This is a genomic window from Caballeronia sp. LZ065 (genome assembly GCF_031450975.1).
Taxonomy (GTDB): domain Bacteria; phylum Pseudomonadota; class Gammaproteobacteria; order Burkholderiales; family Burkholderiaceae; genus Caballeronia.
Genome location: NZ_JARUXV010000001.1, coordinates 2,266,941 through 2,322,725, shown reverse-complemented (window position 1 = coordinate 2,322,725; position 55,785 = coordinate 2,266,941). Strand labels below are relative to the sequence as shown.

Below are 55,785 nucleotides of genomic sequence, written 5' to 3'. Positions count from 1 at the left end.
CGCTGTTCACGACTGCGGTTACGCGCGGAGAGATTCTCTATGGAATCTGGTCAATGCCAGCAGGCGCGCGCAGACAGAGATTTTGGGATGCGACACAAAGCATTTTCAGCGAGGATTTCGCCGGCCGGGTCCTGAGCTTCGATAACGACGCGGCCGACGCCTTCGCTGAGATCTCGGCTTCACGCAAGAGCGCAGGCAAACCAATCAGCCAGTTCGATGCGATGATCGCAGCCATTGTGCGTTCTTGCGGGGCCACGCTCGCTACGCGCAACGTAAAAGACTTTATCGAGTGCGGTATTGAAATAATCAACCCTTGGGATGCCGAAGCGTGCGACATCCCTCGACCCTCAGTCTAGCCCTTGCTATCCCGCTCCACGATCCACTCATGCTTCGGATCGTTCTTGAAGTGCCAGGTCCGCTTGTCGCCCGCCATGACGTTCAGATAATAGTTGTCATAGCCATACGGCACGACGACCGGATGATACCCACGCGGCACCATCACCACGTCGTGATTCTCCACAGCCATGGTCTCGTCGAGATCGCGCTCGTCGGTATAGACGCGCTGAAACGCAAACCCTTGCGGCGGATCCAGCCGATGGTAATACGTCTCCTCCAGCGCGCTCTCGGCCGGCACGGCGTCGCGGTCATGCTTGTGCGGCGGATAGCTCGACGCATGTCCGCCCGGCGTGCGCACCTCGACCACCAGCAGCGACTCCGCCGGCTCGGTCTGCGGAAGGATGTCGCACACGTAGCGCGTATTGGCGCCCTTGCCACGCGTCGAGCGCTTCATCTGCGCCGGCTCGATCAGCCGCGGCGGATACTCACCCCTGGCCGGCGCGCTCGCCACGCCGATCTCGGCATCGCGTTCCGCCCGCACGATGGCCGCCAGCTTCGGCGGCACATACACGGCATGCGGCGCCGCGTCCTCGAACACGCTGTCGCGCGTGCCGATGGACTGCCAGTGCTCGTCGCCCGCCTCGATGCTCACCGTGCCCGTCAGCACCACGATGCAGCTTTCACGGTCCGCATCGTACACATGCAGCACGTCGCCCGCGCTCACGCGATACGCCGCGAACCCGACATGCTTCCACCCCGCCGAAGCGGGCGTCACGCGCGCGATCGTCTGGCCGTCGCGCGAAGCCTTCACCAGCAAGCTCATGCCGCCTCCTTGCAGATTCCGTCGACAAGCCCGCGCAACGTGCGATAGCCCCGTTCCGCATAAGCGTAACTCGGCGCGATCACCGGATCCTGTTCCGCCTCGACCACCAGCCAGCCCGCGTAATCATGCGCCGCCAGACACGCGATGATGCCCGGATAGTCCACCGCGCCATCGCCCGGCACGGTGAACGCGCCGTTGATGACCGCATCCAGAAAACTCCAGTTGCGGTTACGCGCGAGCTTCACGATCTCCGGACGCACGTCCTTGCAATGCACATGGCATACGCGCCCGATATGTTTCTTCAATTCCGTCAGCGCATCGCCGCCTGCGAAAGTGATGTGCCCGGCATCGAACAACAGGCCCACCGCGTTGCTCGTGAGCGCCATCAGGCGGTCCACGTCGGCGGGCGTTTCCACATACGCGCCCATGTGATGATGATAGGCAACACGCACGCCGCGCGAGAGCGTGTATTCGGCGAAGCGGTCGAGCCGCTCGGCGTATTCGTTCCAGCGGGCGTCCGAGAAGAAGCGCGGGCGCTGATACAGCGGCCGCGGCGCGCCCTGGATCGAGTCCGCGACCTCGCCATACACCATGACCGTCGCGCCGTTCTTCGCCAGCAGATCGAGATGCGGACCCACCGCTTCGATCTCTTCCTCGACGCCGCGCGCCGCGAGCCGCCCCGAATACCAGCCGGACACGAGCGCGAGATCGTACTGCGCGAGCAGCGTCTTCAAGGCGTGCGGCTCGCGCGGAAACTTGTTGCCGAGCTCGAAACCGGCATAGCCGATCTGCTTGCCTTCCGCGAGCGCGGTAGACAAAGGTGTTTCCCCGCCGAGCGAAGGCAGGTCGTCGTTCATCCACGACAGCGGATTGATGCCGATACGTGAGTTCAAGGACATGTCGGATCCTCATCGTTCATGTGTACATCGCCGGCGCGCGCATTGAGCGCGCGCTCGTAGGCTTCCCGGGCCGCCACCACCGCCGCGCGTTCCGACACTTCCGGCACCGCGACTTCCCACCACCAGCCGCCTTCCTCGGTCGGCCGCGCGGGATCGGTGTCGATGGAAATCAAGTAGCTGCGATCCGCCGTGCGTGCGCGCTGCATGGCAGCCTGTAGTTCGTCGATGTTCGCGACATGTTCCGACAGCGCGCCAAGCGACCGCGCATGCATCGCGAAGTCGATCGTAGGTGCGCCGAGCGCGCCTTGCTTGCAGTCGTCGATGAGATTGTTGAACGGCGCGCCGCCGCAGGCCTGCTGCAGCCGGTTGATGCAGCCGAAGCCACGGTTGTCGAGCAGCACGACGATCAGCTTGGCGCCGAGCATCACGGAGGTCGCCAGCTCGCTGTTCATCATCAGATAGCTGCCGTCGCCGACGATCACGATCACCTCGCGCTCCGGACGCGCGAGTTTCACGCCGAGGCCGCCTGCGACCTCGTAGCCCATGCAGGAATAGCCATATTCGACGTGATAGCCGCCCGGCGCGCCCGTGCGCCACAGTTTCTGCAGGTCGGCGGGCAGCGTGCCGGCCGCGCACACGACGATATCGCCCGTGGGCGACGCAGCGTCCGATCGCTGCACCGCGCCGATCACGTCGGCTTCACGCGGCAACTGGCCCGCGTCGGGCGGCGTGTTCGTCAAGTGGGCGACGGTCGCGCGCCAGTCGTCGGCGAGACGATGCGCGCGCGTGGTCCATTGCGGCGCGGCGCGCCAATCGCCAAGCGCCGCCGACAACGCCTCCAGCGCGAGCCGCGCGTCCGCCTGCACGGCGGCGGCGTCCTGCTTCAGCGCATCGAACGGATTGGCGTTGATGGCAACCAGCCGCGCCTGCGTGAAGAGCGTGTTCGACCCCGTCGTGAAATCCTGCAGCCGTGTGCCGACCGCCAGCACGCAGTCGCCCGCATGCGCCAGTTCGTTCGCGGCCGAGCCGCCCGTCACGCCGATCCCGCCGACATTCAACGCATCGTCCCACGCCAGCGCGCCTTTGCCGGCCTGGGTTTCCGCTACGGGCACGCCGTGCCGGTGTGCGAACGCGCGCAGCGTTTCGCCCGCCAGCCCGTACAGCACGCCGCCGCCCGCCACGATCAAGGGTTCGCGCGCGTTGCGCAGCAGCGCGGCGGCGCGTTCGATCTCGCGCGGCAGCGGCGCCGGCGCATGAAACTCGACGACACGCGGCGCGAAGAACGAAGCGGGGTAATCGAAGGCCATCGCCTGAACGTCCTGCGGCAGCGCGAGCGTCACCGGGCCGCATTGCGCCGCGTCGGTGAGCACGCGGATCGCGCGCGGCAGGGCGCTCAGCAATTGCGCCGGATGCACGATGCGATCGAAGTAACGCGACACGGGTTTCAGCGCATCGTTGGCGGAGACGCCGCCGTCGTGACTCTCTTCGAGTTGCTGGAGCACGGGGTCCGGCGCGCGCGACACGAAGATGTCGCCCGGCAGCAGCAACACCGGCAGGCGGTTCACGTGCGCGAGCGCCGCCGCGGTGACGAGATTGGTCGCGCCCGGGCCGATGGACGTCGTCACCGCCATCATGCGGCGCCGCATGTGCGCCTTGGCATAGGCGATCGCGCTGTGCGCCATCGCCTGCTCGTTGTGCGCGCGATAGGTCGGCAGTTCGTCGCGATAACGGTACAGCGCCTCGCCGAGCCCCGCGACATTGCCGTGCCCGAAGATCGCGAACACGCCGCCGAACAGCGGCTCGCCATGCTCCGTGCGCAGCGCCGCGAGATAGCGCACGACCGCCTGCGCGGCGGTCAGTCGAACCGTGGACGACACCTCGGTCTCCGGTTGCGTGGCTCGCTGGTTCATGCGATCTGCTCCTGTCGGGTATGAAGGGACGCCGTGGACGTATCGCGCGTCTCGCGCCAGGCGGCGATGAGCGTTTCGAAGGTATGCCGCACGCGCGCGATCAATTCGGCATCGCTGATCTGATTCGAGAGCCACGCCCGGCTCGGCTCATGAAAGATGGTTCGTCCGACCGTGAAGCCACGGCAGGTCGTCGAGTCCGCCGCGGCCCTGAAGCCATCGCGCAACTGCTCGACACCCGCCGACAAGCCCAGCAGCACGACGCCGCGGCAATACGGATCGCGTTCGGCGATCAGCGCATCCACCGCTTGCCATTGCTGTGCGTTCATCGCTTCGAGCTTCCACCATTCGGGGTAGATGCCGAGGTTGTAGAAGCGCTTCAACGCGCGAACCACCGTGTCGTCCGCGACGGGCGGCCCGTTCTTCGGCACGATCACTTCCAGCAGCAGTTCATGGCCGCTGTCCTGCACGGCGTCGTAGAGCGCGCGCACTTGCGCTTCCTGTTCGAGCCGCAGTTCGTGCGGATGATCGGGGTGATATTGCACGAGGCATTTCGCGACCTGTTCGCGCGGCCATTGCACGAGCGTCGTGCCGATCGAGCGGCCATGGTCGAACACCAGCGGCAGCGAGCCCGGCAACTCGACCGGACGGCCGATCCACCAGCCGCGGCCCGTCGCGGCGTTCAACGCATCCTGGCCGTAGCGGTCGTCGATCAGCACGCCAATCCGGCCTTCGAGGCCCAACTCCTTCTCCGTCTGCGCGACGGCCTCGACAAACAGGTTCTTCAGCGTCGCGATGCGCGTCTCGCTCGCGCCGGTCTGCTGCGCGAGATCGAAGAACTGGTTGCGATGATCGAAGGCAAAGCCGAGCACTTCGTCCCATTGTTTGCGTTCCGGACTCACGCGATGCAGCCGCGCCAGCGTCGCATCGCGGTCCGGCCGACGCATGCGAACCGGATCCTCTTGCGCGGCTGCTAGGAAGTAGTCGAGTTCAGCGGGCGTGGGCATCGCGGGCGCGCAGCCGTGCCGCGACACCACCAGCGCGCCGCATGCATTCGCCGCGCGCGCGCAGGCTTCGAGCGGTGCGTCGCGCAGCCATGCCGAGAGAAAGCCCGACGCGAACGCATCGCCCGCGCCGAGCACGTTGAGCACCTCCACTTCGACGCCGCCGTGGATGGGGGCATCGTCGATGGAAGCGGGCACTTCGCCCTCAATGATTGAGCAGCCGAGCGGCCCGCGCTTCACGACGAGCGTCGCACCCGTGACCTTGCGCACCATCGCGAGGGCATCGGTCAAGCGGTCCTTGCCGCCCGCGATGCGGAACTCTTCTTCCGTGCCGATCACGAGATCGATCAGCGGCAGGATGCGTTGCAGGTGCGCGGTGACGCCTTCGTTCGCGACGAAGCGCGTTTCGCCATCGGCCTTGCCGGTGAGTCCCCACAGCACGGGCCGATAGTCGATGTCGAGCACCGTGCGCACCTGGTGACGCCGCGCAACCTCCAGCGCGCGCCGGCTCGTGCGGTTCACCTGTTCGGTCGAGAAGTGCGTGCCGGTGATGAGCAACGCCTTCGACGACGCGATATACGCTTCGTCGAAATCCGCCTCGTCCACGGCCATGTCCGCGCAGTTCTCGCGATAGAACACGAGCGGAAAGGTGTCGCGGTCTTCCAGACCGAGCAGCACGAGGGCGGTGAGCCGGTCCGGATCCACGCGCACGTGGCTGACGTCGCAGCCTTCGCGCGCGAGCGTTTCGGTGAGGAAGCGGCCCATGTGATCGTTGCCGACGCGCGCGAGCATCGAAGACGAGAGACCGAGCCGCGCGCAGCCGAACGCGATGTTCGCCGACGAGCCGCCCAGATACTTCGCGAAGCTCGACACGTCCTCGAGCCGCGCGCCGACCTGCTGCGCGTACAGATCGACGGCGAGCCGCCCGAGGCACACGATGTCGCGCTCGCGGTCCGCAGCAAAACGAGAGGTGGAAAGAGTGGTCATGCTGGGGTCCTCAGATCGTCGCGCCTTCGAGTTCGTTCATCATCTGCTGCATTTCGGCGCCGCCGGCCATCATGTCGAGCACTTCGTTCTTGCTGATGGTGTCCTTCGTGAACGTGCCCATCGAGCGACCGCGATTGAGCAGCGTGAACGAATCGCCGATCGGATAGGCGTGGTGCACGTTGTGCGTGATGAAGATCACCGAGATGCCTTTCTCGCGCGCCTTGTGGATCAGCTTGAGCACGTTGAAGCTCTGCTTCACGCCGAGGGCCGCCGTGGGTTCGTCGAGAATCAGCACGCGCGCGCCGAAGTGGATCGCGCGGGCAATCGCGAGGCATTGCTTTTCGCCGCCGGACATTGTGCCGATAGGCTGATGCGGATCGCGCACGTTGATGCCCATCTCGGCCAGCTTGGCGCGCGAGGTCTCGGCGGCGAGATCGAGATCCATCACGCTGAAGACGCCGAAGCGCTTCTTCTGCGGTTCGCGGCCCATGAAGAAGTTGCGCGCGACCGAGAGCAGCGGCACCAGCGCGAGATCCTGGTACACGGTGGCAATGCCGAGATCCAGCGCGTCCTTTGGCGACTCGAAGCGGACCGGCTTGCCATCGACGAGATAGTCGCCCGACGAAGGCGCGTGCACGCCGGCCAGCGTCTTGATCAGCGTGGACTTGCCGGCGCCGTTGTCGCCCAGCAGGCAGTGCACTTCGCCACGCCTGAGCCGCAAGGTGACGCCGTTCAGCGCGATCACCTTGCCGAAGTACTTGCTGACGTTTTCGAGCGCGAGGATGTTGTCGTCGTTCATGATTGTCTCCTCATTGAGCCTGCGACACGCGGCGGCGCACATAGTGGTTGAAGAGCACGGCGAGCAGCAGCATCACGCCGAGGAACACGCGGAACCAGTCGGAGCTCACGTTCGTGTACGTAATGCCGATCTGCACGACGCCGAAGATCAGCGCGCCAAAGCAGGCGCCGACCACCGAGCCGTAACCGCCCGTCAGCAGCGTGCCGCCGATCACGGCCGCGATGATCGCTTCGAACTCTTTCTGCAGGCCGCGATCCGCCGCCGCTGAACCGATGTCGCACACTTGCAGCACCGCGAACAGGCACGAGCAGAACGCGGTGAGCACGAACAGTGAGATCTTCACGCGCCGCACCGGCACGCCGACATTCTTCGCGGCATTGGCGTCGCCGCCGACGGCGAGGATCCAGTTGCCATAGCGGGTCTTGGCGAGGACGAACGCGCAGACCGCCGCGAGCGCGAACCACCAGATGATGACCTTCGGAATGCCGGGCACGAGCGGTTCGCCGCTGTCGAGCAGCTTGCCGACGCCCATGTGCGCGAGCCACGTGAACACGCCGTGCAGCGCGACGCCATGGAACAGCGTGTTGGCGACGGGATCGCTCTGGGCGAGATCGCCGACACCGGAGATGATGGTGCGGTCCGCGAACATGATCGAGAGCGCGAGCGTGAGGCCGCGCAGGATGAACAGGAACGCGAGCGTGACGATGAAGGACGGCAGGCGCGTCTTCATCACGAGGTAGCCGTTGAGCGCGCCGAGCAGCATCGACGTGACGAATGCGAACAGGATCGCGAGCGACAGCGGCCAGTGCAGATACACGGCGGGCAGCGCGACCATCATGCCGGCGAAGCCGATCATCGAGCCGATGGACAAGTCGAACTCGCCGGCGATCATCAGCAGACACGCGCCGACGGCGAGCAACCCGAGATAGGCGGCGACCTGCGACCAGTTCATCACGCCGTCGAGGTTGAACATGCCCGAGGAACCCGCGCCGAAGCCGAACACGAGGAACACGAGCACGGTGCCGGAGATGGCCGCGAATTCCGGCCGGTTGAGCAGATGGCCGAACCATGACTGGCGACGCACGCGTTCGTCCGACGGCTTGACCGTGTCGGGTGTGTCAGCGGTCTCCGGGTGTGGATTCGCGTGGGGAGGGTAATGCTTGCCGGCTACGCCCATGATGGCTCCTTGAAACGAACTACGATCCTGTGGCGAGTTGCGCGTCTCCACCTGCGTCCACGAAGGGCGGCGGGGGAGACGGGTCGAGCGGATAAAAGCGGGCAGGCCAGGACGGCTGCCCGAAACAGGTCAGGTGACGGTCAACGATATTGACCGGCGTACTTCACGACCTTGTCGAGATTCTCCTTGGTGATGAAGCCCGGACCCGAGCGGATGTTCTTCGGGCCATACGAGGGCTGCAAGCCATAGGTTTCGAGGCGTGCCTTGAATTTCGGATTGGCTTCGAGAATCTGACGGATCTTTGCGGGGTCGGTGGTGTGTTCCTTGTGGACCACCGCGAGCACCGCGACCGGAATGTAGCCCTGCAAGTAGGGCTGCTGGTCGATCGCGAACTTGATGGTGCCGTCCTTGATACCCTTCGCAATGTCATCCGAGAAGTCGAAGGTCACGAAGTAAATCTTGTTTTGCAGGCCCATTTGCGTGACGGCCTTGAGCGTCGCCGAAGCGGGCGTCGGTCCGAGCGTCAGGATTGCCTGCGTGTCCGGATGGTTGCGCAGATAAGCGGAAACCTTCGATTGAATCTCGGTCGGGTCCTGGCCCGAGTCGATGGTCGAGGCCTTGTAGTCGATGCCCAATGCATCCGCGAAGCCCTTGCAGCGATCGAAGGACACCGTATTGGTGGCAATGTGGTTCACGCACAGGAAGGACTTCACGCCCGCGGCCTTCGCCTTCTTGCCGGCCTCGTTGCCCGCCACATATTCCGGCTGGCCGATATGCATGATCGCGCCCAGTTGCGCGCTCTGTTCTTCGGTGCCGGAGTTGATCGTCACGAGCGGAATCTTCTTCGCCGTGACCTTGGTGATCGCGCTCTTCAAGACGTCGAAGTCCGCGATGGTGGTGATGACGCCGTCGTAGTTGCGCGCCGCCGCCTGCTCGATCAGCCGTGACATGTCCGCGATATCGCCGTTCGGCGGGTTGCGGTAGTCGGTCTGTACGTTGAAGTCCTCATCGGCCTGCTTGATCGCATTCTTGATGACGTTCCACCAGGAATCCGAGTCCGGCGCGTGACTGATCAACACGAACTTCGCGTCAGGCGCTGCCTGAGCGGGACTTGCCGACATCCACGCCGCGCTGCACAACGCAGCAGCAGCCGCCAGCGCGCGCAGCGCGGCCCGACCGTTGCAAAGGGTCATTGTCTCCACCTATCTCGGTTGTTGTCTGGTGTGATGTTTTGGCGAACGGGACGCCGGGTTCAGACCGACCGGGCACCGCGTTCAGGACCAAGAGTAGGTCAGTTTCCCGGGGTCTGCAATAGATATTTCACCCGCGATTCAAATGGAAAATACATTCCAATTTACTTCCGTCGTTCCTATAATCGGTTGCACGGCGCGCGGTATCCGGCGCGCACAACACGAGCGTGGACATGGAAGAGACCAGCAACGAAGTGCAGGGCGTCGAGGAACTGATGCAACGGATCACCGGCGCCTACGATTCGCTGCCGCGTCAGCTGAAGAGCGTGGCGACGTATATCGAGCAGCATCGCAGCAGCGTGATGATGGACCGCACCAGCGACATCGCGAGCGCCTGCGGCGTGCATGCTTCCGCCGTGGTGCGGTTTGCGCAGCGCTTCGGCTTCTCGGGCTTTTCGGATTTGCAGGCCGTGTTCAGGCAGGCCTATGCGGGCGGGGAATCGCCGCAGAGCTATCAGGAGCGCATCCGCAAGCTGATCGATGAGAAGGCAGGCGAGGCATCCGGTGTCTCGGTGGCGCGCGAGTTCATCGCGGCGAGCCGCACCGGACTGTCCGAGCTCGAAGCCGGTCTCGATGACGCGCAGTTCGAAGCCGCCGTCGAGATGCTGTCGCAGGCGGAAAACATCTATGTGATCGGCGTGCGCCGGTCGTTCGCGGTGGCGAGCTACATCGTGTATGCGTTGCAGCACACGCGCAAGCGCGTGCATCTCATTTCCGGACTGGGCGGCATGTTCCGCGAGCAGGTCCGCAGCGTGAAGAAGAGTGACGTGGTGATCGCAATCAGTTTCGCGCCCTACGGCAAGGAAACGCAGTATTGCGTGCGCGCCGCGCAGCATCACGGCGCGAAGACACTCGTCATCACCGACAGCCAGCTTTCGCCGCTCGCGCGTCACGCGAGCGCGAGCCTGTTCGTGAAGGAAGGCAGCGCGTTCGCGTTTCGTTCGCTCACGAGCACCATCTGCCTGTGCCAGGCGTTGTTCATCGCGCTTGCGTACCGGCTCGAATTGAACGTCGAGGAATCCAAGGAGACAAGCGGCTATGACGATTGACGTGGCGGTGTTCGGAGCAGGGCGCATCGGCAGGATTCACGCGGCCAATCTCGCGCGGCAGCCGGGCGTGCGGTTGAAGTACGTCGTCGATGTGAACCGCGACGCGGCGGCCGCGCTCGCGAAGGAGCATGGCGCGATGGCCGCCGATATCGATGGCGCGATGGGCGATGCATCGGTCGGCGCGACGGTCATCTGTTCGAGCACGGATACGCATGCCGACCTGATCCTCGCCTCGGCGGCGCAACACAAGCATGTGTTCTGCGAGAAGCCGGTGGACCTGACGGTCGAGCGTGCGCGCGCGTGCGCGGATGCCGTGCAGCAAGCCGGCGTGGTCTGCATGATCGGTTTCCAGCGGCGCTTCGATCCGACGTTCTCGGCCGTGAAAGCGCGCATCGATGCCGGCGAGATCGGCGAGCCCGAGATGCTGATCGTGACGAGCCGCGATCCGGGCGCACCGCCAGTCGAGTACATCGCGCATTCGGGCGGCATCTTCAAGGACATGCTGATTCACGACTTCGATATCTTCCGCTGGATTCTCGACGACGAAGCCGACACGCTGCATGCCACCGGCAGTTGTCTCTCCGATCCGGCCATCGCCGAGGCGGGCGACATCGATTCGACCGCCGTCACGATCCGCACGAAGCGTGGCCGCTTGTGTCAGATCAACACGGCGCGGCGCGCGGCGTATGGCTACGATCAGCGCTTCGAATTGCTGGGCAGTCTGGGCATGCTGCAGGCGGGCAATGTGCGGCCGACCGAAGTCACGGCGTACACGGCGGTCTCGGTATCGAGCGACAAGCCCGAGGCGTTCTTTCTGGAGCGCTATCGCGCGGCGTATGCGGCCGAGATCGCCCATTTCTTCGATGCCGTCAATCATGGCAAGCCGGTGCGCACGACCGTCGCCGACGGGCTCAAGGCGCTTGAGCTCGCCGAAGCCGCCACGCTGTCCTGGCGTGAGAAGCGCATCGTCAGGCTTGGGGAGCAGAGCGCATGAGCGCCGTGCGTTGCGGGATCGTCGGGCTGGGACGGCTCGGACGCCGCCATGCGGAGAATCTGGCGTGGCACGTGCCGGGGGCGCGACTCGTCGCCGCGTGCAGTCCGGTGGAGGAAGAGCGCGCGTGGGCGCGGCAGCGCTGGCCCGAACTGGCGCTGCATGCGGACTACGATGCGTTGCTCGCGGATCCGGCCATCGATGCAGTGTGGCTCGTCACGCCGACCTCGCTGCACGCGACGCAGATCATCGCCGCATTGCGCGCGGGCAAGCACGTGTTCTGCGAGAAGCCGCTGTCGCTGGACCTCGCGGAATGCGACGCGGTGATCGAGGAACATGCGCGTCATCCGCATCTGCAGGTGATGATCGGTTTCGTGCGGCGCTTCGATGCGAGCTATCGCGATGCGTTCGATCAGGTGGCCCGAGGGGCGATCGGACGGCCGTTCATGGTGCGTTCGCAGACCTGCGACATGAACGATCCCGATGGCTTCTTCGTGCGTTTTGCGCCGACATCGGGCGGGCTGTTTCTTGATTGTAGCGTCCACGACATCGATCTCGCGCGCTGGCTGCTGGGTAATCCGAAGGCGAAGCGCGTGTATGCGAGCGGCACGATCGCGATTCATGAGGGCTTGCGGGCGTGCAATGACATCGACAACGGCGTGGGCACGATCGAGTTCGAGGACGGGCGGCTGGCGGTGCTGTATGCGTCGCGGACGATGGCGCACGGGCACGATACGCAGACTGAGGTGATCGGCACGGCGGGGGCGTTGTCGGTGGGGCGCAATCCGCGGCTGAACCGGGTCGAGATCGCCGATGCGCACGGCATGCGGAACGTGTGTACGCCGACGTTTTTCGAGCGTTTCGAGGACGCGTTTCTGCGCGAAGCGCGGGCGTTTGTGGAGTTGTTGCGAGAGGGAACGCAGACGGGACTCACGCTCGATGACGCGCGCGAGGCGACGCGCATCGGGGTGGCGATGCGGCGGGCGTATGAAGAGGGGCGGGGGGTGGAGGTTTGAGACTGGGTTTGTTTCTAACCGATGACCAGCCGAACGGGTTTGCCCACTCTGGCCAGCATTTCGATGAGCGTGTCGATGGTGAACTTGCTTGCCTTCTTGTTCACTACGTCTGAGACGCGGGGCCGCGTGACGTGCAGGATGTCTGCCGCTTCAGCTTGTTTCAAATGATGAGCTTCGATCCATGAGGCGAGTTCGCTCATCAACTGCTCTTTCAGTTCCAGCGTCTGACCGATCAAGGCCATCGATTCGGTTTGGTAGTGCCGCGCTTCGGCTGGCGGGAAGCCTAGCTCGGCGAACAGGTTGGCGCCAGGCTTTGTTACGTGCCGAACTCTCGTGTCCACTTTTTTCATGATGAGGTTTTCCTCTGGCTAGCAATCGCGCGGTAGCGCACCGTCGCAATCTCTTTATCCTTTTGAGACGTCTCCTGCGATTTCTTCTTGAAGCAGTGCAGCACATAGACCGCCTCTTCGAACTCCGCCACGTACATCACGCGATACGCTCCGCTCGGGTCTCGGATACGGATCTCGCGTGCGCCAGGACCGAGGGCGTCGAAAGGCTTCCAGTCCTCCGGGTCGAGTCCAAACTGCAGACGACCAAGTTGAAAGCTGGCTTCGCGTCGCGCGGCCGCGGGGAAGTCAAGCAGGTCGTGAAATGATGAACCAAGCCAGCGGAGTTCTTTCTCTTTGTTCATTGTATAAAAATTTATACGCAAACGGGCGAGTTTATGCGGACACCCGAGTCGAACGTCATCAACTCACGCGGGGAAGCAGGGAAGGGATGTGCAAATGACCGGGTTCAATCTATCGGGATTTCAGCGCGGCATGAACGAGACAAATCTCAACCTGAACGGAGAGGTTGAGCGAAAAGCTCAGCGACATAGGTGCAGGCCTCAGGCATTGCCCACAGGTCCACTGGTGGGCGAAGGAGGTAAGGTCAGAGGCGGCGATGCGCTTTGCCCGGCATCGCTCACGGTGGACGGATGCCCACTACGTTAAAATCGTCCCAACAGAGCGCACCCTCACCAGCCACAAACAAAGGTTCAATCGCGATGGAAGTTCACAAGGAAGTCGACGCGCGCGGGCTCAACTGTCCGTTGCCGATCCTGCGGGCAAAGAAGGCGCTCGCCGACATGACGAGCGGTCAGATCCTGAAGGTTTTGGCCACCGATCCGGGATCGCAGCGCGATTTCGCCGCGTTTGCCAAGCAGACCGGCAATGAGATTGTCGAGGCAACGGCGCAGGACAAGACCTTCGTCTTCCTGATGCGCCGGCGCTAGAAAACCAAGACAGCAGAAAAGCAAAAGGCCCGTCACATCGTGACGGGCCTTTCATCTACAAACCGCGCAAACTGCTCAACCGCAGCTTCAGCCTTCGAGAATCGGCGCGCGATTGCGCAGATATTCCTCGAATTCCGCCTTGACTTCCGGATGGCGCAGCGCGAATTCAACAGTCGCCTTCAGATACCCGAGCTTGCTGCCGCAATCGAAACGCGTGCCGTGGTACTTGTACGCCAGCACCTGCTCATCCGACAGCAGCGATTGAATCGCGTCCGTCAGTTGCAGCTCGCCGCCCGCGCCCGGCTTCAGCGCGCGGATGTGATCGAACACGCGCGGCTTCAGCACATAGCGGCCGACCACGCCCAGATTCGACGGCGCCACCGCCGGCTCTGGCTTCTCGACGATGCCCGACAGCTTGAAGATGTTGTCTTCCCACTCCTTGCCGTCGATGATGCCGTACGACTTCGAGTCCTCCGCCGGAATCTCTTCGACGCCGATCACCGAGCTGTGATAGTGGTCGAAAACTTCGATCATCTGCGACATGACGGGCGGCTTGCCGTACAGCAAGTCGTCGGCGAGGATCACGGCGAACGGGTTGTCGCCCACCAGCTTTTCGGCGCACAGCACCGCGTGACCCAGACCGAGCGCTTCCGCCTGACGCACATAGAAGCAATCGACATGGCTCGGCTTGATGCTGCGCACGAGTTCCAGCAGCTTGGCCTTGCCGCGCGCTTCGAGTTCGGCCTCGATCTCGTAGGATTTGTCGAAGTGATCCTCGATGGCACGCTTGCTGCGGCCCGTCACGAAGATCATCTCGGTAATGCCGGCCGCCATCGCTTCCTCGACCGCGTATTGAATCAGCGGCTTGTCAACGACAGGCAGCATTTCCTTCGGGCTGGCCTTGGTCGCGGGAAGGAACCGCGTGCCCAGACCCGCGACGGGGAATACCGCTTTGGTAACTTTTAGCATGTGATAACCCTGATCCTCTTAAAAACACTTGAACGTCGAGATAACCGAAGGGGCTCGATAAATTCAAACCCCGAATCAAACAGCCATCCGCAATAATTGGGCCTGAAGCTTCTCAATTGTGGTTTCGTATTCTGCCAGCCTTTTCCGCTCCTGTTCCACGACAGCCACCGGCGCTTTTGCAACAAAGCTTTCATTGCCGAGCTTCGCGTTACATTTGACGACTTCGGCGCTCAGACGGTCCACTTCCTTGCCGAGACGCTCGCGTTCGGCGGCAACATCGATCTCCACCTTCAGCACCAGCTTGCTGCCGCCAATGATCGCGACCGGCGCGCCCTGCGCCTCGCGGTCGAGCGCGGCTTCGTCGTCGATGATCTTCACCTCGGACAGACGCGCCAGCGCCGCGACATACGGTGCAAACGTGGCTAGCCGGGTTGCGTCGCCGTGTGCGAGCAACGGCACCTTCACGGCAGGCGACAGATTCATCTCGCCACGCAGATTACGACACGCGTCGATGACACTCTTCAGTTCGGCCGCCCACTGTTCAGACGATTCATCAATCTTTTTCTGTTCGGCGCGCGGGTAGGGCTGGGTCATGATCGACGCTTCGCCTTCCTTCGCGTCCGCCGGGAAGGCGTCGGTCAGCGGCGCCACCTTCTGCCATAGCGCCTCCGTGATGAACGGGATGATCGGATGCGCGAGGCGCAGCACCGTCTCCAGCACGCGCAGCAAGGTGCGGCGCGTGGCCGTCTGCTGTTCCGGCGTGCCGGTCTGGATTTGCACCTTCGCCAGTTCCAGGTACCAGTCGCAGTACTCGTCCCAGACGAACTTGTAAATGGCGCTGGCGACGTTATCGAATCGATAATCCGCGAAACCCTTCTCGACTTCCGCTTCGGTACGCTGCAACAGCGAGACGATCCAGCGGTCTGCCTGCGAGTAATCGGTGTAGCCGCCCGGGCCGCAATCACCCGGCTTGCACGCGCCGGGGTTCGCGAAGCCGCAGTCGTGGCCTTCGCAGTTCATCAGCACGAAGCGCGTGGCGTTCCAGAGTTTGTTGCAGAAGTTGCGGTAGCCCTCGCAACGCGCGAGGTCGAAGTTGACGTTGCGGCCGAGCGTTGCCATCGACGCCATCGTGAAGCGCAGCGCGTCCGTGCCGAACGACGCGATGCCGTCCGGAAATTCCTTGCGCGTCTTCTTCTCGATCTGCGCGGCGGCCTTCGGATTCATGAGGCCCGTGGTGCGCTTCGCGACAAGCGCTTCGAGATCGATGCCATCGACGATATCGATCGGGTCGAGCGTGTTGCCCTTGCTCTTTGACATCTTCTGGCCTTCGGCATCGCGCACCAGGCCATGCACATAGACGGTGTCGAAAGGCACCTTGCCGGTGAAGTGCGTGGTCATCATCACCATTCTGGCGACCCAGAAGAAGATGATGTCGAAGCCCGTCACGAGCACGGAGGAGGGCAGGAACGCCTGCAGTTCCGGCGTGTCGTTCGGCCAGCCGAGCGACGAGAACGGCACCAGCGCCGACGAGAACCACGTGTCGAGCACGTCCTCGTCGCGGCGCAGCGCGCCCGTGTAGCCTTGCGCGTCGGCTTCGGCGCGGGCGTCGTCTTCCGTCTTCGCGACGAAGATCTCGCCGTTTTCGCCGTACCACGCCGGAATCTGATGGCCCCACCAGAGCTGCCGCGAGATGCACCAGTCCTGGATGTTCTCGAGCCACTGGTAATACGTGGTGGTCCAGTTCTCCGGCACGAACTTGATCTGGCCGCTGCGCACGACGTCGAGCGACGTCTCGGTGATCGACTTGCCCGGATTGAACGTGCCTTCCGGCGCGGCCTTGCTCATCGCGACGAACCACTGGTCGGTCAGCATCGGCTCGATGGCCACGCCGGTGCGGTCGCCGCGCGGCACCATCAGTTTGTGCGGCTTGACGGATTCCAGCAGGCCGAGCGCTTCGAGATCCTTGACGACTTCCTTGCGGGCGTCGAAGCGGTCCATGCCGCGATACTTCGCGGGCGCGTTGTCGTTGATCTTTGCGTCGAGCGTGAAGATTTCGATCATCGGCAGCGTGTGGCGCTGGCCCACGGCGTAGTCGTTGAAATCGTGCGCGGGCGTGACCTTCACCACGCCGGTGCCGAATTCACGATCGACGTATTCGTCGGCGATCACCGGAATCTCGCGGTCGCACAGCGGCAGCACCACCGTCTTGCCGATCAGGTGCTGATAGCGCTCGTCATCCGGATGCACCATCACGGCGGTGTCGCCGAGCATGGTCTCGGGCCGCGTGGTGGCGACCGTCAGATGGCCCGAGCCGTCCGGCAGCGGATAGGAGATGTGCCAGAGGTTGCCGTTCTCTTCCTCGCTGACCACTTCCAGGTCCGAGACGGCGGTGCCGAGCACCGGATCCCAGTTCACCAGCCGCTTGCCGCGATAGATGAGGCCCTGCTTGTAGAGCGTCACGAAGACATCGCGCACGGCGGCCGACATCTTGTCGTCCATCGTGAAATATTCACGCGACCAGTCGATCGACGCGCCCAGGCGGCGCACCTGGTTCGTGATGGTCGAGCCGGACTGCTGTTTCCACGCCCACACGCGCTTGAGGAACTCCTCGCGGCCGAGGTCGTGACGCGAGATGCCTTGCGCGTCGAGCTGGCGCTCGACCACGATCTGCGTGGCGATGCCCGCGTGATCGGTGCCGGGCACCCACAGCGTGTTCTCGCCGAGCATGCGGTGATAGCGCGTCAGGCCATCCATGATGGTCTGGTTGAACGCGTGCCCCATGTGCAGCGTGCCGGTGACGTTCGGCGGCGGCAACTGGATGGAGAACTTCTTCGCGCCCTCCTTGAACGTGGGGGCGGCGTAGCCGCGTTGTTCCCATTCCGGGCCCCATTGGGATTCGATCTGCTGAGGCTCGAAGCTCTTGGCAAGCGTGCTGTCGCTCATGGTGGAATCTGCCGAAAAATGCGTGAAAAGATGCGGAGAATCGCCAATTATAAGGTTCCGCACGGGCCATCGGACGAATTCGGCCGAGCGCGCGGCCCGTGCGCCCGAACGTCGCCGGCAGCGCGGTCTTATAATGACCGGCTTGCCTCGATCCCTCCGCGCCGCCTTTTTCCATGCCCGAACTGCTCGCCAACCTGAATCCCGAACAGCACGCCGCCGTGACGCTGCCCGACGAGTCCGCGCTCATTCTCGCGGGCGCCGGCAGCGGCAAGACCCGCGTCCTCATCACCCGCATCGCGTGGCTGATCCAGCAGGGCTATGCGTCGCCGCCCACGGTGCTGGCCGTCACCTTCACGAACAAGGCCGCCAAGGAAATGATGGCGCGGCTCTCGGCGTTGCTGCCGATCGACACGCGCGGCATGTGGATCGGCACGTTTCACGGGCTGTGCAACCGCATGCTGCGCGCGCATTTCCGCGATGCCGGCCTGCCGCAGGCCTTTCAGATCCTCGATACCGCCGACCAGCTGTCCGCCATCAAGCGGCTGATGAAAGGCCTGAATATCGACGACGAGAAATATCCGGCCAAGAATCTCCAGTACTTCATCAACAACGCGAAGGAACAAGGGCTGCGCCCGAAGGACGTCGATGCCACCGACGACTTCAACCGCAAGTTCGTCGAGCTTTATCAGGCCTACGACCAGCAATGCCAGCGCGAAGGCGTGGTCGACTTCCCGGAACTGCTGCTGCGTTGCTTCGAGCTGCTGGCGCACAATCCGCCGCTGCGGGCGCACTACCAGGCGCGCTTTCGCAATATCCTCGTCGACGAGTTCCAGGACACCAACAAGCTCCAGTACGCGTGGCTCAAGATGCTGGCGGGCGAGCACAACGCGATCTTCGCGGTCGGCGACGACGACCAGTCCATCTACGCGTTTCGCGGCGCGAATGTCGGCAACATGCACGACTTCGAGCGCGAGTTCCGCGTGCGCAATCTGATCAAGCTGGAGCAGAACTACCGGTCGCACGGGCATATTCTCGACGCGGCCAACTATCTGATCGCCAACAACGCCAACCGGCTCGGCAAGAACCTGCGTACCGACGCGGGGCACGGCGAGCAGGTGCGCGTCTACGAGGCAGCGACGGATTCGCAGGAAGCGGGCTGGATCGTCGAGGAAATCAAGGCGCTGATTCATGCGGGTGCGGCGCGTGGCGAGATCGCGGTGCTGTATCGGAGCAATGCGCAGTCGCGAACCATCGAGCACACGCTGGTGAACGCGGGCATTCCGTATCGCGTGTATGGCGGCCTGCGCTTCTTCGAGCGCCAGGAAGTGAAGCACGCGCTCGCGTATCTGCGTCTGATCGACAATCCCAACGACGACACCGCGTTCGCGCGCGTCGTCAACTTTCCGACGCGCGGCATTGGCGCGCGTTCCATCGAGCAGGTCGCCGACGCGGCGCGTCTCTATAACTGTTCGATGGCCGCCGCCGTGCCCTACGTCACCGGCAAGGCGGGTTCGAGCCTCGGCGCGTTCGCGACGCTGGTCGCGAAGATGCGCGCGGAGACGCAGCAGATGAGCCTGCCGGAAACGGTCGAGTACGTGGTGCGCGCGAGCGGGCTCGCGGCGTTCTATGAAACCGAGCGCGAAGGCCAGGACCGGCTGGAGAACTTGCAGGAACTCGTGAACGCGGCCGCGGCTTTCGTGAGCGAGGAAGGCTATGGCCTCGACACGCCGGCGCGGTCCATTCCGCTGCGTCCGGGCGCGACGGCGGCGCCGGAGATCGCGGCGGTGAGCGAAGACGGCGAAATCGAAGTGCTCGACGCGCCCGGCATCGCCGACCCCGCGCAGAATCCCGACACGATGACGCCGCTCGCGGGCTTCCTGTCGCATGCATCGCTCGAAGCCGGCGACAATCAGGCGCAGGCCGGCCAGGACGCGGTCCAGCTGATGACCGTGCATGCGGCCAAGGGCCTCGAATTCATGGCGGTGTTCATCACCGGGCTGGAAGAAGGGTTGTTCCCGCACGAGAACAGCGCGCAGGAATCGGACGGACTGGAAGAGGAACGTCGCCTCATGTATGTGGCGATCACGCGCGCCAAGGAACGGCTGTATTTGTCGTTCGCGCAGAGCCGCATGCTGCACGGCCAGACCCGTTACAACATCCGCTCGCGCTTCTTCGACGAACTGCCCGAAGGCACGCTCAAGTGGCTCACGCCCAAGGTTGAGCCGGGCGCGCGCTGGGGCGGACGCTCCGACAACGCCGGCTGGGGCCGCGACTGGTTCGCGCGGCCGGGGCAGGAGCGCGGCGGTTCGTCGTATGCGCGCGGCCAGCAGGCCTCGGGCGCGGCGCTGCCGTCGTTTGCCAACGAGCAGCGCGCCGCCGACACCGGCTTCAAGGTCGGTCAGGCCGTGTTCCACACGAAGTTCGGCGAAGGCACCGTGACCGCGCTGGAAGGCGCCGGCGGCGATGCCCGCGCACAAGTGCGCTTCAAGCGTCACGGCGAGAAATGGCTTGCGCTGGCAATCGCGAAGCTGCAGGCCGTCGAATGAAACGGCTCGGCATCATGGCCGCGCTGCCGCAGGAACTGGGCGATTTGATCGCGCAGATGCAGGCAGCCGGCGATTTCCGCACGGTGACGCTCGGGCGGCGCGAGTATCACATCGGTCAGGCGCATGGCGTGCCGCTCGTCGCGACGCTGGCGCGCATCGGCAAAGTTGCGGCCGCCGCGACGGCCAGCGCGCTGATTCATGTCTTCGACGTCGATGCCATCGTTTTCACGGGCGTCGCGGGCGGCGTGCAGGCTGATGTCAAAGTGGGCGACATCGTCGTCGCGGATGCGCTGCTGCAGCACGATCTCGACGCTTCGCCGCTGTTTCCGCGCTATGAAGTGCCGCTGCTCGAGCGCGCGCGTTTCGCGTCCGATGCCGCGTTGAGCAATGCGCTTGCCGCCGCGGCCGCCTCCTTCGCGGCCGAACAGGGTGCCGCGCTCGCGGACCGCTTCGGCATCGCGGTGCCGCGCGTGCATCGCGGTCTGATCATCAGCGGTGACCGCTTCATCGCCAGCCATGACGCGCTGCTTGCCTTGCGCGATGTATTGCCGGACGCGCTGGCCGTCGAAATGGAAGGCGCGGCGCTCGCGCAAGTCTGTTTCGAGCACGACGTGCCGTGCGCCGTCGTGCGCACCATCTCCGATACCGCCGACGCCGCCGCGCCCACCTCTTTCCTCGATTTCCTCACGGCGATCGCCGCGACCTGGTCGTCGGGCATCGTTGCGCGCTTTCTCCCCGCCAGCCGCTGAACTTTGCCCTGCTCCAGACGGGCAGGGCTTTCCCGCATTTTGCCCGGATTGGCCAAATCCCGCTTGTAGTTGAGAATGATTCTCAATACAATGACGTCCCAGAACCTGAGGCTACAAAACGGGAGGTCCCGAGACCATGACCAACGATTTCACCGCCATCGGCGCGGCGGGCGCGGCAAGTCCCGCCTGCGCGACGGACGAGCGGGAAACACGCAGTGATGCACGCGCAGTGTCGGTGAATGCCGAGCGCGTGCTCGACACGACGCGCCGCGCGTGGAGCGAAGCCGCCGCGAACCCGGCGCAAGCCCATGCCGAGCGCCGCCCGAAACGCGCCGCGCAATCGAAACGGCGCGTGGTGCCGCGGCTGTCGCGCTGGCCGAACCTGATCGCCTCACTGAACTACTGGAGTCCGAAACCGCTGTGAATGCCGCCGATTCCGTGACGAGATCCGTCGAAATTCCGTCGCTCGTGCTCGACGAGCGTTTCTTCGATACGAGCCGTTTCCCGTTCGTGCGACTGCGGCCGCGCGCCGTCCGGCCGGGCTACGCGTTCGCGTGGAGCGCGCAGATGAGCCGCCTGCTGGCGCTCGCGACGCCGTTCGTGCTGGCCGTCGAGCACGACGAGCGCGAATCCGCCGACGACGCCCGCCTGCGCGCCGCATGGATGCGCACGCATCGCGCGGTGCTCGCCACGTTCTGCCGTGGACTGATCGTCGTGGAGCCGCGCATCGAGGCGCGCGCGACGACCCGCGAAACGCAGCGCGCGCTGACCGAGGGTTGCGGCGTGCGGACGGTCGTCGTGTCGAGCCTGCGGGTGGCGGGCGAACTCGCGCCCGTGCTGCTCAAGCATTCCGCGCCTGCGGTCGCGCCGTTGCCCGCGACGCGCAGCAAGGCGCGCTGACCGCCGTCACGCCCGGCATCGATCAGGGCGCGCCCGTCTAGCAGGGGTTTTACGGCTGCTCTATCCTGAGGAGCCACCAAGCCGCCTTGCAGAGGACGACGCGCATGCCGAGTTACCGAGAAGCGTATCGCCGGTCGATCGAGCAACCTGAAGACTTCTGGGCCGAACAGGCCCGCCGCATCCACTGGCAGACGCCGTTCGATCAGGTGCTCGACCGGAGCCGTCCGCCGTTCGCGCGCTGGTTCGTCGGCGGCCGGACCAATCTCTGTCATAACGCCGTCGACCGCCATCTGGCCTCGCGCGCGGAGCAGGACGCGCTCGTGTATGTATCGACGGAAACGGGTATCGAGCGCCGCTACACCTACGCCGAGCTGCATGCCGAAGTGAACCGCATGGCGGCCGTCATGCGCTCTCTGCACGTGAAGAAGGGCGACCGCGTGCTGATCTATTTGCCGATGATCCCCGAAGCGCTCTTCGCGATGCTCGCCTGCGCGCGCCTCGGCGCGATTCACTCGGTCGTGTTCGGCGGCTTCGCGGCGCCCAATCTGGCCGCGCGCATCGACGATGCCGAGCCCGCGCTCATCGTCACGGCGGATGCGGGCGCGCGCGGGGGCCGGGTGATCGACTACACCCCGCTCGTCGACGAAGCGCTCTCGCGCGCGGAATTCAAGGTGCCGCAGGTGCTGCTGATCGACCGGCAACTGGCGCCGGAGCGTCTGCAAGCGAGCTATCTGGTCGCCTACGAACCGCTGCGCGAACGTTACTTCGACGCCCACGTGCCGTGCGAATGGCTTGAATCCAACGAGCCGTCCTACGTGCTCTACACCTCCGGCACGACCGGCCGGCCGAAAGGCGTGCAGCGCGATGTCGGCGGCTATGCGGTGGCGCTCGCTGCATCGATGGAGCACATCTTCGAAGGCCAGCCCGGCGACACGATGTTCACCGCGTCCGACATCGGCTGGGTGGTGGGGCACAGCTACATCATCTATGCGCCGCTGATCGCCGGCTGTACGACCGTCATGTACGAAGGCACGCCCATCCGTCCCGACGGCGGCATCTGGTGGCGGCTCGTGAAGCAATACGGCATCAACCTGATGTTCACCGCGCCCACGGCGATCCGCGTGCTCAAGAAACAGGACCCGGCGCTGATGGAGCGTTATGACCTGTCGAGCCTGCGCACGCTGTTCCTCGCCGGCGAGCCGCTCGACGAACCCACGGCGCGCTGGATCCAGGACGCGCTGCACAAGCCCGTCATCGACAACTACTGGCAGACCGAAACCGGCTGGCCAATGATCGCGATCCCGCGCGGCATCGAGGCCTTGCCGTCGAAGCTCGGTTCGCCGGGCGTGCCGTCGCTGGGCTTCGGGCTCAAGCTGCGCAACGAAACCAGCGGCGACGAATGCGCGCCGGGCGAGAAGGGCGTGGTCACGCTGGACTATCCGCTGCCGCCGGGCTGCATGCAGACGGTGTGGGGCGACGACCAGCGTTTCGTGGACACCTACTGGAACAGCGTGCCGAACCAGCTCGTCTACTCGACCTTCGACTGGGGCGTGCGGGACGAAGACGGCTATGTGTCGATCCTCGGGCGCACCGACGACGTGATCAACGTCGCGGGGCATCGGCTGGGGACGCGGGAGATCGAGGAAGCGCTGTCGGCGCACGCGGCGGTCGCGGAGGTGGCGGTGGTCGGTATCGCCGATGCGGTCAAGGGGCAGGCGGCGGCGGCTTTCGTCGTGCTGCGCGATGCGGCGTGCATCGAGGCGCCGGGCGCGCGCGAGGGCATGGAAGCCGAGTTGTGCCGCGCGGTGGATAGTCAATTGGGCGCGATCGCGCGTCCGGCGCGTGTGCACTTCGTGACGATGCTGCCGAAAACGCGCTCGGGCAAGCTGCTGCGCCGCGCGATCGCGGCGCTGGCGGAAGGGCGTGATCCGGGCGAACTGCCCACCATCGAAGACCCGGGCGCGCTGGCGCAGGTGCGGGAGGCGCTGGGATCCTGAGGCGCCAATGCAAACGGCGGGCGCATGCGCCCGCCGTCGTCAGCACGCATCAACCGCGTAAATCAGGCCTTCGCATGTTCGTCGTGCGTTTTCGGCAGCAGCACCGTCAGCACCCCGATCAGCGGCAGGAACGCGCAGACCTTGTAGACGAACTCGATGCTCGTCGCATCGGCCAGCTGGCCGAGCACCGCGGCGCCGACGCCGCCCATGCCGAACGCGAAGCCGAAGAACAGGCCCGCGACCATGCCGACCTTGCCGGGAATCAGCTCGGTCGCATACACCAGGATGGCGGAGAACGCCGACGCCAGCACCAGCCCGATGATCACCGACAGCACGCTGGTCCAGAACAGGTTCGCATAGGGCATCAGCAGCGTGAACGGCGCGACGCCGAGAATCGACACCCAGATCACCGCCTTGCGCCCGACCTTGTCGCCGATCGGCCCGCCGACCACCGTGCCCGCCGCGACCGAGGCGAGGAACACGAACAGGTGGATCTGCGCCGACTGCACCGACAGCCCGAACTTGTTGATCAGATAGAAGGTGAAGTAGCTGTTGATGCTCGCGAGGTAGAAATACTTCGAGAACACGAGCAGCACGAGCACGCTCATGGCCATGATGACGGTCTTGCGCGGCAGGGTGGACTGCTGCACCTGGGCGCGCCCTTTCTTGGTGGCGGGATGACGCTTGTACCAGCGGCCGATGTTGGCGAGCACGAACATCGCGACGAGCGCCGCCGCCGAGAACCACGCAATGCTGCGCTGGCCGTGCGGAATGATGATCAGCGCGGCGAGCAGCGGTCCGAGCGACGAACCGGCATTGCCGCCCACCTGGAACAGCGACTGCGCGAGGCCGTGCTTGCCGCCCGAGGCCATGCGCGCCACCCGCGACGATTCCGGATGGAACACCGACGAGCCGCAGCCGACCAGCGCCGCCGCGACCAGCAGCATGCCGAAGCTGCCCGCCACCGACATCAGCAACAGCCCCGCCAGCGTGAAGCCCATGCCGACCGGCAGCGAGTAGGGCTTGGGGTGCTTGTCGGTATAGAGCCCGACGAGCGGTTGCAGCAGCGACGCCGTGATCTGGTAGGTCAGCGTGATGAGGCCGATCTGCCCGAACGAGAGCGCGAACTCGCTCTTGAACATGGGGTAGATCGCCAGGATCAGCGACTGGATCATGTCATTCAGCAGATGCGAAAAGCTGATTGCGCCCAATACCGAATAGACGGTGCGCTGGGCTGCGGCCACGGGCTTGGCCGTTTGGGTATCGGAAGTGCCGGCCGTCGCGCCGGCGGGCGACAACGCGCCCTTGTCGATGCTGGTTTGCATGGTGAATGGCTGAGGTAAGCGGAATCGTCTCTGTTTTTGTTGTTTCAAGTCAGCCATTTATGCGCTAACTGAATTTCTGACAAGTGTAGGCTGTCCCCGACGCGTTGTCCTGCCAAGCTTTGTCGCGAATCGGACAGCCTGGTGCACCGCGATCGATCATTCCACAGACAAAAAGCATTTTTGGCACGCTATAACCGTATAAAGCGGCAGCGAACGTCTGTTCGCTTACCGTAGAAGCGCGGCTCAAGAAAGCCGGCCAACTGCCGTACTACCGGCGGGACCAGACCCGGACGCGCCACACGACGGCGCCGTCCGCAGACCACAAGCGGGGATTCGATCGATGAAACTGTTTTCGCTACGCGGCTCACAGGCCGCGGGCTTTCCAGCGCACGCCCAGCGCACATCCTTCACGGCCACGGCCCGGCCACGCGGAATGTCCGTCAAGGCATCGCTCAGACTGGCGTTCGGCGTGGTGCTCGCGGGCACGCTCGTCATCGGCGCGCTGGCGCTGACGCAGATCAGCCGCCTCAACGGCTCGACCGAATCCATCTACACGCAAGGCTATGTCGCGAGCCGCGCCGCCGAGGAAACGCGCGGCTATCTGCTGCGCGCGAGCCGGTCGCAAAAGATGCTGCTCACTGCCAGCACCGCAAAAGAACGCGACGATCTCGGCGCGGAAATCGAGCAGGCGCTCGCGGGCATCGGCCGGGAACAGGCGCAACTGGCCCAGTACGTCGATCACGCCGACCATGACGCACTCGCGCAGCAGAAGGCTTTCGCCGGCGCCGTCGGCACCTGGAGCAACAACCTGCGCACCTTCGTGAAGCTCGTCAAGGAACAGCCGCTCGATCTGTCGCAGATGAACTGGCAGGTCGGCACCCAGGACGTGTCGCTGCTGGTCGAGACCGGCAAGCTCGAAAAGCGCGTCGATGAGCTCGTCGCGCGCCGGGGCGCCGCCGCGCGCGCCACCATCGATGCCGCCGCGTTCATCTTCCATTCGTCGTTCGTGATGGTGTCCGTGCTGACGCTCGCGCTGTGCGCGCTCGCGATCTGCGTCTCCGAATGGGTCGTGCGGCGGCTCGCCGGACAGCTCGGCGGCGAGCCTGCTTACGCGAAGGACATCGCGCGGCGCATCGCGGCGGGCGACCTGGCCCACGAGATCACGCTCCGGCGCCGCGACGACGACAGCATGCTGCACGCGCTCGCCGACATGCGGGCCGGCCTCTCGGCGACCGTCGGCGACATCGCGGCGAGTGCGGAGGCGATCGCTTCGGCATCGAGCGAAATCTCGACCGGCAATGTCGACCTGTCGCGCCGCACGGAGGAACAGGCGGTCGCGCTGGAGAAGACCGCGACCAGCATGGAGCAGCTCACCTCGACCGTGCGTCAGAACGCCGACAACGCTATGCAGGCGAGCACGCTGGCGCAGAGCGCGTCAGCGATCGCGGAGAAGGGCGGCGCGGTGGTGAACCGCGTCGTCGAGACGATGCAGCGGATCGATGCGAGCGCGAAGAGCATCGGCGACATCATCGGCGTGATCGAGGGCATCGCATTCCAGACCAACATCCTCGCGCTGAATGCGGCCGTCGAGGCGGCGCGCGCGGGCGAACAGGGACGCGGCTTCGCGGTCGTCGCGGGCGAGGTGCGCAGCCTCGCGCAGCGGTCGTCGTCGGCGGCCAAGGAGATCAAGGGCTTGATCGACACGTCGGTATCGCGCGTGTCCGACGGCTCCGCCTACGCGCAGCAAGCCGGCACGACGATGGAGGAAGTCGTGCGCGCGGTGCGCCGCGTCACCGACATCATGGGCGAGATTTCGGCGGCGTCGGCCGAGCAGAAGACGGGCATCGAGTCGATCGGCGACGCGGTCTCGAAGATGGACGCCGGCACGCAGCAGAACGCGGCGCTGGTCGAACAGGCGGCGGCCGCCGCGCAATCGCTCGACGATCAGGCGCGCGCGCTGAAAGCGCTGGTCGGCAAATTCCAGCTGGCCTGAAGCAGACGCTGGGGTAAAATCACGGACGGGCGAGGCAGGGCGCCCGTTCTCGCGAAAGTCCTACGCACCTGACCACGACCTACCGTCACCCTGGATCGAACCGCAACGTCGAACCTTTTCAGCCGCAGCGAGAACGGCGCCATAAAGGAACAACGTCATGTGGTCTACATCCTGTCCCATCGCTTCACCCGTTTCCCCAGGCAACTACCTGCGCGAGCACGCGCGACGCCTGCTGCGCCTCGCCCGCGACGGCGACACGAGCGCGTCGATGCCCGTCCTGCGCCGCCTGCTCGCGGCGCGTATCCTGCCGGCCAGCAGTCTCACACAACTCCACGCGCGGCGCGCGGACCTGCAACTGAAGCACTTGCTCGCGCTCATCGCCACCGAACTGGGCTACGCGAACTGGGACGCGTGCAAGGCCGCGATCGACACGCAGCCGGATGCGGTCATCGACCGCTACCGGCTCGACGCCGGCGCGTTCAATGACTTCGAGAAGAACTGGTTTGCGGACGAGGCGGACGCGCTCGACTGGCAACGCACGCACGGCGGCTATGTCGTGCGCTACGGCGAGCAGGCCGTGGCGATATTGAAACGGGAATAAGGCGCGACTAAAGAGTAGAAGCCGCTTCAGATCAGCTCGACTTCCTTCCAGTTGGCGCCGAGAAAGAAGCGGCTCAGTTCCTTCGTGAGGCCGTTCAGCGCGCTCATTTCGGGCGCCGAGATCTTGCGCACGTGCTGCGGATGCGTCCAGTCGCCGTAGATGAGCGCGATGGTGGACTCGTTCGACTTCACCGGCAGCAGCACGAACGCTTGCGCCTCGCCGAGCGTGTCCTTGTACCAGCGCGGCAGGCGCGCGTCGATGCGGGCGTCGTGCGCGTTCTCGATGAAGATGCCCACCGGGTTGCTGATGGCGAGATGGAACACGTCGGGCCGGAACTCGGCGGAGAAGCGCAGTGCCGGCAACATCGGCTCGACGCCGCTGCCGAGTCCGAGCCGCGCATGGAATTCATTGTTGGCCTGGCGCACGAAGACCACGGTGCGCGACAGATGCAGGCTTGCCATGATCGATTCGGAAACCAGTGCGAGCGCCGGCGCCAGCGCATTCCGGGTGGGCAGCGCGCGTAAATCTTCGATGCTCGCGCCGATGCGCGCCTCCGCCGAAATCTTCGCGCGCGCCATGGCGTCGGCGTTGGCCTGCAGTTCGGAGATCTCGCGGATCACGCCGTCGCTGGCTTCTTCGTTGGCGAGCGCGAGGCTCATCGAGGTGAGGAGTTCGGCGTCGGTGTTGAGCGCGCCGGCGTAGCGGCTGGAGATGTCGAAGACCACCGACTCGCGGCCTTCCGACGCCACGTTCTGCGCGGTGAGCGCGTCGGCGACTTCGGTGGAATAGTTCGAGATGGCGCGCAGCCAGAGCACGTGCTTGGGCACGGTTTCATCGACGGGCGCGTTCGGGTCGGTGGCGCGCATGCCTTCGCGGATGGTCTCCGGCAGGCGCCAGCGGTCGGCGGCTTCGAGGCCGATTTCGTCGAAGGTCACGCCCAGCAGCGCCGCGCATGCATCACTGTCCGGGATATTTTCCGACGCGGCTTTGCGGCGCAGCTGATCCCATTCGTGTTCGAGATAGAACGCCACGAGCAGCTTGCCGATCTGCCGCATCAGCGTGCAGACCACGGCTTCCTCGGCGGAGCGCAGGTCCTTGTGTTCGGTGAGCTGGCGCGCGACCGCGCCGGAGAGCAGCGTGCGATTGAGTTCCAGCTTGGCGTCGATACGGCGCGGCGCGCTCTGGTGAAAGTGGTCGACGATCTTGAGTCCCACCACGAGATGGCCGACGGCGTCCATGCCGAGGACCATCAGCGCGCGCGTGACGGTGGTGATGTTGCCGCCGAACGCGACGTACATCGCGGAATTGGCGAGGCGCAGCACCTTCTGCGTGAGGCCGACGTCCGACAGCACGACTTGCACGAGGGACGTGAAGTCGAGGTCGTCGTCGCTCATGGCGGAGACAGTCGAGCGCAGCGCCTGCGAGAGCATGGGGAAATCCCCGCGCTCGCTCATGCGCGACCACAACTTGTCCAATAGTTCGGCCTTGGTGCGTGCCATTGCTAAAAATAAGAACCCTGCGTTACGCGACGGCTATCCCGAGGCGGTCCAGCATCTACAAACCCAGCACCCGATAACGAAATTTACACGTTATTAGGGAGTTACGGCGCATTCCTCAATCGGAACGCGAACCAAGGGGCGCGCTTCATGCCTCGTACAACACCAGCGTATTCGATTGGAACGAGCGGGCCAATTCGTCCGACGGCAACGCATGGCTGATCAGCCAGCCCTGGATATGATCGCATCCGAGCCCTGCCAGCAGATCGCGCTGCGCCTCGGTCTCAACCCCTTCGGCGACCAGCTCGAGCCCGAGCGACTGCGCGAGCCCGACCACGGCGCCGACGATCGCACGGTTGTTGCGCGAGGTAACAATGTTCTCGACAAAGCTACGGTCGATCTTGAGCTTGGAGAGCGGAAAACGCTGCAAATAGGCGAGGCTCGAATAGCCGGTGCCGAAGTCGTCCACGGCGAAGCGGATGCCGACCGCCGTCAGCGCCTCCAGCAGGCCGGTCGCTTCTTCCGGATCGTGCATCAGCAGGCTCTCGGTGATCTCGAACACGAGCCGCCGGGCGTCGATGCCGGTGAGCGCCAGCGCCTCCTGTACGGCCGCCGTGAAGCGCTTGTCGCGGAACTGCTGCGGCGACACGTTCACCGAGACATAGTCGAGCCGGATGCCGATCGCATCCCACTGCACGATCTGCATGCAAGCGGCCTTCAGGACCCAGTTGCCCAGATAGTTGATCAGGCCGATCGATTCCGCGAGCGGAATGAAGGTCGAGGGCGGCACCAGTCCGTGCACCGGATGATTCCAGCGCATCAGCGCCTCCACGCCCACCACCGCGCCGGTCAGGATCTTCGTGATCGGCTGGAAGTAGAGCGAGAACTCGCCGTTGCGCACGGCTTCGTACAGATCGGCTTCGAGCTTCAGGCGTTCGGCGTCGGCGGGATTGTCGTCGAGCGTATGGAACACGAGCGCGTTGCCGCCCGCTTCCTTGGCCTGCGCGAGCGCGTGATCGGCCATGCGCAGCAGGCTCGTCTGCACGTTGCTGCGCGCGTTCTTGCCCGTCTGGTCCGGATACAGCGCGACGCCCACGCTCGCCGACAAGTGCGTATGCTGCCCGCGATGCCGGTAAGGCTGCGCGATTGCGGTGAGCAGGCGGCGTCCGAGCGCTTCGGCGAGTTCAGGCGAGGTGCCGGGCGGCAGCAGCACGGCGAATTCGTCGCCGGCCACGCGCGCGACGCGCTCGCCATGGCTCGCGGTGTGCTGGATGCGGCGCGCGGTTTCGCGCAGGAGTTCGTCGCCGGCATCGTAGCCGAGGGCGCGATTGATGCGCTGATAGTCGTCGATGCCCAGCAGCACCAGACCCGCGTGCGTACGCGTCAGCTCGGCTTCGGCCTGCGCCGCGCCGATCGCGGTCTTCAGCGCGGTCAGGTTTTCGAGTCCGGTCAGCGGATCGTGATGCAACTGATGGTTGAGTTCGGCTTCGCGTTCGCGCCAGTGCGACACGTCGAAGGCGGCCAGCGCGAAGCCCGGCGCGCCGCGCGCGGCCGTCGAAATGAGCCGCAGCTCGACGCAGATCGGATAGGTCAGCGACTTGACCACCGTCAGCACCGCCGACTCGAGCCTGCCGCTCGCGCGCGCCCGGGCGACGAGCGCATTCAGCTCGTCGGCCTCTTCGGAGGCGACGAGGTCGTGCAGGGTCAGCATGCTCAGGTAGTCGCGGTGATAGCCGATGAACTCGATGCTCGCGTCCGACACATGTCGAAAGCGCAACGCGTCATCGAGCTGGGCGAGGAAATCGACAGCGCCGAGCATGGCTTCGGGCGCAGGTGAAACGGACGTGGCCTGGGTCACGTCGCTGGTGGCCAATGCCGCAGCAAGTGCGTCGATGTCTTCGGCCGCATGGGCCAGCGGCGCTTCGGCCGGCGCGGCGTGTTCCTGGCGCTCGCGCGCGGCGCTTCCCCATGCGCGTGACAGCGCATCGAGCGCGATGCGCCACGGTGCGCGGCGGGAGGCGGTGATCCGGTTCGCTTGCATGATTCCAGTGGGGTTCGGGCGGCGGCGCGCGCGTCCGGCAAAGGACGGGGCGCTCACTTCAGGCTCGCGCCTGCCGCCGGGTGTGTCGGAACGGGCGCGGCACGCTCTATCAGGCGAGTTATCGGCGCAGGGTGGCGGTTTCTTTAACAAGTCACCTAAATGCAACAATCCACGCCGGGGTCAAGAATTGTCCAGCGATTGTCGATATCAAGTTTCATATTATGTATGCCCGCGATATCGGTTACAGTGGCGCGGTTTCAGCAGGAAACGGTTCTCCGCCAATGGCCAGCCTTCGCCGCGTTGTGAATTCCCAGCCTCCGTTCGCCTCATGATCGACTTCCTTTCGCTGCCGACCTGGGCTCGAGCCCGGATCGTCAGGCCGGCCCTCACGCATCCATCCGACACGCCGACGGCAACGCTTGCCCTCCGGCACGCCCAAGCGCGCTTCCCGACATGCCTGACTCGTTCCTGAGGCGCTCGATACTGGGACGGCGGGGTCAGAGCGTCTACGTGGGCCGCCAACCCATCCTCGACGGCGACGGCGCGCTGGTTGCCTACGAACTGCTGTTCCGCGACAGTCCCGACAACCACGCGCGCGTCCACGACGACGTGCAGGCCACCGCCCACGTGGTAGCCCGCACGGTGGGAGAAATCGGTGTACCAGCGGTGCTCGGTCCGTATCCGGGCTATGTGAACATGAGCCGCGAACTGCTGTTCGACGACATCGTGCACATCATGCAGCCGCAGCGTTTCGTGCTGGAACTGCTCGAAAACATCACCTTCGACGACGTGCTGTTCAAGCGCTGCGCGCAACTGCGCAAGGCGGGCTTTCGTTTCGCGCTCGACGACGTCGTGCGGCTCGACGACCCACTGCTCGAGGCGCTGCCTTCGGTCGATATCGTCAAGGTCGATTTCCTCGCCGCCGATCGCGCGCATCTGCCGGAACTGGCGGCGGCGGTGAAACTGCGCGGCAAGCAGTTGGTGGCCGAGAAGGTCGAGACGCACGAGGATTTCTCGCAGGCCAGGAAACTCGGCTTCGATCTGTTCCAGGGATATTTCTTCGCGCGGCCGCAGGTTTTGTCGGCGCGGCGCGCCAGCCCGGCGCGCGGCGCGCTGCTCCGGTTGATGACCGTGCTCGCCGGCGAACCCGGCATGCGCGAACTCGAAACGGAGCTCAAGCGCAACCCGGATATCGTCGTGCAGCTGATGCGCCTCGCCAATTCGAGTGCGCAGACGCGCGGGCGGCGCGTGTCGTCGCTGCGCGAGGCGATTGCGGCGGTCGGCACCCGCCAGCTGATGCGCTGGGCGCAGCTGCTGCTCTACGCGGACGGCAGCGGCCTGCCGTGGCGCTCGGACCCGCTGCTGCAACTGGTCGGCACCCGCGCGCGCTTCCTGGAGCTCACGGCCGGCGTGCTGCGCCCCGGCGACGAAGCGCTCGCCGACGCCGCCTACATGACCGGCATTTTTTCGCTGGTGCACGTCGTGCTCGACATGCAGCCGGCGGAGATTCTCGATAAGCTCCATCTGGCGGCCGACATCCGCGCCGCCATTCTGGCGGGCAGCGGCGCGCTTGGCACGCTGCTGGGCGTCGCGCGGGCGGCGGAGCGGGGCGATGCGCCCGCCATCGACGCAAGCCGTCTGGCGCAACCCGGACTCGACGCGCTCACGCCCGCCATGCTGGCAAAGCTGCAGGTCGAGGCAGCGGCGTGGTTCGCCGAGCATCGGCTGGACGAGGACGCCGGCAACGCGTGACAGGCGCGCACGGCGCACCCCATCATCGACATTCACCGCAAGGAGCGCGCATGAACAGCAAGTCTCTCAACCGGACGGCGCGGGGCGCCCGCATGTGGGCGGCGGCCATCGCCTGCGCGGCCGTGCTCCATCCGCTCACCGCGTCCGCGACGCTCAAGCCCGGCGATGCCGCGCCCAACTTCACCGCGCAGGCCTCGCTCGGCGGCAACGTGTACGACTACTCGCTCGCCGATGCGCTGAAGAAAGGCCCGGTGGTGCTGTACTTCTATCCTGCCGCCTTCACCAAGGGCTGCACCATCGAGGCGCACGAGTTCGCCGAAGCGGTCGATCAATACAAGGCGGAAGGCGCGACGGTCATCGGCGTGTCGCACGACAACATCGACACGTTGAAGCAGTTCTCCGTCAGCGAGTGCCGCAGCAAGTTTCCGGTGGCCGCCGACGCCGATTCGAAGATCATCCGCTCGTACGACGCCTCGATGCCCATGAAAAGCACGATGGCCAATCGCGTGTCCTATGTGATCGCGCCGGACGGCAAGGTCATCTACGAGTACACGAGCCTGTCGCCGGACCAGCACGTCAGCAACACGCTGCAGGCGCTGCGCGACTGGAACGCGAAGCACAAGGCGCAGTGAAGCACTGCGGTTTTCTGATCTGAACGCACCGGAGCCGCCATGCCTATCGTCGTCGGACTGATCGTTGTCGGCCTGCTGATCTACGGCGCGATCTGGTCATTCGATGCCATTCACGCGCACTTCGGCCTCGGCGCGGCGATCGGCGCGGCGGTGGTCGTGCTGGCGCTCATCGCGGTTGGGCTGATGCGCTGGCGCGCGAGCCGTCGGGAGATCGCGCCGAACCTGAGCCGCGGCGAGCACGGCGACTGGACCCACGAACTCAAGGCCGAGTGGGGCGGCGTGCGGCTGGCGGCGGGCAAGCGCCTGTGCGACGTGCGCGTCGGCGAGGCGAAAGGCAGCTACATCTTCGCGGACCTGCGCGGCGCCCGCACGCTGGAGCCGGCGGGCGGCGGCGCATGGCAGGTCGCGCTCGACGTGCGCGACGCGCAGCACGGCGAGTGGACCCTGCCGATGCGCGATCGCGCGCAAGCGCACCAGTGGGCACGGCTGCTTACGCTTGCGACCCAGCAGAAGCTCTGATCACTCCGCGTGGTAGCCCATGTCGCCGCGCACCTTGCCGCGAAACACCCAGTAGGACCACACCACGTAGATGATCAGCACCGGCAGCAGGAACATCGTGCCGATGAGCAGGAACTGTTGCGAGAGCGGCGCGGTCGAGGCATCCCATAACGTCACCGACGGCGGCGCGATGAACGGCCACAGGCTGATCACCAGACCCGTGAAGGCGAGAAAGAACAGCCCCATCGAGCACAGGAACGGCGTGACTTCGCGGCCCTTCGCGAGACTGGTCCACAGCGTCCATGCGAGCAGCACGGTCAGCACCGGCACCGGCGCGAACACGAGACTGTCCGGAAAGCCGAACCAGCGCGCCGCGATACGCGCGTCCTTGAGCGGCGTCCACAAGCTGATGAGCACGATGAACGCAATCACGCCGATCAGCGCATAGCGCGCCATCCGGCGCCCCCACTCCTGCAATTCCCCCTCGGTCTTGAGCACGAGCCAGGTCGTGCCTTGCAGCGCGTAGCCGAAGATCATGCCGACGCCGGTCAGCAGCGGAAATGGCGCGACCCAGTTCCAGCTGGTGCCGGTGTAGACGCGGCCTTCGATCGGAAAGCCCTGGATGAACATGCCGAGCACGATGCCCTGCGAGAACGTGGCGACGAGCGAACCGAGCCCGAACGCGCCGTCCCAGAGCCGCTTGCGCGCGCCGATCACCTCGCGGAACTCGAAGGCGACGCCGCGGAAGATCAGGCCGAGCAGCATGAAGAGAATCGGGAAATAGACGGCTGGCACGATGATCGCGAAGGCCAGAGGAAAGACCGCGAACAGTCCGCCGCCGCCAAGGATCAGCCAGGTTTCGTTGAAATCCCAGACCGGCGCGACGGAGTTGATCATCAGGTTGCGCGATTCGTCGTCGCGGCGCAGCAGGAACATGATGCCGACGCCCAGATCGAAGCCGTCGAGCAGCACGTACATGAATACCGCCAGCGCGAGAATGGCGGCCCACAGGGGCACGAGATCGAGCATCGGGTTCTCCGGTTCGGTTCTTGTCAGTGCGCTCGGGTGCGCTCAGAGGCTCAGGAGCGGCCGCGGCCCGGCGGGACGATGTCGTCGCCGCTCACCGGACGCGTCGCGCTGCCCGCACTTGCCGACACCGCCGAGAGCGGCCGAGCGGCGCGCGTCTTCGTATCGAGCTCGTCCTTCTCGTGCGCATGCTCCACTTCTGCCGGTCCGACGCGCACCAGCCGGCGCAGCAGGAAGAAGCCCGCGCCAAAAATCACCAGATACGCGAGCACGTAGAGCAGCCAGGAGAGGCCGACATCGGCGGCGGTCAGGGACGGCGTCACCGAATCCTTCGTGCGCAGCAGGCCGTACACGGTCCACGGCTGACGGCCTGCTTCCGTGGTGGTCCAGCCGGCGATCACCGCGATGAAGCCCGCCGGCATCGACCAGGTTGCGCAGCGCAGCCAGCGCGTGTTCGTCTCCACCTTGCCGCGCGCGAACAGCACGATGCCCCACAGCACGAGCGCGAACATCAGCAGCGCGATGCCCACCATGATGTGGAACGCGAAGAACACCACCGCGACGGGCGGCCGGTCCTCGCGCGGGAAATCCTTCAGGCCGCGCACGTAGCCGTTCGGATCGTGCGTCAGATAGAGGCTGCCCAGGACCGGAATCGAGATCTCGAAGTGATTGCGCTCCTCGTCCTGGTCGGGAATCGAGAAGATATTGGCCGGAATGCGCGTGCCGGATTCCCACAGGCCTTCCATCGCGGCGAGCTTGGCGGGCTGGTGCTTCAGCGTATTGAGGCCGTGCGAGTCGCCGAGCACCATCTGGATCGGCACCATGATGATCAGGAAGATCAGCGACATCTTCACCATCACGCGGCTTTCCTCGAGCGCGCGCCGCTGTCGCAGGTACATTGCGCCGACGCCGAGAATCACGAAACCGGTCGTCACGAGGAACGCGCTCACGGTATGGCTCAGCCGGTATGGAAACGAGGGCGTGAAGATGACGTCGAAGAAACTGACCACCTCGAAACGGCCGTCGGGCGTGATGCGATGCCCCTGCGGCGTCTGCATCCAGCTGTTCACGGCGAGAATCCAGAACGACGAGATCACCGTGCCCGCGGCGACGAACACCGCCGACATGACGTGCGCCCACTGCGGCACCAGCTTGCGGCCGAACAGCAGGACGCCGAGAAACGCCGATTCGAGGAAGAACGCCGTCAGCACCTCGTAGCCCATCAGCGGGCCGACGACGTTGGCGGTGGCATCGGAGAAACGGCTCCAGTTGGTGCCGAACTGAAACGGCATCACGATGCCCGACACCACGCCCATCCCGAACGACACCGCGAAGATTTTGAGCCAGAACGCCGACAGGCGGCGGTAGACATCGCGCTTGGTGACCCACCAGTTGAATTCGAGCGTGGCGATGAAGCAGGACAGGCCCACCGTGAACGCCGGCAGCAGAATGTGGAACGCGACGACCCAGGCGAACTGGAAACGGGACAGCAGGACCGAATCGACGTGCATGAACGCTCCTTGTGAGGCATTCCTGAAACGGGTGGCTCGACCATACGCCGCGCGCGGGCGTCGGCTCATGGTATTCCTGGCTTTCGTGATTAATACACGCTTTTGATGACGGAGGTCGCACGCGGCGTGAACCGGACGCGGGATCCGGCGGCGCGCCCGGCGAGCCATGCACCACTTTGGTAAAATCCGGGCTTCGCTTCAAGGCCATGCGGACGACCGCCTGCGCATCGTGTCCATCGGGGACGGCCCCGTTTTCAAGGGAGTCACCCATGTCCTGGATTCTGCTGTTCATCGCCGGCCTGCTCGAAGTCGCCTGGGCCGCCGGCCTCAAGACCTCGGAAGGCTTCACCCGGCTGTGGCCGTCCGTGTTCACCCTCGTCACCGCCACCGGCAGCTTCGTGCTGTTGGCCATGGCCATGCGGCAACTGCCGCTCGGCACGGCCTACGCAGTCTGGACGGGCATCGGCGCGGTCGGCGCTTTCGTGTTCGGCATCGTGTTCATGGGCGAGGCGCTCACGGCGGCGCGCGTGCTCAGCGCCGTGCTGATCGTCGCGGGGCTGATCGGCCTCAAGCTCTCATCAGGGCATTGAAAATACGACCGGCGCGGCCGTGCGCTGGCGCACCGGGAACGGCGATCGCTTGGGATGTTGCTGCACCGCGTGGTTTTGCGTGGATATAATGGTCTGAGGTCAACCGGTTTTCGTCCGATTCCTGTCCTTGTGCGCCGCCCTATGCGCCATCGCACGTTTGGGCCGCACGGCTTCTTGGCAGCAGGCGACGTTTTTCAGCATTCCCGGAAAGATCGCAATTTTCAGCCGGTCAATCGCCCGCCAGCGGCGAACATCGGCAGGCAGCATCAAGGGAGGCGGCAATGCTTGAGTCACTTTCGCTCGCGGCGGGCCTGTCATGGGCGAGCGGGCTGCGCCTGTACCTGACGGTCTTCATCGCCGGAATGTTCCAGCGCATGGGCCTCGTCCACCTGCCGGATTCCCTCGCCATTCTTTCTTCCCCTTGGGTGATCGGCGCCGCGGCGGTGCTCACCGTCGTCGAATTTCTCGCCGATAAAATCCCCGCCGTCGATTCCCTCTGGGACGCGGTCCACACCTTCATTCGCATTCCGGCGGGCGCGGTGCTCGCGGCCGGCGCGCTCGGCCACGCCGATCCCGCCATGCTGACCATCGCGGCGCTCGCGGGCGGCACGCTTGCCGGCGCATCGCATTTCGCGAAGGCCGGCACGCGCGCGCTCATCAATCTTTCGCCGGAACCGGTGTCGAACTGGGCTGCCTCGACCACCGAGGATGTCGGCGCGCTCGCGGGCATCACACTCGCGCTGTTCGTGCCGCTGCTGTTCCTTGTCATGGTGCTGGTGTTCCTCGTGCTGGCGGGCTGGGCCTTGCCGCGGCTCGCGCGCGGCGTGCACGGCGGCGTGTCGCGCATGGCCAAGCACATGCTGCCCGGCACCTATGCGCGCATCGACCGGCTGCGGAGCAAGCACGATTGAGCACCGCAGCGAAGCCCGGTTCCAACCCCTCCCACGTCACACCCAGGGCCGGCGCGGCGCACGCCCCCGTGCGGCTCGGCCTCGTGCCGCTGATGCGCCAGGCATGGCGCATGACCGCACGCGACTGGCGCGCGGGCGAGCTGACCATGCTGCTGCTCGCGCTCGTGCTGGCGGTCGCTGCGCTGTCGAGCGTCGGCTTTCTCGCCGATCGCATGCGTCAGGGGCTGGCCCGCGACGGCCGCCAGATGATCGCCGCCGATTTCGTCGTGCGCGCCGATCATCCCGTCGACGCGACATTTGCCAGTGAAGCGAAGTCGCTCCGACTGGAGACGGCGGGCACCACGATTTTCCCGAGCATGATCAGTTCGGTATCGGCGCAGCCTGCCTCGCGGCTCGCGGCGATCAAGGGGGTGACCGACGGCTATCCGTTGCGCGGCGCGCTGCGCATCGCGCCTGCTCTGGACGCGCCCGACGCTCCCGCGCACGGGATTCCCGCGCCGGGCACGGTGTGGGCCGATCCCGCGCTGCTCGATGCCCTCAAGACGAAGGTGGGCGGCACGCTGAAGGTCGGCACGCGCACCTTCACGGTCGCGGGCGTCATCACGCGTGAGCTGGATCGCGGCTTCTCGTTCGTGAACTTCTCGCCGCGCCTGATGATGCGTGCCGACGAAATCGCGGGCACCGGCCTGAACGGTTACGGCAGCCGGGTCACGTACCGTCTGCTGGTGGCGGGACCGGACGACGCGGTCGAACGGTTCGCGAAGTTCGCGCGCGACGAGGTGGACGGCGGCAAGCTGCGCGGCGTCGGCCTGGAATCGCTGTCGGACGGGCAGCCGCAGGTGCGCCAGACGATCGACCGCGCGAGCCACTTCCTCACGCTCGTGTCGCTGCTGACCGCGCTGCTCGCGGCGGTCGCCATCGCGATGGCCGCGCACCGGTTCGCGCGCCGCCACCTCGACGGCTGCGCCGCGATGCGCTGTCTCGGCGTCAGCCAGCGCACGCTGCGTCTGCTGTTCCTGAACGAATTCCTGGCGATCGGCGTGATCGGCAGCGTGACGGGCGTCGTGCTCGGTTTTGGCGGGCATCTCGTGCTGCTGAACTGGCTGGGCTCGCTCGTCGATGTCGAACTGCCGCAGGCCAGCGCCTGGCCCGCGCTGCAAGGCATCGCGATGGGCCTCGTGCTGCTGCTCGGCTTCGCGCTGCCGCCGCTGCTGCCGATCACGCGCGTGCCGCCGGTCCACGTGATCCGCCGCGAACTCGGCGACGCGCAGCGGGTCGCGCATGCGGCCTACGGCGTCGGCGTGTTGCTGTTCGCGGCGCTCCTGATCGTCGCAGCGGGCGAGTGGAAACTCGGCGGCATCGTCGCGGGCGGTTTCGCAGCGGGCTTGCTCGTGTTCGGCGCAATTGCGCGCGCGGCGCTCTGGGCCGCGGCGCGCTTCGTGCGGCGTGAGCGCAGCCGGGCGGGCGTCGGCTGGCGCTATGCGCTGGCGTCGCTGGAACGGCGCAGCGGCTCGAGCGCGCTGCAGATCACCGCGCTCGGCATCGGGCTGATGTGCCTGCTGCTGATCGGCATGACGCGCAACGATCTCATCAAGGGCTGGCGCGACGCCACGCCGCCCGACGCGCCCAACCAGTTCCTCATCGATATCCAGCCGGACCAGCGCGCCGGCGTGCTCGACTACCTGCACACGCACGGCCAGCCGGCCGCCGTGCTGTCGCCGATGGTGCGCGCACGGCTCGTGTCGATCAACGGCAAGCCGGTGAATCCCGACAACTACGACAAGGCCGATGCGAAGCGCCTGGTCGATCGCGAATTCAACCTGTCCTATACCACCCAGCTGCCCGACGATAACCGCGTGACGCAGGGCACGTGGTTCGGCACGGATGCGAAGCCGCAGGTGTCGATCGAAGAGGGCATTGCGAAGACGATCCGCGTGAAAGAGGGCGACATGCTGCGTTTCGATGTCGCCGGACTGCCGGTGGAAGCGCCGGTGACGAGCTTGCGCAAGGTCGACTGGAATTCGTTCAAGGTGAATTTCTTCGTGCTGATGCCGCCTGAAGCGCTCGCCGATCTGCCCGCCACCTTCATCACGAGCTTTCATCTGCCCGAGAGCGGACAGCGGATGATCGACGGGCTGGTCGCGCGCTATCCGAACGTCACGGCCATCGATGTCGCGCCGATCCTCGCGCAGATTCATCGCACGCTGGCGCAGGTGATCGGCGCGGTGCAGTTCCTGTTCATCTTCACGCTCGCGGCGGGCGTGCTCGTGCTGTATGCGGCGCTGGCCGGCACGCGCGACGAACGCGTGCGCGAGTCGGCGTTGCTGCGCGCGCTCGGCGCGTCGCACCGGCAGGTGCGCGCGGTGCAGATTGCGGAGTTCGTCGCGGTGGGCGCGTTGTCGGGCCTGATGGCGGCGCTCGGCGCGCAGGGCATCGGCTATGTGCTGGCCGCGCGCGTGTTCGAATTTCATATCGATTTCAATCCGTGGCTCGTGCCGGCGGGCGTGGTTGCGGGCGTCGCCTGCGCGGGTCTGAGCGGCTGGCTGAGTCTGCGGCGCGTACTCGCGCGTCCCGCGTTGCAGTCGCTGCGCGACGCCTAGTGTTTCACCGATTCCCAAGCAATGACCGAAGTCAATTCCTCCTCACCTTCCCCTGAAGACGATGTCCAGCAGCCGACCGCGTTCGAGCTGATCGGCGGCGAAGAGCGGCTGCGTGCGCTCGTCGACCGCTTCTATGACCTGATGGACCTCGAACCCGAGTTCGCAGGCATTCGCGCGCTGCATCCGCCGACGCTCGACAATTCGCGCAACAAGACCTTCTGGTTCCTGTGCGGCTGGATGGGCGGACCGGATCACTACATCAGCCGTTTCGGCCATCCGCGTCTGCGCGCGCGGCATCTGCCGTTTGCGATTGCATCGAGCGAACGCGATCAATGGCTGCGCTGCATGGCTTGGGCGATGGAGGACATCGGCCTCGACGAAGGCTTGCGCGAGCGGCTGCTCACGTCGTTCTTCGACACCGCCGACTGGATGCGCAACCGTCCCGGTTGAATCGCTGGCTTTTGTATCGGTTCGATTGCGCCGGGTGTGCTGCATCATGTCCGCTCGCAGGCGCTCAGGCGTCTCATCCCCGAATACAGCAAGGAAGCACGATCATGGGCACACGCGCGCTATTCCGCGAGGACGCATATCTGACGCACTGCGAGGCGAGGATTACCGCCATCGACGAACAGGGCATCCAGCTCGATCAAACCGTGTTCTATCCGCTCGGCGGCGGTCAGGCGGGCGACGCGGGCACGCTGAAGCTAGCCGATGGCATGACGATCGTCATCGCCGATACGCGCAAGGCGAAGTTCGAAGGCGCCACGCCCGACGACGCCATCCACGTCCCGGCGCCCGATCAGGAAGCAGCGCTGGCCGGCCTGAAAGTCGGCGACACGGTGACGGCAGAAATCGACTGGCCGCAGCGCCATCGGCGCATGCGCCTGCACACGGCGAGTCATCTGATCTGCGCGGTGCTGCCGTATCCGGTGGATGGTTGCAGCATCACGACCGAGTACGCGCGCCTCGATCTCGCGACCGTCGAGCCAATCGAACGGGAAGTAGTCGAAGCACAGCTGAATGCGTTGATTGGCGCCGCGCACGACGTGCGCACCGAATGGATCACCGACGACGAAATGTCCGCGCGCCCCGAACTCGTTCGCACGATGAGCGTGAAACCGCCAATGGGCCTCGGCCGCGTGCGCCTGCTGCGCATCGACGAAGTGGACCTGCAGCCGTGTGGCGGCACGCATGTGCGCAACACGAACGAGATTGGCGCATTGCGTATCGCGAAGCTGGAGAAGAAGAGCGCGCGCACGCGGCGGCTCGTGCTGGAACTGGTTTGAACGTGGCGGATGAAATCGATTCGCACGCGCAGGCGGTTCTCGATGTATGGTTCGGCGCGCCGGGCTCGCCCGAGTTCGGTACGGATCGCAAGCTGTGGTGGAAGAAGAAGCGGGCGTTCGACGCGCAACTCACCGAGCAATTCGGCACACTGCTTGTGAGCGCGCATGAAGATGGTCTGCGCGAATGGGAGCGCGCGCCGCTTTCGATGCTCGCGCTGATCGTGTTGCTCGACCAGTTCTCGCGCAACTGCTTTCGCAACACGCCGCGCGCCTTCGCCGGCGATGCCCGCGCGTTGTCACTGGCGCGCACTTTGGTGGCAAAAGGCGACGACATGCGACTGCCGAGCGCCTGGCACCGCGCGTTCGCCTACATGCCTTTCGAGCACGACGAGTCGATGCCGAGCCAGCACGAAGCACTGCGTCTGTTCAAGCAACTGATGGACGAGACCGGCGTCTCGTCGTTTTACGAGTCGGCGCAACGGCATGCGGACGTGATCGCGCGCTTCGGGCGCTTTCCGCATCGCAACCGCATTCTCGGGCGCGCGACGCTGCCCGAGGAAGAAGCCTGGCTCGCCACGCACGGCGGCTTCTGAACGCCGCTGCTTATCGGCCGCCGGTGACGTCGAGAATCGCGCCGGTCACGTACGACGACGCGTCCGACAGCAGCCAGACGATCGATTCACCCACTTCCTCCGCCGTACCCGCACGTCCGATCGGCGTCTGCACGCCCAGCACATGCGCGCGATCCGGCTTGCCGCCGCTTGCGTGAATCTCGGTATCGATGAGACCCGGGCGGATCGCGTTCACGCGCACGCCTTCGCGGCCGAGTTCCTTCGAGAGCCCGATCGTCAAGGTATCGATGGCGCCCTTCGAGCCCGCGTAATCGACATACTCGTTCGGTCCGCCGAGCCTTGCCGCCGCCGACGACACATTCACCAGCGAGCCGCCCCGGCCGCCGCGCGACGTCGACATGCGCCGCGCGGCTTCACGCGCGCACAGATACGCGCCGAGCACATTGATGTCGAAGATGCGCTTCATGCGCGCGAGGTCCATGTCCGCGAGCGAGGAACCGGGCGCGACGATGCCGGCGTTATTCACCACGCCGTTGAGCGGCCCGAAGGCTTGTTCGGTAGCGTCGAACATCGCGATGACGGAGGCTTCGTCACTGACATCGCCCGCGATGGCGAGCGCCTTGCCGCCCGCCGCGACGACCGCCGCGACGGTTTCTTCGGCGGCAGCGGCGTTGGACGCGTAGTTCACGCCGACGGACCAGCCGCGCCGGCCCGCGAGCACTGCCGCCGCGCGACCGATGCCGCGGCTGCCGCCGGTAATCAGGATGACTTTGGACATCGGACGGCTTCCCCTTGAGTTGAAACGTTCAGACGGCGTCGCGCTTCTGGGCCCACTTGTCGTGCACGGGCGGCGTGTAGGCGGCGAGTTTCGCGATCATCTCGTCGGGCGCGGCCGCGACCTGGATGATGTCGAGATAAGGCGCGCGCATGAAGCCTTCCTCGACGGTATGACGCAGCATCGCCATCAGCGGATCGTAGTAGCCGTTCACGTCGAGCAGGCCGACCGGCTTCTGGTGGTAGCCCAGTTGCGCCCACGTATAGACCTCGAAGAACTCCTCGAAAGTGCCGACGCCGCCGGGCATCGCGACGAACGCGTCCGAGAGATCCGCCATCATCTTCTTGCGCTCGTGCATGTCGGGCACGACGTGCAGTTCGGTCAGTTCCGTGTGGCCCACTTCCTTCGCAAGCAGCAGTTCGGGAATCACGCCGACCGCGCGGCCGCCGGCGGCGAGGACTTCATCGGCGATCAGGCCCATCAGGCCGACGCGGCCGCCGCCGTAGACGAGGGCGAGATCGTTCTTCACCAGTGCCTGGCCGAAGGCCTTGGCTGCTTCGGCATAGACGGGGCGGGCGCCGCTCGCGGAGCCGCAATAGACACATACTGCTTTCATTGCCTGGAATCCTTGGTTTCGTTCTTCGCCGCAGGAAGCGGCGATGGTGTTTCATCGCGCGGCGCGCGGAAGTCGGCGAACTCGCGCTTCGGCAGCTTGCCCGACACGAGGTCGTCGAAGAGTTGACGCGAACGGCCGCGCAGATACGGTGCCATGATCGAGATGATGTGCTGGCTCGCCTGATGCAGCTCCGCGCGGATCGCTTCCTGATCGTTGTACTTGCGCGGATTCATCACGTACTGGTACGACAGCCAGTAGGTAGCAATGACGCCCATGTTGGTCGCGATCACCTGGATTTCCTCGGGCGTCGCGACCATTTCCTGATCGGCGACCAGCGCTTCGCACAGACGGCTCGCGAAGCGCACCTTGTGCGTGATGATCTGCTTGAAGTGCGTTTCGAGCGTGCGGTTGCGCGCCAGCAGGTCGTTGAGATCGCGATACAGGAAGCGGTACGTCCAGAGGAAGTCCGCCATGTATTGCAGATACGACCACATCTCGTCGATGGTCGGACGATGGTCGTCCGGGAAGCGCAGCCGCTTCTGAATCTGCTGCTCGAACTGCGCGAAGATGCTGTTGATGATGTCGTCTTTATTGCGGAAATGGTAGTACAGGTTGCCCGGACTGATTTCCATCTCCTCGGCGATCGTCGTCGTGGTGACGTTCGGCTCGCCGATATCGTTGAACAGTTTCAGCGACAGCTCGAGTATCCGTTCGCGCGTGCGGCGGGGTGGTTTGGCTTCCATGTCGTCCAACCTTGGCATCGGGCCCGCGGCTCGGAATGAGCATTCGCGCGCGGCTTCCGTTGCTGTTACTGAGAATGTCGGACGATTATAAACCGGCCGTTCGGCCGCACCGGACGTGTGCCGCCCTGCAGTCCCTCCGTTACACGATACGCGCGAACCACGCGGATGCAAGCGGCCAGAGAATCAGCCCCCAGGTGATCAGGCAGGTGCCGAGCGCGACCATCACGGCCGCGCTGCCGAGATCCTTCGCGCGCTTCGAGAGTTCGTGACGTTCGAGCGAGATGCGGTCGATGGCCGCCTCGACGCTCGAATTGAGCAATTCGACGATCAGCACGAGCAGCACCGAGGCGATCAGCGCCGCGCGTTCCACCGGCGCGACCGGCACGAACAGGCTGCACGGCAGCAGGATCGCGGCGAGCGTCAGTTCCTGGCGAAACGCGCTCTCCTCGCGAATCGCAACCTGGAAACCGTACAGCGAGTTCTTCATCGCGTGCCACGCGCGCGTCACGCCGCGATTGCCCTTGTACGGATTGAAGGGCAGGTCGTCGGGGCTCAGGGGTTCGCGGGTCGGTGCGCTCGGGCCATTCGCGCCATTCAAGCCGTTCGCGCCGTTGATCGGGTTCAACGTGTCGTCCCGGTCGTCGTCGATCTCGTCGTCGAACGGATCGCGCACGGACGCGTTCGCTTCGGCATGTTCCCGGGGCGCCGCGCGTCGCGTCATGCGGCCGCCTGCTCGGAGGTCGCGCGCGGTCCGAAATGACGCAGATGCGAGGCGAACTGCTCCGACGCCGCGCGCCACGAGAAGCGCTCGGCCCATGCGCGTGCATCGCTGCGCTCGATCTTCAGCGCCTGCAAGCAGGCTTCGCGCAGGTCGTCATTCAGCGCGCCCGGACCTTCCGTGCCGAGCACGTCGATCGGACCCGTCACCGGATAGGCCGCGACCGGCGTGCCGCAGGCCATCGCTTCGAGCAGCACGAGGCCGAAGGTGTCCGTGCGGCTCGGAAACACGAAGACATCGGCGGCGGCGTAGACCTTCGCCAGTTCCGGCTGCGACAGCACGCCGAGGTAGTTCACGTTGGTGTATTTCGACCTCAGTTCGGCGAGCGCCGGACCTTCGCCCGCCACCCACTTCGAACCGGGCAGGTCGAGCTTGAGGAACGCCTCGACGTTCTTCTCCACCGCCACGCGTCCGACATACAGGAAGATCGGCCGCGCGGTGTTGAGGACCTTGGAGTCCATCGGCTGGAAGATCTCGAGATCGACGCCGCGCGTCCACAGCACCACGTTCGTGAAGCCGTAGTGTTCGAGGTCGCTGCGCACCACCGGCGTGGGCGCCATGACCGCCTGCGACGGCTTGTGGAACCAGTGCAGGAAGCGATACGTCAGCGCCAGCGGAATGCCAAAGCGCGCCTTCACGTATTCAGGGAAACGGGTGTGGTAGGCCGTCGTGAAGGGCAGCTTGTGACGCTTCGCATAGGCGCGCGCGGCGAGACCGAGCGGGCCTTCCGTCGCGATGTGCAGCGCGTCCGGCTCGAATGCGTCGATGCGCTCGGCGACGCGGCGCCCCGGCATCAGCGAGAGGCGGATTTCAGGGTACGTGGGGCAGGGAATCGTCCGGAATTCGAGCGGCGTGAGCAACTCCACGCGATGTCCGAGCGCGGTGAGTTCCTTCGTCGTCTGCGTGAGCGTGCGCACGACGCCGTTGACCTGCGGCTGCCATGCGTCGGTAACGATCATGATTTTCATCGGTTCGGCCCTGGGTTGATGTCGCGGGGTGTCGCTGAAGGTGTTTCGGCGCGGGGTTCAGACCGTCGCGCGCGCCCGCGTGGCGCGCTGCGACGGCGAGCGCATGACGGTCCAGTAGACGATCTTCAGTTCACCGTCGTAGGTCTCGACGAGCGCCGACAGGCTCTCGACCCAGTCGCCGTCGTTGCAGTACAGGACGCCGTCGATGTCGCGAATCTCGGCCTTGTGGATGTGTCCGCAGACGACGCCGTCGCAGCCGCGGCGACGCGCTTCGTCGGTCATCACCTTCTCGAACTGGGAGATGAAGTTGACGGCGTTCTTCACCTGGTGCTTCAGGTACTGCGACAGCGACCAGTAATTGAAGCCGAACTTCGTGCGCACGCGATTGAACCAGCGGTTCAGGAGCAGGATCATCGTGTAGGCGGTGTCGCCGAGATAGGCGAGCCACTTCGCATGCTGGATCACGCCGTCGAAGAGATCGCCGTGCACGATCCACAGGCGCTTGCCGGCGAGCGTCGTGTGGAACGCCTCGCCGCGCACGTGGATGTCGCCGAACGCGAGGTCGCAGAACTGGCGCGCGGCTTCGTCGTGATTGCCGGGAATGTAGATGACCTGGGTGCCCTTGCGCGCCTTGCGCAGGATCTTCTGCACGACGTCGTTGTGCGCCTGCGGCCAGAACCAGCCCTTGCGCAACTGCCAGCCGTCGATGATGTCGCCGACCAGGTACAGGTACTCCGACTCGTGGTGACGCAGGAAATCGAGCAGATAGGGCGCCTGGCAGCCGCCCGACCCCAGATGGATATCCGAAAGCCAGATGGTGCGATAGCGTTGGGGGGCGTCGGTGGAGTCGTCGGCGTCGTCGTCGTGGCGCGACGACGCGAGGCGCGGATCGACTTGTCCCGACGACGCGCCCGCCGAGGCGGCGGGCGGTGAGTCGGTGGATTCGGAGCGGAGGGTGGGGCCTGTGCGCAGCTCGCCGTTGCCGAAGCGAAAAGGAGACGACGTCAGTTCAACAGGAGGCTCGATTGCCGGGCGGACAGACGAGTGGTAGGCCATAGGCTCGCGCATCGGGTTTCGGTACGCGCATTGCGCCACGCGGCCATGACCGAGCCGTGACAGTCACGAGAAGTTCTTATTACTTGACAACGGCCTGGGCCGTGACGATGCGCGTGCCGGCCAGCCGGTCATGCAGGAACTGACGCGCCGGATCGAGGCGCACGGCGGCGGCCCACAGCACGATCCACGCGGCGAAGACCGCGAGCGTCTGGGGCACGGCGAGGGAGAAGAGCGGATGCAGCGCGAGCGGCGGCAGGAACCAGAGCCACGCGAGCACGTAGCGCGCGAAGGCGCGCCCGGGCCGAAGGGGCTGACCGCGCGTATCGACGAGTTTGAGGCGCCAGGTTTTCATCGGCAGCGTCTGTCCGCCGTGGGTCCAGAAGTACACGAAATACGCGGCGAGCACGATGCCGATCCACGCCATCAGCCAGTTGTGGTGGGTGAGGCCGTTGCGTTGCTGCGTGAGCGTGCTGAACAGATAGCCGGCGATGAACACCACGCCGAACAGGATGACGCTTTCGTAAAGCATCGTGGCGAGCCGGCGGCGCAGCGTGGGCGCGCGCAGCAGGTCGGCAGCGGGAATCACGGGAGGGGCGCTCACGAGCCGCTCACGAGCCGTTATACATCGAAGGCGCCTGTTGCGGCGACACCGGAATGGGCGTGGCCGGCACGATGCTCGCGGCGTTCGGAATGGCCGGCTGGACCGGCGCGCCGGACGCGGCGGCCGCCGTGCCGGGCGCCGCCGCCGAACCGCCTTCCGCGTGCGCGCCGGCGTGACCTTGTTCGCGCGCGGTGACGATCCGGTTGATGTCCTTCACTTCGGTCTTGCCGGTGGGCGGCGCGGAGACGACGTTGCCGCGGCGCGTGCGCTCGGTCGCCGCCAGCTTTTTCTTCTGCTCCTCGGACAGCTTCTGGTATGCATCCCAGGCCTTTTCACGCTTCTCCAGCGGCACCGATTTCGACACCTGATAGTTCTCGCGCGCGACTTTGCGCTGGTCGGGCGTGAGTCGCACCCACTCTTCCATGCGCTGATGCAGATGCTTCTGCGCATCCGGCGACATGCGATGAAACCGCGAGGCGATCTTGAGCCACTTCTGCTTGCGTTCGTCGGAGAAGGAGTCCCACTGCGTGGCGAACGGCGCGAGCGCGACGCGTTGCGCGTCGGTCAGATGATTCCAGGAAAGCGGGCTCGTGGAGGCAGCGGCAGCGGCGCTGCCGTCCGGCGACGTGGCCGAACCGCCGGCCGGCGCGGCCGCGGCCGATGGCGCGGCGGGAGTGGCGGAGTAGAAGCGCGGATAGGTTGCGGCGAACGCGACCAGTCCCGCAATCGCGCAACCAAAGACAATCGCGAGACCGCGCTTGTAACTCACCCGTAAATTCCCCCGCTTGGTTCAGTGCTGCCTGGTTCAGTGCTTAGTGATTGCGCGTCAGATACGCGTTGAAGCCGTGGTCCAGATAGGCGTCGATGGGCAGGCTGTCGCTCATCATGGCGGCGTCGATCTCGGCCAGTTCCGCACGGCGCTGCTGGTCTTCCCAGTACGCGATGCCGGCGATGCCGATGATCAGGGCCGCCAGCGGCCACGCAAGACCCAGGCCGCCCAGCCGTGCGAACAGACCGCGCGCGCGCGGTTCCTCGCCGGAGCCGCCGGTGGTGAGCGTGGCGCCCGCGCCGGCGAAGGCCGGCGTGAACGCGGGCGCGCTGATCGCCATCGCCACCTTTTCGGGCTTCTTGCGGGCGATCGCCGCGCGGCGGGCGTCCCGCAGCCGGTCGACGGTGGCGGCGGGAAGACCGGCGGTGTTTTCATCGAGTGCGCGGGTGATCTTCAGCGCGAACTCGTTTTCCTTCGTTTCAAGTGCGGAACTCATAGCGTGATCCCTTTGGCTTTCAGGGCTTGAGCGAGAGCGTGCGTAGCGCGGGAGCAATGTGTCTTCACGCTGCCCTCGGAGCAACCCATCGCGGCGGCCGTCTCGGCGACATCCATATCCTCCCAGTAACGCATGAGAAAAGCTTCTCGTTGACGTGCGGGCAGTTTCTGGATTTCGGCGTCGATCAGATTGAGGACCTGCTCGCGCTCCAGCTGGTTCTCGCTGCTTTCGCTGCCGACCGCGCCGTCTCCGGATTCGAAGGTTTCGAGCGGGTCGAATTCGTCGTCGTCGGCGTTGCCGAAGGACGAAAACAGGCTGACCCAGGTGTTGCGCACCTTCTGGCGACGGAAATGATCGTGCGTCGCATTCTGGAGAATACGCTGGAATAAAAGCGGAAGCTCGGAGGGTGGCCGGTCGCCGTACTTTTCGGCCAGCTTGATCATCGCCTCCTGGACGACGTCCAGCGCCGCGTCGTCATCGCGAACGGTGTACACGGTCTGCTTGAACGCGCGTCTTTCGACGCCCGCCAGGAAGTCGGCGAGTTCCTTGTCTGAGGCCATCCGTTGGGACCCGGCGCAATGAACCTGCGTTCGAAGTTGCGTGCGGGTTGCGTCGGTGAGGGATCGTGGAGTTCTGGGAAAACCTGCGAATGCTAGCAAAGTTTCGTGCAATTCGGAGGTTTCAGGATGTTTTGTTGCGGTTCTTGACGCGCGACCGGTGGTTTGCGCGTGCGGCCGGAAGAGCGGCCCGCACGCTGGTTGCTGCACGGAAAACGGATTTATCCGTCAAGCTTGAAAGATTCCCGCGATTTCTCGCAAGCGCGTGGACGGAATGGCAACTTTTTACTTGACCCGCCCGTTGCGCCGCTGTTACATTTTCTGACTCGCATCATCCAGTGAAATGTCTGCTTTGAGGCGAGCCCAAGAAGCACGCCTGTCAAACCTAGACGCGCCGCTTGAACCCGAGCCATAAGCCCGGTAGAGAGCACCCGATCAATTTTTTGCCGAAAATTCGAAAGGTGATGAATGAACATGCCCAGCGCGGAATTCTCCACGTCGGATACGACCCCCCCTCCAGAAGCTGACTCCATCGGTGGCACCGTGCTCATGCGCGCCCTGGCCGATGAAAACGTCGAATTCATCTGGGGCTATCCCGGCGGCTCGGTACTCTACATCTACGACGAGCTGTACAAGCAGGACCAGATCCAGCACATCCTCGTGCGCCACGAGCAGGCCGCTGTCCATGCCGCCGACGCGTATTCACGTTCCACCGGCAAAGTTGGCGTGTGTCTCGTGACTTCGGGCCCGGGCGTTACTAATGCCGTGACCGGCATCGCCACGGCCTACATGGATTCCATTCCGCTCGTCGTCATCAGCGGCCAGGTGCCCACCGCGGCCATCGGCCTCGACGCTTTCCAGGAATGCGACACCGTCGGCATCACGCGTCCGTGCGTGAAGCACAACTTCCTCGTGAAGGACGTGCGCGACCTGGCCGAAACCGTCAAGAAAGCGTTCTACATTGCCCGTACCGGCCGTCCCGGCCCGGTGCTGATCGACATTCCGAAAGATGTGTCGAAGGCGCCGTGCAAGTACGAGCCGGTCAAGAGCGTGTCGCTGCGTTCGTACAACCCGGTCACCAAGGGCCACTCGGGCCAGATTCGCAAGGCGGTGCAGCTGCTGCTGTCGGCGAAGCGTCCGTACATCTACACCGGCGGCGGCATCATCCTGGCCGACGCGTCGCGCGAACTGAACCAGTTCGCCGACCTGCTGGGCTACCCCGTCACCAACACGCTGATGGGCCTCGGCGGCTACCGTGCGTCGGACAAGAAGTTCCTCGGCATGCTCGGCATGCACGGCACGTACGAAGCCAACATGGCGATGCAGAACTGCGACGTGCTGATCGCCATCGGCGCGCGCTTCGACGACCGCGTGATCGGCGACCCGAAGCATTTCGCCTCCTCGCCGCGCAAGATCATCCATATCGACGTCGATCCGTCGTCCATTTCGAAGCGCGTGAAGGTGGACATTCCCATCGTCGGCGACGTGAAGGAAGTGCTGAAGGATCTCATCGAGCAGTTGCAGCACGCCGAGCACGGTCCGGACACCGCCGCGCTCAAGTCGTGGTGGGACGAGATCGAAGGCTGGCGCGCGAAGGACTGCCTGGCCTACGACCGCAAGAGCGAGATCATCAAGCCGCAATACGTGGTCGAGAAGCTCTGGGAACTCACCGACGGCAATGCCTTCGTGTGCTCGGACGTCGGCCAGCATCAGATGTGGGCCGCGCAGTTCTATCCGTTCAACAAGCCGCGCCGCTGGATCAACTCGGGCGGCCTGGGCACCATGGGCTTCGGCCTGCCGGCGGCGATGGGCGTGAAGATGGCCTATCCGGACGACGAAGTGGTCTGCATCACCGGCGAAGGCTCCATCCAGATGTGCATCCAGGAGCTCTCGACGTGCAAGCAGTACAACACGCCCGTCAAGATCATCTCGCTGAACAACCGCTATCTCGGCATGGTGCGCCAGTGGCAGCAGATCGAGTACAAGAAGCGCTACTCCAGTTCGTACATGGACGCGCTGCCTGACTTCGTGAAGCTTGCCGAAGCGTTTGGCCACGTCGGCATCCGTGTCGAAAAGACGGCGGACGTCGAGCCGGCGCTGAAGGAAGCGCTGCGTCTCAAGGATCGCACTGTATTTCTCGACTTCCAGACCGATCCCACCGAAAACGTATTCCCGATGGTGCAAGCCGGTAAAGGCATCACGGAAATGCTGCTCGGGTCTGAGGATCTCTAACGCGGGTTTGTCTCGCGAGGCTCGTGCGCGCCTGTCTTCACAAAGGACAAGCGCTGCGCGCGGGTTTTTCGGGCAAGCGCCATTCTGGAAACACATCGGGAAACACGAACATGAAACACATCATCTCCGTTTTGCTGGAAAACGAACCGGGCGCGTTATCGCGCGTCGTGGGACTGTTTTCGGCACGCGGCTATAACATCGAAACGCTGACGGTGGCGCCGACCGAAGACAGCTCGCTGTCGCGGCTGACCATCGTTTCGATTGGCTCGGACGACGTGATCGAACAAATCACGAAGCACCTGAACCGCCTGATCGAGGTGGTGAAAGTGGTCGACCTGACAGAGGGCGCCCACATCGAGCGCGAGCTGATGCTCATCAAGGTCAGGGCGGTCGGCAAGGAACGCGAAGAGATGAAGCGCATGGCGGACATTTTCCGCGGCCGCATCATCGACGTGACCGAGAAGACCTACACGATGGAACTGACCGGCGCGTCCGACAAGCTCGACGCGTTCATCCAGGCGCTCGACGCCACGGCGATCCTCGAAACGGTTCGCACGGGCAGCTCCGGCATCGGCCGGGGCGAGCGCATCCTCAAAGTGTAACGGCGCGGTTCATCTCTTCAGCAGCACACGTAGCGCAACCTATTTCAACGCATCATCAGGACTCAAGGAACCACCATGAAAGTTTTCTACGACAAGGACGCCGACCTCTCCCTCATCAAGGGCAAGCAAGTCACCATCATCGGTTATGGCTCGCAAGGCCATGCACACGCGCTGAACCTGAAGGAAAGCGGCGTGAACGTGACGGTCGGCCTGCGTAAGGGCGGCGCATCGTGGAGCAAGGCCGAGAACGCCGGCCTCAAGGTGAAGGAAGTGGGCGAAGCCGTGAAGGGCGCGGACGTCGTCATGATGCTCCTGCCCGACGAGCAGATCGCCGAGGTGTACAAGAACGAAGTGCACGCCAACGCCAAGGAAGGCGCGGCGCTGGCCTTCGCACACGGCTTCAACGTGCACTATGGCCAGGTGATCCCGCGTGCGGATCTGGACGTCATCATGATCGCGCCGAAGGCCCCGGGCCACACCGTGCGCGGCACGTACCAGCAAGGCGGCGGCGTGCCGCACCTGATCGCCGTGGCGCAGGACAAGTCGGGTTCGGCACGCGATGTCGCGCTGTCGTACGCGGCGGCCAACGGCGGCGGCCGTGCCGGCATCATCGAAACGAACTTCCGTGAAGAAACGGAAACCGATCTGTTCGGTGAGCAAGCGGTGCTGTGCGGCGGTACGGTCGACCTCATCAAGGCCGGTTTCGAAACGCTGGTGGAAGCCGGCTACGCGCCGGAAATGGCGTACTTCGAGTGCCTGCACGAGCTGAAGCTGATCGTCGACCTGATCTATGAAGGCGGCATCGCGAACATGAACTACTCGATCTCGAACAACGCCGAATACGGCGAGTACGTGACGGGTCCGCGCATCATCACCGAAGACACGAAGAAGGTGATGAAGGAAGTCCTGAAGGACATCCAGACCGGCGAGTACGCGAAGAGCTTCATCATCGAGAACCGCGCCGGCGCGCCGACGCTGCAATCGCGCCGCCGTATCACGGCCGAGCACCAGATCGAACAGGTCGGTGCAAAGCTGCGCGCAATGATGCCGTGGATTGCAAAGAACAAGCTGGTCGACCAGTCGAAGAACTAAGGTCTTTCGCCAGTCACGCTTCTTGCTGCATCAAAAGCCGTCCGGACGCCCTTGGCGCCGGGCGGCTTTTGTTATCCTACGGTTTTAAAAAACACAGAACCCGTTCATGAACTATCCTCATCCGATCATCGCCCGCGAAGGCTGGCCGTTCATCGCCATCGCGGCCGTCGTCGCCATCCTCGTGCAGGCGATGGGCGGCCTGGGCTTCGCCTGGATCTTCTGGCTGATCGTGATTTTCGTCGTCCAGTTCTTCCGCGATCCGGCACGTCCCATTCCGTCACAGGCCAACGCCGTGCTGTGCCCGGCCGATGGCCGCATTGTCGCGGTCGAAACCACGCACGATCCGTATGCCGGCCGCGAAGCGCTCAAGATCAGCGTGTTCATGAACGTGTTCAACGTGCACTCGCAGCGCTCGCCGGTGGATGGCGCGATCACCAAGGTGCAGTACTTCCCGGGCGCGTATCTGAACGCGGCGGTGGACAAGGCATCCACCGAGAACGAGCGCAATGCCGTCGTGCTTCAGACGGCTGCCGGTCACACGGTGACGTCGGTGCAGATCGCCGGTCTGATCGCGCGACGCATCCTGTGCTATGTGCATGTCGGCGAACCGCTGACGCGCGGTCAACGCTACGGTTTCATCCGCTTCGGCTCGCGGGTCGATGTCTATCTGCCGGTGGGAAGCCGTCCGCGCGTGTCGATCGGCGAGAAGGTTTCGGCCTCGTCGACGATTCTCGCCGAGTTCGCGGAATAACGCGGAGGCTCCATGGCGGCATTCAAACCACGCCGTAACCGCGTGTCCGGCGCTTCGCCGCGCGCGTTCCGCCGCAACAAGGCCGTGCAGGACGTGGGCGCGGTCGAATCGCGCCGCGCCAAGCGGCAGCAGTTCCTCAAGAAGCGCGGCATCTATCTGCTGCCGAATGCGTTCACTACGGCCGCGCTGTTCTGCGGCTTCTTCGCCGTCGTGCAGGCGATGAACGTGCGCTTCGAGATCGCGGCCATCGCCATTTTTGTCGCGATGGTGCTCGATGGCATGGACGGCCGCGTCGCCCGCATGACGCACACGCAGAGTGCGTTCGGCGAGCAGTTCGACAGTCTCTCGGACATGGTGTCGTTCGGCGTCGCGCCGGCGCTCGTGATGTACGAATGGGTGTTGAAGGATCTCGGCCGCTGGGGCTGGCTCGCGGCTTTCGTGTACTGCTCGGGCGCGGCGCTGCGGCTCGCGCGCTTCAATACGAATGTCGGCGTGGTCGACAAGCGTTACTTCCAGGGCCTGCCTTCGCCGGCAGCGGCGGCGTTGATCGCCGGCTTCGTGTGGCTCGCCACCGATAACCGCGTGCCGCTCAAGCTCGTGTGGCTGCCGTGGGTGGCGTTCGCGCTCACCATCTACGCGGGCGTCACGATGGTGTCGAATGCGCCGTTCTATAGCGGCAAGGCGCTCGACGTGCGCTATCGCGTGCCGTTCGCCGGCGTGCTGCTGGTGGTGGTGGCGTTCGTGCTGGTGTCGTCGGACCCGCCGGTGATGTTGTTCTGCCTGTTCGTGCTGTATGGCTTCTCGGGCTATATATGGTGGGGCTATCTCGCCATGCGCGGGCGGCAGAATCCGGCGCGCAGTTCTCAGCGGGATCATTAGAAGCTTCTGCGTCTTCAAGCAAAAAGGCGGCAACCGTGAGGTGTGCCGCCTTTTGCATTTCTGGCGATGGTTCGATCAATCCACTGCGGTCAACCCACGGCGGTTCAACCCGCGACCAGCGTGCCGTTTTCGACCCGCACGCGCTGACCCTGGCCAAACGGGGGCGCGTTCTTGTAGGTGAAATAACGCGTGTGGCCGTTCTCCATGCGCACGCGGACCGAGTAATCGGTTTCGCTGCGAACGTGCTTCTCGACCGAATTGCCGGCCAGACCGCCGCCGAGCGCCCCAAGCAGGGTCATCGCGGTACGGCCGCCGCCGCGTCCGAACTGGTTGCCGACCACGCCGCCCGCCACCGCGCCGCCGACTGCGCCAATCCCCGTGCCATGGCCTTCGTGCTTGACGGCGGAGATGGCTTCAA

At 65.0% G+C, this 55,785-nt stretch carries 53 protein-coding genes (2 of these 53 running past the window's edge); 26 read left to right on the top strand and 27 right to left on the bottom strand.

The annotated features are described in order from the left end of the window. Window positions 1-356, top strand: partial view of a type II toxin-antitoxin system VapC family toxin gene (locus QCE63_RS10650; protein WP_309832776.1) — the 3' portion only. It extends 94 nt beyond the left edge of the window; 356 of the gene's 450 nt are visible here — the last part of the coding sequence; its start codon lies beyond the left edge, outside the window; the stop codon is at window positions 354-356. Here the strand turns inward: QCE63_RS10650 and iolB are convergent. From iolB to QCE63_RS10615, 7 genes are all read right to left on the bottom strand, one after another. Beyond that, on the bottom strand, window positions 353-1,159 hold the full coding sequence (gene iolB / locus QCE63_RS10645; protein WP_309832775.1) for a 5-deoxy-glucuronate isomerase: 807 nt from the start codon (window positions 1,157-1,159) through the stop codon (window positions 353-355). The two genes, QCE63_RS10650 and iolB, sit on opposite strands and share 4 nt — an antisense overlap. Continuing rightward, window positions 1,156-2,058: a myo-inosose-2 dehydratase gene (gene iolE / locus QCE63_RS10640; protein ID WP_309832773.1), complete on the bottom strand. Its 903-nt coding sequence runs from the start codon at window positions 2,056-2,058 to the stop codon at window positions 1,156-1,158. Before iolE ends, iolB begins: the two co-directional genes overlap by 4 nt. After that, the gene (gene iolD / locus QCE63_RS10635; RefSeq protein ID WP_309832772.1) at window positions 2,049-3,968 is read right to left on the bottom strand and encodes a 3D-(3,5/4)-trihydroxycyclohexane-1,2-dione acylhydrolase (decyclizing); all 1,920 of its coding nucleotides are present in this window, start codon (window positions 3,966-3,968) and stop codon (window positions 2,049-2,051) included. The genes iolE and iolD overlap by 10 nt, the downstream gene beginning before the upstream one ends. Then, a complete protein-coding gene (iolC, locus tag QCE63_RS10630; protein ID WP_309832770.1) occupies window positions 3,965-5,956 on the bottom strand; it encodes a 5-dehydro-2-deoxygluconokinase in 1,992 nt (663 codons plus the stop codon). Before iolC ends, iolD begins: the two co-directional genes overlap by 4 nt. 10 nt (window positions 5,957-5,966) lie before the next feature. Further along, the gene (locus tag QCE63_RS10625; protein ID WP_309832768.1) at window positions 5,967-6,755 is read right to left on the bottom strand and encodes an ATP-binding cassette domain-containing protein; all 789 of its coding nucleotides are present in this window, start codon (window positions 6,753-6,755) and stop codon (window positions 5,967-5,969) included. A gap of 10 nt (window positions 6,756-6,765) precedes the next feature. Then, a complete protein-coding gene (locus QCE63_RS10620) occupies window positions 6,766-7,932 on the bottom strand; it encodes an ABC transporter permease (protein WP_309832767.1) in 1,167 nt (388 codons plus the stop codon). A 140-nt stretch (window positions 7,933-8,072) separates the two neighbouring features. Further along, a complete protein-coding gene (locus QCE63_RS10615; protein WP_309832766.1) occupies window positions 8,073-9,125 on the bottom strand; it encodes a sugar ABC transporter substrate-binding protein in 1,053 nt (350 codons plus the stop codon). 230 nt (window positions 9,126-9,355) lie between these two features. Between QCE63_RS10615 and QCE63_RS10610 the strand changes: the two genes are divergently transcribed. The 3 genes from QCE63_RS10610 to QCE63_RS10600 are packed head-to-tail and all read left to right on the top strand — an operon-like array spanning window position 9,356 to window position 12,238. Next, on the top strand, window positions 9,356-10,231 hold the full coding sequence (locus tag QCE63_RS10610; RefSeq protein ID WP_309832764.1) for a MurR/RpiR family transcriptional regulator: 876 nt from the start codon (window positions 9,356-9,358) through the stop codon (window positions 10,229-10,231). Next, window positions 10,221-11,225, top strand: coding sequence for an inositol 2-dehydrogenase (gene iolG / locus QCE63_RS10605; protein WP_309832763.1), 1,005 nt, complete (start codon window positions 10,221-10,223; stop codon window positions 11,223-11,225). Before QCE63_RS10610 ends, iolG begins: the two co-directional genes overlap by 11 nt. Further along, window positions 11,222-12,238, top strand: a complete 1,017-nt coding sequence (locus QCE63_RS10600; RefSeq protein ID WP_309832762.1) for a Gfo/Idh/MocA family oxidoreductase — start codon at window positions 11,222-11,224, stop codon at window positions 12,236-12,238. Before iolG ends, QCE63_RS10600 begins: the two co-directional genes overlap by 4 nt. Before the next feature lie 14 nt (window positions 12,239-12,252). On the opposite strand, the gene QCE63_RS10595 is transcribed toward QCE63_RS10600, so the two are convergent. Continuing rightward, complete coding sequence (locus QCE63_RS10595) at window positions 12,253-12,588, bottom strand: XRE family transcriptional regulator (protein ID WP_309832761.1); 336 nt, start codon at window positions 12,586-12,588, stop codon at window positions 12,253-12,255. Further along, complete coding sequence (locus tag QCE63_RS10590; RefSeq protein WP_309832760.1) at window positions 12,585-12,929, bottom strand: type II toxin-antitoxin system RelE/ParE family toxin; 345 nt, start codon at window positions 12,927-12,929, stop codon at window positions 12,585-12,587. The genes QCE63_RS10595 and QCE63_RS10590 overlap by 4 nt, the downstream gene beginning before the upstream one ends. 357 nt (window positions 12,930-13,286) lie before the next feature. Between QCE63_RS10590 and QCE63_RS10585 the strand changes: the two genes are divergently transcribed. Next, the gene (locus QCE63_RS10585) at window positions 13,287-13,514 is read left to right on the top strand and encodes a sulfurtransferase TusA family protein (protein ID WP_309808949.1); all 228 of its coding nucleotides are present in this window, start codon (window positions 13,287-13,289) and stop codon (window positions 13,512-13,514) included. A gap of 87 nt (window positions 13,515-13,601) precedes the next feature. Here the strand turns inward: QCE63_RS10585 and galU are convergent, their stop codons facing one another. Both galU and QCE63_RS10575 read right to left on the bottom strand, forming a co-directional pair. After that, window positions 13,602-14,483 (bottom strand): UTP--glucose-1-phosphate uridylyltransferase GalU, encoded by an 882-nt coding sequence (gene galU, locus QCE63_RS10580; RefSeq protein ID WP_309832758.1) that lies wholly within the window; start codon window positions 14,481-14,483, stop codon window positions 13,602-13,604. 75 nt (window positions 14,484-14,558) lie between these two features. After that, the gene (locus QCE63_RS10575; RefSeq protein WP_309832757.1) at window positions 14,559-17,426 is read right to left on the bottom strand and encodes a valine--tRNA ligase; all 2,868 of its coding nucleotides are present in this window, start codon (window positions 17,424-17,426) and stop codon (window positions 14,559-14,561) included. Window positions 17,427-17,599: 173 nt separating this feature from the next. On the opposite strand from QCE63_RS10575, the gene QCE63_RS10570 reads away from it, so the two are divergent. The 5 genes from QCE63_RS10570 (at window position 17,600) to QCE63_RS10550 (ending at window position 23,618) form a co-directional block, all read left to right on the top strand. Beyond that, entirely contained in the window at window positions 17,600-19,972 is a 2,373-nt protein-coding gene (locus QCE63_RS10570; RefSeq protein ID WP_309832756.1) for a UvrD-helicase domain-containing protein, read from the top strand. Then, window positions 19,969-20,721 carry a 5'-methylthioadenosine/adenosylhomocysteine nucleosidase gene (locus QCE63_RS10565; RefSeq protein WP_309832755.1) on the top strand — a complete coding sequence of 251 codons (753 nt, stop codon included), beginning with the start codon at window positions 19,969-19,971 and terminating at the stop codon, window positions 20,719-20,721. The genes QCE63_RS10570 and QCE63_RS10565 overlap by 4 nt, the downstream gene beginning before the upstream one ends. A 136-nt stretch (window positions 20,722-20,857) precedes the next feature. Continuing rightward, window positions 20,858-21,145, top strand: a complete 288-nt coding sequence (locus QCE63_RS10560; protein ID WP_309832753.1) for a hypothetical protein — start codon at window positions 20,858-20,860, stop codon at window positions 21,143-21,145. A 14-nt stretch (window positions 21,146-21,159) separates the two neighbouring features. Continuing rightward, window positions 21,160-21,621 carry a hypothetical protein gene (locus QCE63_RS10555; RefSeq protein ID WP_309832751.1) on the top strand — a complete coding sequence of 154 codons (462 nt, stop codon included), beginning with the start codon at window positions 21,160-21,162 and terminating at the stop codon, window positions 21,619-21,621. Window positions 21,622-21,707: 86 nt separating this feature from the next. Then, window positions 21,708-23,618, top strand: coding sequence for a propionate--CoA ligase (locus tag QCE63_RS10550; RefSeq protein WP_309832750.1), 1,911 nt, complete (start codon window positions 21,708-21,710; stop codon window positions 23,616-23,618). 62 nt (window positions 23,619-23,680) lie between these two features. Here QCE63_RS10550 and QCE63_RS10545 read toward each other — a convergent pair whose 3' ends face one another. After that, window positions 23,681-24,943, bottom strand: a complete 1,263-nt coding sequence (locus QCE63_RS10545; protein ID WP_309832748.1) for an MFS transporter — start codon at window positions 24,941-24,943, stop codon at window positions 23,681-23,683. A gap of 340 nt (window positions 24,944-25,283) precedes the next feature. On the opposite strand from QCE63_RS10545, the gene QCE63_RS10540 reads away from it, so the two are divergent. Continuing rightward, a complete protein-coding gene (locus QCE63_RS10540; RefSeq protein ID WP_309832746.1) occupies window positions 25,284-26,936 on the top strand; it encodes a methyl-accepting chemotaxis protein in 1,653 nt (550 codons plus the stop codon). 157 nt (window positions 26,937-27,093) lie between these two features. Then, window positions 27,094-27,537, top strand: a complete 444-nt coding sequence (locus QCE63_RS10535; protein ID WP_309832744.1) for a hypothetical protein — start codon at window positions 27,094-27,096, stop codon at window positions 27,535-27,537. Between the two features lie 26 nt (window positions 27,538-27,563). On the opposite strand, the gene QCE63_RS10530 is transcribed toward QCE63_RS10535, so the two are convergent. Together QCE63_RS10530 and QCE63_RS10525 are read right to left on the bottom strand one after the other, a co-directional pair. Then, window positions 27,564-29,036 (bottom strand): HDOD domain-containing protein, encoded by a 1,473-nt coding sequence (locus QCE63_RS10530; RefSeq protein WP_309832742.1) that lies wholly within the window; start codon window positions 29,034-29,036, stop codon window positions 27,564-27,566. A gap of 145 nt (window positions 29,037-29,181) precedes the next feature. Further along, complete coding sequence (locus QCE63_RS10525; RefSeq protein ID WP_309832740.1) at window positions 29,182-31,074, bottom strand: sensor domain-containing phosphodiesterase; 1,893 nt, start codon at window positions 31,072-31,074, stop codon at window positions 29,182-29,184. A gap of 453 nt (window positions 31,075-31,527) precedes the next feature. Here QCE63_RS10525 and QCE63_RS10520 point away from each other — a divergent pair, with 453 nt between their 5' ends. From QCE63_RS10520 to QCE63_RS10510, 3 genes are all read left to right on the top strand, one after another. After that, the gene (locus tag QCE63_RS10520) at window positions 31,528-32,826 is read left to right on the top strand and encodes an EAL domain-containing protein (protein ID WP_309832738.1); all 1,299 of its coding nucleotides are present in this window, start codon (window positions 31,528-31,530) and stop codon (window positions 32,824-32,826) included. 92 nt (window positions 32,827-32,918) lie between these two features. Then, window positions 32,919-33,458, top strand: coding sequence for a peroxiredoxin (locus tag QCE63_RS10515; RefSeq protein WP_309833765.1), 540 nt, complete (start codon window positions 32,919-32,921; stop codon window positions 33,456-33,458). A 39-nt stretch (window positions 33,459-33,497) separates the two neighbouring features. Continuing rightward, entirely contained in the window at window positions 33,498-33,977 is a 480-nt protein-coding gene (locus tag QCE63_RS10510; RefSeq protein WP_309832736.1) for a hypothetical protein, read from the top strand. On the opposite strand, the gene cydB is transcribed toward QCE63_RS10510, so the two are convergent. Beyond that, window positions 33,978-34,985: a cytochrome d ubiquinol oxidase subunit II gene (gene cydB, locus QCE63_RS10505; RefSeq protein ID WP_309832735.1), complete on the bottom strand. Its 1,008-nt coding sequence runs from the start codon at window positions 34,983-34,985 to the stop codon at window positions 33,978-33,980. Between the two features lie 50 nt (window positions 34,986-35,035). Continuing rightward, window positions 35,036-36,493 (bottom strand): cytochrome ubiquinol oxidase subunit I, encoded by a 1,458-nt coding sequence (locus QCE63_RS10500; RefSeq protein ID WP_309832733.1) that lies wholly within the window; start codon window positions 36,491-36,493, stop codon window positions 35,036-35,038. A gap of 269 nt (window positions 36,494-36,762) precedes the next feature. On the opposite strand from QCE63_RS10500, the gene sugE reads away from it, so the two are divergent. The 6 genes from sugE to QCE63_RS10470 all read left to right on the top strand — a co-directional run bounded on the left by sugE (window position 36,763) and on the right by QCE63_RS10470 (window position 42,473). After that, on the top strand, window positions 36,763-37,083 hold the full coding sequence (gene sugE / locus QCE63_RS10495; protein WP_309808913.1) for a quaternary ammonium compound efflux SMR transporter SugE: 321 nt from the start codon (window positions 36,763-36,765) through the stop codon (window positions 37,081-37,083). A 281-nt stretch (window positions 37,084-37,364) separates the two neighbouring features. Continuing rightward, complete coding sequence (locus QCE63_RS10490) at window positions 37,365-37,994, top strand: DUF4126 domain-containing protein (protein ID WP_309832732.1); 630 nt, start codon at window positions 37,365-37,367, stop codon at window positions 37,992-37,994. A 110-nt stretch (window positions 37,995-38,104) separates the two neighbouring features. Beyond that, window positions 38,105-40,594, top strand: a complete 2,490-nt coding sequence (locus QCE63_RS10485) for an FtsX-like permease family protein (RefSeq protein ID WP_309833764.1) — start codon at window positions 38,105-38,107, stop codon at window positions 40,592-40,594. A 21-nt stretch (window positions 40,595-40,615) separates the two neighbouring features. Further along, on the top strand, window positions 40,616-41,044 hold the full coding sequence (locus tag QCE63_RS10480; protein WP_309832731.1) for a group II truncated hemoglobin: 429 nt from the start codon (window positions 40,616-40,618) through the stop codon (window positions 41,042-41,044). Window positions 41,045-41,148: 104 nt separating this feature from the next. Continuing rightward, the gene (locus QCE63_RS10475; RefSeq protein ID WP_309832730.1) at window positions 41,149-41,880 is read left to right on the top strand and encodes an alanyl-tRNA editing protein; all 732 of its coding nucleotides are present in this window, start codon (window positions 41,149-41,151) and stop codon (window positions 41,878-41,880) included. 2 nt (window positions 41,881-41,882) lie between these two features. Continuing rightward, window positions 41,883-42,473 carry a DUF924 family protein gene (locus QCE63_RS10470; RefSeq protein WP_309832728.1) on the top strand — a complete coding sequence of 197 codons (591 nt, stop codon included), beginning with the start codon at window positions 41,883-41,885 and terminating at the stop codon, window positions 42,471-42,473. 10 nt (window positions 42,474-42,483) lie between these two features. On the opposite strand, the gene QCE63_RS10465 is transcribed toward QCE63_RS10470, so the two are convergent. The 10 genes from QCE63_RS10465 to QCE63_RS10420 all read right to left on the bottom strand — a co-directional run bounded on the left by QCE63_RS10465 (window position 42,484) and on the right by QCE63_RS10420 (window position 49,814). After that, complete coding sequence (locus QCE63_RS10465) at window positions 42,484-43,230, bottom strand: SDR family oxidoreductase (protein ID WP_309832725.1); 747 nt, start codon at window positions 43,228-43,230, stop codon at window positions 42,484-42,486. Between the two features lie 28 nt (window positions 43,231-43,258). Continuing rightward, complete coding sequence (locus QCE63_RS10460) at window positions 43,259-43,843, bottom strand: TIGR00730 family Rossman fold protein (protein WP_309832724.1); 585 nt, start codon at window positions 43,841-43,843, stop codon at window positions 43,259-43,261. Continuing rightward, on the bottom strand, window positions 43,840-44,586 hold the full coding sequence (locus QCE63_RS10455) for a TetR/AcrR family transcriptional regulator (protein ID WP_309832723.1): 747 nt from the start codon (window positions 44,584-44,586) through the stop codon (window positions 43,840-43,842). The genes QCE63_RS10460 and QCE63_RS10455 overlap by 4 nt, the downstream gene beginning before the upstream one ends. A gap of 139 nt (window positions 44,587-44,725) precedes the next feature. Then, on the bottom strand, window positions 44,726-45,307 hold the full coding sequence (locus tag QCE63_RS10450; RefSeq protein ID WP_309832722.1) for a diacylglycerol kinase: 582 nt from the start codon (window positions 45,305-45,307) through the stop codon (window positions 44,726-44,728). Continuing rightward, window positions 45,304-46,332 carry a glycosyltransferase family 1 protein gene (locus QCE63_RS10445; protein ID WP_309832720.1) on the bottom strand — a complete coding sequence of 343 codons (1,029 nt, stop codon included), beginning with the start codon at window positions 46,330-46,332 and terminating at the stop codon, window positions 45,304-45,306. Before QCE63_RS10445 ends, QCE63_RS10450 begins: the two co-directional genes overlap by 4 nt. A gap of 57 nt (window positions 46,333-46,389) precedes the next feature. Continuing rightward, window positions 46,390-47,400: a UDP-2,3-diacylglucosamine diphosphatase gene (locus tag QCE63_RS10440; protein ID WP_309832718.1), complete on the bottom strand. Its 1,011-nt coding sequence runs from the start codon at window positions 47,398-47,400 to the stop codon at window positions 46,390-46,392. A gap of 67 nt (window positions 47,401-47,467) precedes the next feature. Next, on the bottom strand, window positions 47,468-47,989 hold the full coding sequence (locus tag QCE63_RS10435; protein WP_309832717.1) for an RDD family protein: 522 nt from the start codon (window positions 47,987-47,989) through the stop codon (window positions 47,468-47,470). A gap of 7 nt (window positions 47,990-47,996) precedes the next feature. After that, window positions 47,997-48,758 (bottom strand): DUF3106 domain-containing protein, encoded by a 762-nt coding sequence (locus tag QCE63_RS10430; protein ID WP_309832716.1) that lies wholly within the window; start codon window positions 48,756-48,758, stop codon window positions 47,997-47,999. A 43-nt stretch (window positions 48,759-48,801) separates the two neighbouring features. Continuing rightward, complete coding sequence (locus QCE63_RS10425; protein ID WP_309832715.1) at window positions 48,802-49,254, bottom strand: DUF3619 family protein; 453 nt, start codon at window positions 49,252-49,254, stop codon at window positions 48,802-48,804. Continuing rightward, a complete protein-coding gene (locus tag QCE63_RS10420) occupies window positions 49,251-49,814 on the bottom strand; it encodes an RNA polymerase sigma factor (protein ID WP_309832714.1) in 564 nt (187 codons plus the stop codon). Before QCE63_RS10420 ends, QCE63_RS10425 begins: the two co-directional genes overlap by 4 nt. A 465-nt stretch (window positions 49,815-50,279) precedes the next feature. Between QCE63_RS10420 and QCE63_RS10415 the strand changes: the two genes are divergently transcribed. The 5 genes from QCE63_RS10415 to pssA all read left to right on the top strand — a co-directional run bounded on the left by QCE63_RS10415 (window position 50,280) and on the right by pssA (window position 55,367). Next, window positions 50,280-52,043 carry an acetolactate synthase 3 catalytic subunit gene (locus QCE63_RS10415; RefSeq protein ID WP_309832713.1) on the top strand — a complete coding sequence of 588 codons (1,764 nt, stop codon included), beginning with the start codon at window positions 50,280-50,282 and terminating at the stop codon, window positions 52,041-52,043. A gap of 110 nt (window positions 52,044-52,153) precedes the next feature. After that, window positions 52,154-52,645 carry an acetolactate synthase small subunit gene (gene ilvN / locus QCE63_RS10410; RefSeq protein WP_008341906.1) on the top strand — a complete coding sequence of 164 codons (492 nt, stop codon included), beginning with the start codon at window positions 52,154-52,156 and terminating at the stop codon, window positions 52,643-52,645. A gap of 75 nt (window positions 52,646-52,720) precedes the next feature. After that, window positions 52,721-53,737 carry a ketol-acid reductoisomerase gene (gene ilvC / locus QCE63_RS10405; RefSeq protein WP_309808880.1) on the top strand — a complete coding sequence of 339 codons (1,017 nt, stop codon included), beginning with the start codon at window positions 52,721-52,723 and terminating at the stop codon, window positions 53,735-53,737. A 106-nt stretch (window positions 53,738-53,843) separates the two neighbouring features. Further along, window positions 53,844-54,488, top strand: a complete 645-nt coding sequence (locus QCE63_RS10400) for a phosphatidylserine decarboxylase (protein WP_309808878.1) — start codon at window positions 53,844-53,846, stop codon at window positions 54,486-54,488. A 12-nt stretch (window positions 54,489-54,500) separates the two neighbouring features. Further along, a complete protein-coding gene (pssA, locus tag QCE63_RS10395; RefSeq protein WP_309832710.1) occupies window positions 54,501-55,367 on the top strand; it encodes a CDP-diacylglycerol--serine O-phosphatidyltransferase in 867 nt (288 codons plus the stop codon). 104 nt (window positions 55,368-55,471) lie between these two features. On the opposite strand, the gene QCE63_RS10390 is transcribed toward pssA, so the two are convergent. Continuing rightward, window positions 55,472-55,785: the end of a glycine zipper 2TM domain-containing protein gene (locus QCE63_RS10390; protein WP_309832709.1), read on the bottom strand. 430 nt of this gene lie beyond the right edge of the window; only the last 314 of its 744 coding nucleotides appear in the window; its start codon lies beyond the right edge, outside the window; it ends in the stop codon at window positions 55,472-55,474.

What these genes read in the sequence shown, in the direction of transcription:
- QCE63_RS10510 (WP_309832736.1), top strand. Translation starts at nt 33,498, where the DNA reads ATGCCTATCGTCGTCGGACTGATCGTTGTCGGCCTGCTGATCTACGGC.
- QCE63_RS10445 (WP_309832720.1), bottom strand. Translation starts at nt 46,332, where the DNA reads ATGAAAATCATGATCGTTACCGACGCATGGCAGCCGCAGGTCAACGGC.
- QCE63_RS10620 (WP_309832767.1), bottom strand. Translation starts at nt 7,932, where the DNA reads ATGGGCGTAGCCGGCAAGCATTACCCTCCCCACGCGAATCCACACCCG.
- QCE63_RS10610 (WP_309832764.1), top strand. Translation starts at nt 9,356, where the DNA reads ATGGAAGAGACCAGCAACGAAGTGCAGGGCGTCGAGGAACTGATGCAA.
- pssA (WP_309832710.1), top strand. Translation starts at nt 54,501, where the DNA reads ATGGCGGCATTCAAACCACGCCGTAACCGCGTGTCCGGCGCTTCGCCG.
- QCE63_RS10480 (WP_309832731.1), top strand. Translation starts at nt 40,616, where the DNA reads ATGACCGAAGTCAATTCCTCCTCACCTTCCCCTGAAGACGATGTCCAG.
- QCE63_RS10590 (WP_309832760.1), bottom strand. Translation starts at nt 12,929, where the DNA reads ATGAACAAAGAGAAAGAACTCCGCTGGCTTGGTTCATCATTTCACGAC.
- QCE63_RS10420 (WP_309832714.1), bottom strand. Translation starts at nt 49,814, where the DNA reads ATGGCCTCAGACAAGGAACTCGCCGACTTCCTGGCGGGCGTCGAAAGA.
- QCE63_RS10515 (WP_309833765.1), top strand. Translation starts at nt 32,919, where the DNA reads ATGTGGGCGGCGGCCATCGCCTGCGCGGCCGTGCTCCATCCGCTCACC.
- QCE63_RS10615 (WP_309832766.1), bottom strand. Translation starts at nt 9,125, where the DNA reads ATGACCCTTTGCAACGGTCGGGCCGCGCTGCGCGCGCTGGCGGCTGCT.
- iolC (WP_309832770.1), bottom strand. Translation starts at nt 5,956, where the DNA reads ATGACCACTCTTTCCACCTCTCGTTTTGCTGCGGACCGCGAGCGCGAC.
- QCE63_RS10490 (WP_309832732.1), top strand. Translation starts at nt 37,365, where the DNA reads ATGCTTGAGTCACTTTCGCTCGCGGCGGGCCTGTCATGGGCGAGCGGG.
- iolD (WP_309832772.1), bottom strand. Translation starts at nt 3,968, where the DNA reads ATGAACCAGCGAGCCACGCAACCGGAGACCGAGGTGTCGTCCACGGTT.
- QCE63_RS10460 (WP_309832724.1), bottom strand. Translation starts at nt 43,843, where the DNA reads ATGAAAGCAGTATGTGTCTATTGCGGCTCCGCGAGCGGCGCCCGCCCC.
- QCE63_RS10535 (WP_309832744.1), top strand. Translation starts at nt 27,094, where the DNA reads ATGTGGTCTACATCCTGTCCCATCGCTTCACCCGTTTCCCCAGGCAAC.
- QCE63_RS10525 (WP_309832740.1), bottom strand. Translation starts at nt 31,074, where the DNA reads ATGCAAGCGAACCGGATCACCGCCTCCCGCCGCGCACCGTGGCGCATC.
- QCE63_RS10450 (WP_309832722.1), bottom strand. Translation starts at nt 45,307, where the DNA reads ATGACGCGACGCGCGGCGCCCCGGGAACATGCCGAAGCGAACGCGTCC.
- ilvN (WP_008341906.1), top strand. Translation starts at nt 52,154, where the DNA reads ATGAAACACATCATCTCCGTTTTGCTGGAAAACGAACCGGGCGCGTTA.
- QCE63_RS10600 (WP_309832762.1), top strand. Translation starts at nt 11,222, where the DNA reads ATGAGCGCCGTGCGTTGCGGGATCGTCGGGCTGGGACGGCTCGGACGC.
- QCE63_RS10545 (WP_309832748.1), bottom strand. Translation starts at nt 24,943, where the DNA reads ATGCAAACCAGCATCGACAAGGGCGCGTTGTCGCCCGCCGGCGCGACG.
- QCE63_RS10530 (WP_309832742.1), bottom strand. Translation starts at nt 29,036, where the DNA reads ATGGCACGCACCAAGGCCGAACTATTGGACAAGTTGTGGTCGCGCATG.
- QCE63_RS10425 (WP_309832715.1), bottom strand. Translation starts at nt 49,254, where the DNA reads ATGAGTTCCGCACTTGAAACGAAGGAAAACGAGTTCGCGCTGAAGATC.
- QCE63_RS10560 (WP_309832753.1), top strand. Translation starts at nt 20,858, where the DNA reads ATGACCAACGATTTCACCGCCATCGGCGCGGCGGGCGCGGCAAGTCCC.
- galU (WP_309832758.1), bottom strand. Translation starts at nt 14,483, where the DNA reads ATGCTAAAAGTTACCAAAGCGGTATTCCCCGTCGCGGGTCTGGGCACG.
- QCE63_RS10455 (WP_309832723.1), bottom strand. Translation starts at nt 44,586, where the DNA reads ATGGAAGCCAAACCACCCCGCCGCACGCGCGAACGGATACTCGAGCTG.
- QCE63_RS10570 (WP_309832756.1), top strand. Translation starts at nt 17,600, where the DNA reads ATGCCCGAACTGCTCGCCAACCTGAATCCCGAACAGCACGCCGCCGTG.
- QCE63_RS10575 (WP_309832757.1), bottom strand. Translation starts at nt 17,426, where the DNA reads ATGAGCGACAGCACGCTTGCCAAGAGCTTCGAGCCTCAGCAGATCGAA.
- ilvC (WP_309808880.1), top strand. Translation starts at nt 52,721, where the DNA reads ATGAAAGTTTTCTACGACAAGGACGCCGACCTCTCCCTCATCAAGGGC.
- QCE63_RS10415 (WP_309832713.1), top strand. Translation starts at nt 50,280, where the DNA reads ATGAACATGCCCAGCGCGGAATTCTCCACGTCGGATACGACCCCCCCT.
- iolE (WP_309832773.1), bottom strand. Translation starts at nt 2,058, where the DNA reads ATGTCCTTGAACTCACGTATCGGCATCAATCCGCTGTCGTGGATGAAC.
- QCE63_RS10440 (WP_309832718.1), bottom strand. Translation starts at nt 47,400, where the DNA reads ATGCGCGAGCCTATGGCCTACCACTCGTCTGTCCGCCCGGCAATCGAG.
- QCE63_RS10485 (WP_309833764.1), top strand. Translation starts at nt 38,105, where the DNA reads ATGACCGCACGCGACTGGCGCGCGGGCGAGCTGACCATGCTGCTGCTC.
- QCE63_RS10500 (WP_309832733.1), bottom strand. Translation starts at nt 36,493, where the DNA reads ATGCACGTCGATTCGGTCCTGCTGTCCCGTTTCCAGTTCGCCTGGGTC.
- sugE (WP_309808913.1), top strand. Translation starts at nt 36,763, where the DNA reads ATGTCCTGGATTCTGCTGTTCATCGCCGGCCTGCTCGAAGTCGCCTGG.
- QCE63_RS10465 (WP_309832725.1), bottom strand. Translation starts at nt 43,230, where the DNA reads ATGTCCAAAGTCATCCTGATTACCGGCGGCAGCCGCGGCATCGGTCGC.
- QCE63_RS10540 (WP_309832746.1), top strand. Translation starts at nt 25,284, where the DNA reads ATGAAACTGTTTTCGCTACGCGGCTCACAGGCCGCGGGCTTTCCAGCG.
- QCE63_RS10565 (WP_309832755.1), top strand. Translation starts at nt 19,969, where the DNA reads ATGAAACGGCTCGGCATCATGGCCGCGCTGCCGCAGGAACTGGGCGAT.
- QCE63_RS10400 (WP_309808878.1), top strand. Translation starts at nt 53,844, where the DNA reads ATGAACTATCCTCATCCGATCATCGCCCGCGAAGGCTGGCCGTTCATC.
- QCE63_RS10625 (WP_309832768.1), bottom strand. Translation starts at nt 6,755, where the DNA reads ATGAACGACGACAACATCCTCGCGCTCGAAAACGTCAGCAAGTACTTC.
- QCE63_RS10475 (WP_309832730.1), top strand. Translation starts at nt 41,149, where the DNA reads ATGGGCACACGCGCGCTATTCCGCGAGGACGCATATCTGACGCACTGC.
- QCE63_RS10520 (WP_309832738.1), top strand. Translation starts at nt 31,528, where the DNA reads ATGCCTGACTCGTTCCTGAGGCGCTCGATACTGGGACGGCGGGGTCAG.
- QCE63_RS10585 (WP_309808949.1), top strand. Translation starts at nt 13,287, where the DNA reads ATGGAAGTTCACAAGGAAGTCGACGCGCGCGGGCTCAACTGTCCGTTG.
- iolG (WP_309832763.1), top strand. Translation starts at nt 10,221, where the DNA reads ATGACGATTGACGTGGCGGTGTTCGGAGCAGGGCGCATCGGCAGGATT.
- cydB (WP_309832735.1), bottom strand. Translation starts at nt 34,985, where the DNA reads ATGCTCGATCTCGTGCCCCTGTGGGCCGCCATTCTCGCGCTGGCGGTA.
- iolB (WP_309832775.1), bottom strand. Translation starts at nt 1,159, where the DNA reads ATGAGCTTGCTGGTGAAGGCTTCGCGCGACGGCCAGACGATCGCGCGC.
- QCE63_RS10595 (WP_309832761.1), bottom strand. Translation starts at nt 12,588, where the DNA reads ATGAAAAAAGTGGACACGAGAGTTCGGCACGTAACAAAGCCTGGCGCC.